55 protein-coding genes and 1 tRNA gene are annotated in these 56,415 nt (G+C 70.3%); 15 read left to right on the top strand and 41 right to left on the bottom strand.

Translation table 11 applies throughout. The annotated features are described in order from the left end of the window. Window positions 1–1,838 (bottom strand): ATP-dependent Clp protease ATP-binding subunit (locus BLT23_RS34070; RefSeq protein WP_090058153.1); only part of this gene is annotated, 1,838 nt, incomplete at its 3' end. A gap of 369 nt (window positions 1,839–2,207) precedes the next feature. On the opposite strand from BLT23_RS34070, the gene BLT23_RS34075 reads away from it, so the two are divergent. Then, entirely contained in the window at window positions 2,208–2,960 is a 753-nt protein-coding gene (locus BLT23_RS34075) for a (2Fe-2S)-binding protein (protein WP_245744491.1), read from the top strand. A 25-nt stretch (window positions 2,961–2,985) separates the two neighbouring features. Here BLT23_RS34075 and BLT23_RS34080 read toward each other — a convergent pair whose 3' ends face one another. The 5 genes from BLT23_RS34080 to lysS form a co-directional block, all read right to left on the bottom strand. Beyond that, window positions 2,986–3,816, bottom strand: a complete 831-nt coding sequence (locus tag BLT23_RS34080; protein WP_090057662.1) for an ABC transporter ATP-binding protein — start codon at window positions 3,814–3,816, stop codon at window positions 2,986–2,988. Then, the gene (locus BLT23_RS34085) at window positions 3,813–4,883 is read right to left on the bottom strand and encodes a FecCD family ABC transporter permease (RefSeq protein ID WP_342713719.1); all 1,071 of its coding nucleotides are present in this window, start codon (window positions 4,881–4,883) and stop codon (window positions 3,813–3,815) included. The genes BLT23_RS34080 and BLT23_RS34085 overlap by 4 nt, the downstream gene beginning before the upstream one ends. Further along, complete coding sequence (locus tag BLT23_RS34090; RefSeq protein WP_245744492.1) at window positions 4,880–5,872, bottom strand: FecCD family ABC transporter permease; 993 nt, start codon at window positions 5,870–5,872, stop codon at window positions 4,880–4,882. The genes BLT23_RS34085 and BLT23_RS34090 overlap by 4 nt, the downstream gene beginning before the upstream one ends. 246 nt (window positions 5,873–6,118) lie before the next feature. Continuing rightward, window positions 6,119–6,466 carry a histone-like nucleoid-structuring protein Lsr2 gene (locus tag BLT23_RS34095; protein ID WP_090057666.1) on the bottom strand — a complete coding sequence of 116 codons (348 nt, stop codon included), beginning with the start codon at window positions 6,464–6,466 and terminating at the stop codon, window positions 6,119–6,121. A gap of 114 nt (window positions 6,467–6,580) precedes the next feature. Beyond that, on the bottom strand, window positions 6,581–8,035 hold the full coding sequence (gene lysS, locus BLT23_RS34100; protein WP_090058162.1) for a lysine--tRNA ligase: 1,455 nt from the start codon (window positions 8,033–8,035) through the stop codon (window positions 6,581–6,583). A gap of 138 nt (window positions 8,036–8,173) precedes the next feature. Between lysS and BLT23_RS34105 the strand changes: the two genes are divergently transcribed. Further along, window positions 8,174–8,929, top strand: coding sequence for a class I SAM-dependent methyltransferase (locus BLT23_RS34105; RefSeq protein ID WP_090057668.1), 756 nt, complete (start codon window positions 8,174–8,176; stop codon window positions 8,927–8,929). Here the strand turns inward: BLT23_RS34105 and BLT23_RS34110 are convergent. The 5 genes from BLT23_RS34110 to BLT23_RS34130 form a co-directional block, all read right to left on the bottom strand. Continuing rightward, window positions 8,919–9,716 (bottom strand): type III pantothenate kinase, encoded by a 798-nt coding sequence (locus BLT23_RS34110; RefSeq protein WP_090057671.1) that lies wholly within the window; start codon window positions 9,714–9,716, stop codon window positions 8,919–8,921. The genes BLT23_RS34105 and BLT23_RS34110 overlap by 11 nt on opposite strands. 14 nt (window positions 9,717–9,730) lie before the next feature. Next, complete coding sequence (panD, locus tag BLT23_RS34115) at window positions 9,731–10,207, bottom strand: aspartate 1-decarboxylase (protein WP_090057674.1); 477 nt, start codon at window positions 10,205–10,207, stop codon at window positions 9,731–9,733. 9 nt (window positions 10,208–10,216) lie between these two features. Beyond that, a complete protein-coding gene (panC, locus tag BLT23_RS34120; RefSeq protein ID WP_090057677.1) occupies window positions 10,217–11,107 on the bottom strand; it encodes a pantoate--beta-alanine ligase in 891 nt (296 codons plus the stop codon). 1 nt (window position 11,108) lies between these two features. Next, on the bottom strand, window positions 11,109–11,999 hold the full coding sequence (locus BLT23_RS34125; protein WP_090057680.1) for a Rossmann-like and DUF2520 domain-containing protein: 891 nt from the start codon (window positions 11,997–11,999) through the stop codon (window positions 11,109–11,111). A gap of 102 nt (window positions 12,000–12,101) precedes the next feature. After that, the gene (locus BLT23_RS34130) at window positions 12,102–13,247 is read right to left on the bottom strand and encodes a PrsW family intramembrane metalloprotease (protein WP_176947057.1); all 1,146 of its coding nucleotides are present in this window, start codon (window positions 13,245–13,247) and stop codon (window positions 12,102–12,104) included. A gap of 30 nt (window positions 13,248–13,277) precedes the next feature. Between BLT23_RS34130 and BLT23_RS34135 the strand changes: the two genes are divergently transcribed. Genes BLT23_RS34135 through BLT23_RS34145 form a run of 3 tightly spaced genes read left to right on the top strand, consistent with a single transcriptional unit; the run spans window position 13,278 to window position 15,730 of the window. Then, entirely contained in the window at window positions 13,278–14,192 is a 915-nt protein-coding gene (locus BLT23_RS34135; protein WP_090057682.1) for an SAM-dependent methyltransferase, read from the top strand. After that, window positions 14,189–14,632 carry a DUF1203 domain-containing protein gene (locus tag BLT23_RS34140; RefSeq protein ID WP_090057685.1) on the top strand — a complete coding sequence of 148 codons (444 nt, stop codon included), beginning with the start codon at window positions 14,189–14,191 and terminating at the stop codon, window positions 14,630–14,632. The genes BLT23_RS34135 and BLT23_RS34140 overlap by 4 nt, the downstream gene beginning before the upstream one ends. 12 nt (window positions 14,633–14,644) lie before the next feature. Beyond that, window positions 14,645–15,730, top strand: coding sequence for an NADH-quinone oxidoreductase subunit D (locus BLT23_RS34145; RefSeq protein ID WP_090057689.1), 1,086 nt, complete (start codon window positions 14,645–14,647; stop codon window positions 15,728–15,730). 4 nt (window positions 15,731–15,734) lie between these two features. Here the strand turns inward: BLT23_RS34145 and BLT23_RS34150 are convergent, their stop codons facing one another. From BLT23_RS34150 to BLT23_RS34160, 3 genes are read right to left on the bottom strand one after another with little or no spacing between them, the layout of a single operon-like run. After that, a complete protein-coding gene (locus BLT23_RS34150) occupies window positions 15,735–15,980 on the bottom strand; it encodes an acyl carrier protein (protein WP_090057692.1) in 246 nt (81 codons plus the stop codon). Next, a complete protein-coding gene (locus tag BLT23_RS34155; protein ID WP_090057694.1) occupies window positions 15,977–17,638 on the bottom strand; it encodes a fatty acyl-AMP ligase in 1,662 nt (553 codons plus the stop codon). Before BLT23_RS34155 ends, BLT23_RS34150 begins: the two co-directional genes overlap by 4 nt. After that, the gene (locus BLT23_RS34160) at window positions 17,635–18,693 is read right to left on the bottom strand and encodes an SDR family oxidoreductase (protein WP_090058168.1); all 1,059 of its coding nucleotides are present in this window, start codon (window positions 18,691–18,693) and stop codon (window positions 17,635–17,637) included. Before BLT23_RS34160 ends, BLT23_RS34155 begins: the two co-directional genes overlap by 4 nt. A gap of 83 nt (window positions 18,694–18,776) precedes the next feature. Between BLT23_RS34160 and BLT23_RS34165 the strand changes: the two genes are divergently transcribed. Next, window positions 18,777–19,340, top strand: a complete 564-nt coding sequence (locus BLT23_RS34165; RefSeq protein WP_176947058.1) for an EF-hand domain-containing protein — start codon at window positions 18,777–18,779, stop codon at window positions 19,338–19,340. Between the two features lie 439 nt (window positions 19,341–19,779). Here BLT23_RS34165 and BLT23_RS34170 read toward each other — a convergent pair whose 3' ends face one another. From BLT23_RS34170 to ftsH, 7 genes are read right to left on the bottom strand one after another with little or no spacing between them, the layout of a single operon-like run. Next, window positions 19,780–21,255 carry a DUF6779 domain-containing protein gene (locus BLT23_RS34170; protein ID WP_143036139.1) on the bottom strand — a complete coding sequence of 492 codons (1,476 nt, stop codon included), beginning with the start codon at window positions 21,253–21,255 and terminating at the stop codon, window positions 19,780–19,782. A gap of 36 nt (window positions 21,256–21,291) precedes the next feature. Continuing rightward, entirely contained in the window at window positions 21,292–21,759 is a 468-nt protein-coding gene (locus BLT23_RS34175; protein WP_090057703.1) for a DUF3180 domain-containing protein, read from the bottom strand. Then, complete coding sequence (folK, locus tag BLT23_RS34180; RefSeq protein WP_090057705.1) at window positions 21,756–22,250, bottom strand: 2-amino-4-hydroxy-6-hydroxymethyldihydropteridine diphosphokinase; 495 nt, start codon at window positions 22,248–22,250, stop codon at window positions 21,756–21,758. The genes BLT23_RS34175 and folK overlap by 4 nt, the downstream gene beginning before the upstream one ends. Then, window positions 22,247–22,636 carry a dihydroneopterin aldolase gene (gene folB, locus BLT23_RS34185; RefSeq protein ID WP_090057708.1) on the bottom strand — a complete coding sequence of 130 codons (390 nt, stop codon included), beginning with the start codon at window positions 22,634–22,636 and terminating at the stop codon, window positions 22,247–22,249. Before folB ends, folK begins: the two co-directional genes overlap by 4 nt. Then, window positions 22,629–23,414 carry a dihydropteroate synthase gene (gene folP / locus BLT23_RS34190; protein ID WP_090058171.1) on the bottom strand — a complete coding sequence of 262 codons (786 nt, stop codon included), beginning with the start codon at window positions 23,412–23,414 and terminating at the stop codon, window positions 22,629–22,631. Before folP ends, folB begins: the two co-directional genes overlap by 8 nt. A 32-nt stretch (window positions 23,415–23,446) precedes the next feature. Next, complete coding sequence (gene folE / locus BLT23_RS34195; protein WP_090057709.1) at window positions 23,447–24,094, bottom strand: GTP cyclohydrolase I FolE; 648 nt, start codon at window positions 24,092–24,094, stop codon at window positions 23,447–23,449. Next, window positions 24,091–26,280, bottom strand: a complete 2,190-nt coding sequence (ftsH, locus tag BLT23_RS34200; protein ID WP_090057712.1) for an ATP-dependent zinc metalloprotease FtsH — start codon at window positions 26,278–26,280, stop codon at window positions 24,091–24,093. Before ftsH ends, folE begins: the two co-directional genes overlap by 4 nt. A 353-nt stretch (window positions 26,281–26,633) precedes the next feature. On the opposite strand from ftsH, the gene BLT23_RS34205 reads away from it, so the two are divergent. Beyond that, window positions 26,634–28,304, top strand: a complete 1,671-nt coding sequence (locus BLT23_RS34205; protein ID WP_245744493.1) for a substrate-binding domain-containing protein — start codon at window positions 26,634–26,636, stop codon at window positions 28,302–28,304. A gap of 122 nt (window positions 28,305–28,426) precedes the next feature. Here BLT23_RS34205 and hpt read toward each other — a convergent pair whose 3' ends face one another. From hpt to dacB, 4 genes are read right to left on the bottom strand one after another with little or no spacing between them, the layout of a single operon-like run. Further along, window positions 28,427–28,975 (bottom strand): hypoxanthine phosphoribosyltransferase, encoded by a 549-nt coding sequence (gene hpt / locus BLT23_RS34210; protein WP_030477529.1) that lies wholly within the window; start codon window positions 28,973–28,975, stop codon window positions 28,427–28,429. Window positions 28,976–28,992: 17 nt separating this feature from the next. Next, window positions 28,993–29,904 carry a tRNA lysidine(34) synthetase TilS gene (gene tilS / locus BLT23_RS34215; protein WP_090057717.1) on the bottom strand — a complete coding sequence of 304 codons (912 nt, stop codon included), beginning with the start codon at window positions 29,902–29,904 and terminating at the stop codon, window positions 28,993–28,995. Beyond that, window positions 29,901–30,944: a zinc-dependent metalloprotease gene (locus BLT23_RS34220; RefSeq protein WP_090057719.1), complete on the bottom strand. Its 1,044-nt coding sequence runs from the start codon at window positions 30,942–30,944 to the stop codon at window positions 29,901–29,903. Before BLT23_RS34220 ends, tilS begins: the two co-directional genes overlap by 4 nt. A gap of 28 nt (window positions 30,945–30,972) precedes the next feature. Beyond that, entirely contained in the window at window positions 30,973–32,733 is a 1,761-nt protein-coding gene (gene dacB, locus BLT23_RS34225) for a D-alanyl-D-alanine carboxypeptidase/D-alanyl-D-alanine endopeptidase (protein WP_143036140.1), read from the bottom strand. 540 nt (window positions 32,734–33,273) lie between these two features. On the opposite strand from dacB, the gene BLT23_RS34230 reads away from it, so the two are divergent. Further along, on the top strand, window positions 33,274–33,780 hold the full coding sequence (locus tag BLT23_RS34230) for an inorganic diphosphatase (RefSeq protein WP_090057725.1): 507 nt from the start codon (window positions 33,274–33,276) through the stop codon (window positions 33,778–33,780). Window positions 33,781–33,846: 66 nt separating this feature from the next. Here BLT23_RS34230 and BLT23_RS34235 read toward each other — a convergent pair whose 3' ends face one another. Both BLT23_RS34235 and BLT23_RS34240 read right to left on the bottom strand, forming a co-directional pair. After that, on the bottom strand, window positions 33,847–35,487 hold the full coding sequence (locus BLT23_RS34235; protein WP_090057727.1) for an MDR family MFS transporter: 1,641 nt from the start codon (window positions 35,485–35,487) through the stop codon (window positions 33,847–33,849). 2 nt (window positions 35,488–35,489) lie between these two features. After that, a complete protein-coding gene (locus tag BLT23_RS34240; protein ID WP_090057730.1) occupies window positions 35,490–36,005 on the bottom strand; it encodes a MarR family winged helix-turn-helix transcriptional regulator in 516 nt (171 codons plus the stop codon). A 177-nt stretch (window positions 36,006–36,182) separates the two neighbouring features. Between BLT23_RS34240 and BLT23_RS34245 the strand changes: the two genes are divergently transcribed. From BLT23_RS34245 to BLT23_RS34255, 3 genes are all read left to right on the top strand, one after another. Then, complete coding sequence (locus BLT23_RS34245) at window positions 36,183–36,635, top strand: DUF4442 domain-containing protein (protein ID WP_090057732.1); 453 nt, start codon at window positions 36,183–36,185, stop codon at window positions 36,633–36,635. Window positions 36,636–36,735: 100 nt separating this feature from the next. Further along, window positions 36,736–37,446 carry an excalibur calcium-binding domain-containing protein gene (locus BLT23_RS34250; RefSeq protein WP_090057734.1) on the top strand — a complete coding sequence of 237 codons (711 nt, stop codon included), beginning with the start codon at window positions 36,736–36,738 and terminating at the stop codon, window positions 37,444–37,446. A 37-nt stretch (window positions 37,447–37,483) separates the two neighbouring features. Next, a complete protein-coding gene (locus tag BLT23_RS34255) occupies window positions 37,484–38,446 on the top strand; it encodes a TIGR03617 family F420-dependent LLM class oxidoreductase (protein ID WP_090057737.1) in 963 nt (320 codons plus the stop codon). Here BLT23_RS34255 and BLT23_RS41120 read toward each other — a convergent pair. Further along, entirely contained in the window at window positions 38,428–38,601 is a 174-nt protein-coding gene (locus BLT23_RS41120; RefSeq protein WP_176947059.1) for a hypothetical protein, read from the bottom strand. The genes BLT23_RS34255 and BLT23_RS41120 overlap by 19 nt on opposite strands. Window positions 38,602–38,750: 149 nt before the next feature. Between BLT23_RS41120 and BLT23_RS34260 the strand changes: the two genes are divergently transcribed. Next, window positions 38,751–39,350, top strand: coding sequence for an ArsR/SmtB family transcription factor (locus BLT23_RS34260; protein WP_176947060.1), 600 nt, complete (start codon window positions 38,751–38,753; stop codon window positions 39,348–39,350). Beyond that, complete coding sequence (locus BLT23_RS34265) at window positions 39,347–40,075, top strand: SRPBCC family protein (RefSeq protein ID WP_090057739.1); 729 nt, start codon at window positions 39,347–39,349, stop codon at window positions 40,073–40,075. Before BLT23_RS34260 ends, BLT23_RS34265 begins: the two co-directional genes overlap by 4 nt. Here BLT23_RS34265 and BLT23_RS34270 read toward each other — a convergent pair. Beyond that, the gene (locus BLT23_RS34270) at window positions 40,051–40,869 is read right to left on the bottom strand and encodes an endo alpha-1,4 polygalactosaminidase (protein ID WP_176947061.1); all 819 of its coding nucleotides are present in this window, start codon (window positions 40,867–40,869) and stop codon (window positions 40,051–40,053) included. The genes BLT23_RS34265 and BLT23_RS34270 overlap by 25 nt on opposite strands. Window positions 40,870–40,978: 109 nt before the next feature. Between BLT23_RS34270 and BLT23_RS34275 the strand changes: the two genes are divergently transcribed. After that, on the top strand, window positions 40,979–41,650 hold the full coding sequence (locus BLT23_RS34275; protein ID WP_090057744.1) for an HNH endonuclease family protein: 672 nt from the start codon (window positions 40,979–40,981) through the stop codon (window positions 41,648–41,650). 21 nt (window positions 41,651–41,671) lie between these two features. On the opposite strand, the gene BLT23_RS34280 is transcribed toward BLT23_RS34275, so the two are convergent. Then, entirely contained in the window at window positions 41,672–42,169 is a 498-nt protein-coding gene (locus tag BLT23_RS34280) for a hypothetical protein (RefSeq protein ID WP_143036141.1), read from the bottom strand. Between the two features lie 523 nt (window positions 42,170–42,692). Beyond that, a tRNA-Thr gene (locus BLT23_RS34285) sits at window positions 42,693–42,766 on the bottom strand. Between the two features lie 109 nt (window positions 42,767–42,875). Here BLT23_RS34285 and BLT23_RS34290 point away from each other — a divergent pair. After that, window positions 42,876–44,231 carry a hypothetical protein gene (locus tag BLT23_RS34290; RefSeq protein ID WP_090057750.1) on the top strand — a complete coding sequence of 452 codons (1,356 nt, stop codon included), beginning with the start codon at window positions 42,876–42,878 and terminating at the stop codon, window positions 44,229–44,231. 39 nt (window positions 44,232–44,270) lie between these two features. Here BLT23_RS34290 and BLT23_RS34295 read toward each other — a convergent pair whose 3' ends face one another. From BLT23_RS34295 to BLT23_RS34340, 10 genes are all read right to left on the bottom strand, one after another. Continuing rightward, complete coding sequence (locus BLT23_RS34295) at window positions 44,271–45,467, bottom strand: DNA polymerase III subunit delta' (RefSeq protein ID WP_090057751.1); 1,197 nt, start codon at window positions 45,465–45,467, stop codon at window positions 44,271–44,273. 28 nt (window positions 45,468–45,495) lie between these two features. After that, the gene (locus tag BLT23_RS34300; RefSeq protein WP_245744494.1) at window positions 45,496–47,514 is read right to left on the bottom strand and encodes a bifunctional MFS transporter/dTMP kinase; all 2,019 of its coding nucleotides are present in this window, start codon (window positions 47,512–47,514) and stop codon (window positions 45,496–45,498) included. A gap of 98 nt (window positions 47,515–47,612) precedes the next feature. Next, window positions 47,613–48,017, bottom strand: coding sequence for a hypothetical protein (locus BLT23_RS34305; RefSeq protein WP_143036142.1), 405 nt, complete (start codon window positions 48,015–48,017; stop codon window positions 47,613–47,615). A 16-nt stretch (window positions 48,018–48,033) separates the two neighbouring features. After that, the gene (gene topA / locus BLT23_RS34310) at window positions 48,034–50,799 is read right to left on the bottom strand and encodes a type I DNA topoisomerase (RefSeq protein ID WP_090057759.1); all 2,766 of its coding nucleotides are present in this window, start codon (window positions 50,797–50,799) and stop codon (window positions 48,034–48,036) included. A 129-nt stretch (window positions 50,800–50,928) separates the two neighbouring features. After that, window positions 50,929–51,501 (bottom strand): hypothetical protein, encoded by a 573-nt coding sequence (locus BLT23_RS34315; RefSeq protein ID WP_245744495.1) that lies wholly within the window; start codon window positions 51,499–51,501, stop codon window positions 50,929–50,931. A gap of 69 nt (window positions 51,502–51,570) precedes the next feature. Further along, the gene (locus tag BLT23_RS34320) at window positions 51,571–52,116 is read right to left on the bottom strand and encodes a hypothetical protein (RefSeq protein WP_090057761.1); all 546 of its coding nucleotides are present in this window, start codon (window positions 52,114–52,116) and stop codon (window positions 51,571–51,573) included. Between the two features lie 4 nt (window positions 52,117–52,120). After that, on the bottom strand, window positions 52,121–52,723 hold the full coding sequence (locus BLT23_RS34325; protein WP_143036143.1) for a hypothetical protein: 603 nt from the start codon (window positions 52,721–52,723) through the stop codon (window positions 52,121–52,123). A 95-nt stretch (window positions 52,724–52,818) separates the two neighbouring features. Further along, the gene (locus BLT23_RS34330) at window positions 52,819–53,385 is read right to left on the bottom strand and encodes a hypothetical protein (RefSeq protein WP_090057768.1); all 567 of its coding nucleotides are present in this window, start codon (window positions 53,383–53,385) and stop codon (window positions 52,819–52,821) included. A gap of 29 nt (window positions 53,386–53,414) precedes the next feature. Beyond that, window positions 53,415–53,987, bottom strand: a complete 573-nt coding sequence (locus BLT23_RS34335; protein ID WP_090057772.1) for a hypothetical protein — start codon at window positions 53,985–53,987, stop codon at window positions 53,415–53,417. Window positions 53,988–54,053: 66 nt separating this feature from the next. After that, window positions 54,054–56,366 carry a sodium-translocating pyrophosphatase gene (locus BLT23_RS34340; RefSeq protein ID WP_090057775.1) on the bottom strand — a complete coding sequence of 771 codons (2,313 nt, stop codon included), beginning with the start codon at window positions 56,364–56,366 and terminating at the stop codon, window positions 54,054–54,056. Window positions 56,367–56,415 lie beyond the last annotated feature (49 nt).

The following is a 56,415-nucleotide window of genomic DNA, read 5'->3' on the forward strand; positions in this document are numbered from 1 at the left end:
CGGCGCACCTTCTCGGTGAGCTGGCCGCCCTCCTCGTAGCCGACGTAGCCGGGAGGGGCACCGAACAGCCGCGAGGCGGTGTAGCGGTCGTGGAACTCGCCCATGTCGATCTGGATGAGCGCGTCGTCCTCGCCGAACAGGAAGTTCGCCAGCGCCTTGGACAGCTCCGTCTTACCGACACCCGAGGGGCCGGCGAAGATGAACGAGCCCGACGGGCGCTTGGGGTCCTTCAGGCCCGCGCGGGTGCGGCGGATCGCCTGCGACACGGCCTTGACCGCGTCGACCTGGCCGATGATCCGCTTGTGCAGCTCGTCCTCCATGCGGAGCAGACGCGTGGTCTCCTCCTCGGTGAGCTTGAACACCGGGATGCCGGTCCAGTTGGCGAGGACCTCGGCGATCTGCTCGTCGTCGACCTCCGCGACGACGTCCAGGTCACCGTCCTTCCACTGCTTCTCCCGCTCGGCCTTCTGGCCCAGGAGCTGCTTCTCCGCGTCACGCAGCTTCGCCGCGCGCTCGAAGTCCTGCGCGTCGATCGCGGACTCCTTGTCGCGACGGACGTCGGCGATCTTCTCGTCGAACTCGCGCAGGTCCGGCGGCGCGGTCATCCGGCGGATGCGCATGCGGGCGCCCGCCTCGTCGATCAGGTCGATCGCCTTGTCCGGCAGGAACCGGTCGTTGATGTACCGGTCGGCCAGCGTGGCGGCCGCGACCAGCGCCGAGTCGGTGATCGACACGCGGTGGTGCGCCTCGTAGCGGTCACGCAGACCCTTGAGGATCTCGATCGTGTGCTCCAGCGACGGCTCGCCCACCTGGATCGGCTGGAAACGACGCTCCAGCGCCGGGTCCTTCTCCACGTGCTTGCGGTACTCGTCGAGCGTGGTCGCGCCGATCGTCTGCAGCTCACCACGCGCCAGCATCGGCTTGAGGATCGACGCGGCGTCGATCGCGCCCTCCGCGGCACCCGCACCGACGAGCGTGTGGATCTCGTCGATGAACAGGATGATGTCGCCGCGCGTGCGGATCTCCTTGAGCACCTTCTTCAGGCGCTCCTCGAAGTCACCGCGGTAACGCGAACCCGCGACCAGCGAGCCGAGGTCGAGCGTGTAGAGCTGCTTGTCCTTGAGCGTCTCGGGCACCTCGCCCTTGACGACCATCTGCGCCAGCCCCTCGACGACGGCGGTCTTGCCCACGCCGGGCTCGCCGATCAGGACCGGGTTGTTCTTGGTGCGGCGGGACAGCACCTGCATGACCCGCTCGATCTCCTTGGTGCGCCCGATGACCGGGTCGAGCTTGCCCTCCCGCGCCGAGGCGGTCAGGTTGCGCCCGAACTGGTCCAGCACCAGCGACGACGACGGCGTGCCCTCGCCACGACCGGTCGACTCCGACGCGCCCTTCTCCGTCGAGTAACCGGACAGCAGCTGCAGCACCTGCTGCCGCACCCTGTTCAGGTCGGCGCCGAGCTTCACGAGGACCTGCGCCGCGACGCCTTCACCCTCACGAATCAGGCCGAGCAGGATGTGCTCGGTGCCGATGTAGTTGTGGCCAAGCTGAAGCGCCTCACGCAGAGACAGCTCCAAGACCTTCTTCGCACGGGGGGTGAAGGGGATGTGTCCACTCGGGGCCTGCTGGCCCTGGCCGATGATCTCCTCGACCTGCTGGCGGACGCCCTCCAGCGCGATCCCCAACGACTCGAGCGCCTTGGCGGCGACACCTTCACCCTCGTGGATCAGACCCAGGAGGATGTGCTCGGTGCCGATGTAGTTGTGGTTGAGCATCCGAGCCTCTTCTTGGGCAAGGACAACCACCCGCCTCGCGCGGTCGGTGAACCTCTCGAACATTCGCACTCCCTGACTGCTGCGTCGGCGGTCCTCGGCTCCACCGATCTACCCTGGTGAGCGCGGCACCGTGGCTCCACTGTAGTGGGCGGTACCCAGACCTGTGGTTCCCGTCAGCGGCCTGCCGCGTCCGGAAAACCCTGACGTCTGCATCAACGCAGGTCGGGACCGACGGATTCCACAGATCGGGCGATGTCCGCTGAGCGCGAACACCCCGCAGTCGAGCGTCTCTCCTGTGACCGGCGCCACGTGAGGGCGCGGATCACGATCTCCCTCGGTAAGGTTAGGCAAGCCTCATACCGATGAGATTGGACCAGTGCGTTGACCGTACCGACGAGGGTCTCACAGCAGAACCCGAGTGCGCTCACGCCCTTGGCCGAATCCATCGCCCGCCTGGACGCCGGCTACGACATCCGCTTCGGCCCGCAGCCGGACGACTGGACCACCTGCTCCGGCCTCCTGGCCGAACCGTCCCGCTTCGACCTGTGGCGCAAAGACCTGGCCGAGTGGATGTACGAGCAGTACGGCGAGTCCGACGACAGGGCCACCGCCGGCTACGTGATGGGCTGGTACCTGCACCAACCGGGCTACCTGGCAGGTCTGCTCTTCCACACGGCCCGCCGGGTCCCCAGTCTCCGCCCGCGGGACATGGCCCTGCACCTCGCCACCGAGGGCCGTCCCCACCCGGACGGCGTGGCCCTCTTCTCGGACGAGTTCGCCTGCCTCCCGGACGACCCGGCCTCCCACCACCCCGCAGCCACCGTCGTGGCCGACGAAGCGGCCCTGGCCGCCCTCCTGCGAGCCCGCTACGCCGCCCACGCGGCCCAGTTCGTCGCAGCCTTCGGCCAAGTGGCCCGCTTCGGCCGCCGCACCCTCTGGGCAGCGGCAACGGACATGCTGGAGTACGGCCCCTGGGCAGCGGGCAGGGCCTGCGGCGACGAGACCGGCGGCGTGACCGACGCGGCCCTGATCCTCCCCGAGAAGCTGGCCCCGTTCGTGGCACCGTCCAGCCTGCACCTCACCGACGAGGGCTGGAAGCGCAAGCGCAACAGCTGCTGCTTCCACTACGTCCTCCCCGACGCGGAGCCCTGCACAGCCTGCCCCCGCACCTGCGGCGGCAGCTGAGCGAAGCCGAAGGCGAGCCCCCGGATCAGATTGCCGAGGTCCCGGGGGCCACGGCCCCGGACACCCCACGATGCCGAGACCCGACGGGAACAACCAGCGGGGTCCCGGCCACAGGGTCCACCACCACCCGCGCATCCAACCCGAACACGTCCAGCAACATCCCTTCGGTCAGCACCTCCGAAGGAGCCCCGGCAGCCACCACCCGCCCCTCGCGCATGGCGACCACGTGATCGGCGTACCGAGCGGCGAGGTTCAGGTCGTGCAGCACCATCACAATGGTCCGCCCACCGGAGACATGCAGCTCTTGCACCAGATCCAGCACATCGATCTGATGAGCGAGGTCCAGATAGGTGGTCGGCTCGTCGAGCAGCAGCAGATCGGTCCCCTGGGCCAGCGCCATGGAGATCCAGGCCCGCTGCCGCTGCCCCCCGGACAGCTCATCCACAGTCCGGTCAGCCAGATCGGAGATCCCGGTCATCTCCAAGGCGGCGTCAACAGCAGCGGCGTCATCGGACGACCACTGCCGATACCAGGCTTGATGCGGATGCCGCCCACGAGCGACAAGATCAGCGACGGTGAGCCCCTCAGGCGCGACGGGCGACTGCGGCAACATCCCCAGCACCCTGGCGACCTCACGGGTGGGCATCCGGTCGATCGACTTCCCGTCGAGCAGCACAGCACCGGACCGAGCGGGCAGCAGCCGCCCGAGGGCCTTCAGCAGAGTCGACTTGCCGCACCCGTTGGGCCCGATCACCGCGGTCACCGACCCGCCGATGATCGACAGGTCCAGGGAGTCGACGACGAGCCGCTCGCCGTATCCGACGCTCAGCGACGACGCCTCGAGACGCACACTCATACTCGCGCCTCCCGGCGGCTTCGGACCAGCAGGTACATGAGGTAGGGGGCGCCGAGCACGGCGGTCACGACGCCGACGGGCAGCTCTGTGCGGTAGATGGTGCGGGCGACCAGGTCGGACAGCATGACCAGCACGCCGCCGACCACCACGGACCCGAAGAGCGGCGGCTGGGCGGTTCCGGCGAGGCGCAGGGCGATCTGGGGCGTGGCCAGCGCGACGAACGCGATCGGGCCCGCGGCGGCGGTGGCGACGGAGGCCAGCACGATCGCGACGACGATCAGGAACGAGCGCGACCGGTTGACCCGCACGCCCAGGCCGCGTGACGTCTGGTCGTCGAACTGCAGTGCGCCGAGCACGTGGCCGCCGACGAGGGCGACGGGGATCAGCACGAGCAGTGCCAGCGCGACGGGCACGACGTGCTCCCAGCCGCGGCCGTTGAGCGAGCCGGTGATCCACACCATCGCCCTGCCCGCGTCGAGCACGTCGCCGACGGTCAGCAGGTAGTGGGTGAAGTTGCCGGCGACGGCGGTGATGCCGATGCCGACGAGCACCATCCGGAAGCCCTCGATGCCGCGCCGCCACGCCAGCGCGTAGACGAGCAGGCCTGCGACCAGGCCGCCCGCGAGCCCAGCCAGCGGGAGGCCGACGGACGCCGCGGTGCCGGTCACGACGCCCAGCGAGCCGCCGAAGGTGATCACCGTGACCGCTCCGGCACCGGCGCCCCAGGTGACGCCGAGGATGTCGGGCGAGGCGAGCGGGTTGCGCACGATCGCCTGGAAGATCGCCCCGGACAGGCCGAGCGCGCCGCCGACGAGCAGGCCCGTCAGCGCGCGCGGCATGCGCAGCTCGAACACGACGAACTCGTCGCGGCGCGAGCCACCGCCCAGCAGCGTGTCGACGACCTGCCCCGCGGTCAGCGGGAAGTCGCCGATCATGATGTCGAGGACGAGGACGGCGGCCAGCGCGACGAGTCCGCCCGCCACGACCGTCATCGGCCGCGGGCGCAGCCGGAACGACGCGGCCCCCACCCGGAGGGCCGGCTTCGAGGAGGCGGTCGGCGTGCTCAAATCTTCACCAGGTTCTTGCGGCGCACGAGGTAGATGAAGAACGGCGCGCCGAGGAGCGCGAGCATGACGCCGACCTCCACTTCGGACGGGCGGGCGACGACACGGCCGACGATGTCCGCGAACAGCAGCAGGATCGCGCCGACGAGCGCCGAGAACGGCAGCAGCCAGCGGTAGTCGGGGCCGGTGATCGCACGCGCCACGTGCGGCACCACCAGGCCGATGAAGCCGATGGGCCCGCACGCCGCGACGGCGCCGCCCACCAGCAGCGTGATGGCCACGACGCCCTGCACCCGCGTCCGGCCGACCCGCACGCCGAGCGACCTGGCCACGTCGTCGCCGAGCGACAGCGCGTTGAGGCCGGGTGCGTTGAACGCCGCCAGGAGCAGCCCGGCGAGCAGGAACGGCTCGACCTGCGCCAGCACGGTGAGGTCGCGGTTGGCGATGCCGCCGACCTGCCAGAACCGGAACGCGTCGAGCGACTGCTGGTCGATCAGGACGATCGCCGAGACCAGGCCGTGCATCAGCGCGGACACCGCGGCCCCGGCGAGCGCCAGCGTCACCGGCGAGGGACCACCACGACCGGCCGATCCGAGCAGGAACACGATGACGCTCGCGACCATCGCGCCGGCGAAGGCGAACCAGATGTAGCCGACGAGCGAGCTCACGCCGAACACGAAGATCGAGAGCACCACCGCGAGCGCCGCGCCGTGCGTGACGCCGAGGATGCCGGGATCGGCGAGCGGGTTGCGGGTGTGGCCCTGCATGAGGGCGCCGCCGACGCCGAGGGCGATGCCGACCGCGATGCCGAGCAACGTCCTGGGAATCCGCAGGTCGCGGACGACCACGTCGTTCTCCGTGCCGGACGGCGTGAAGAGTGCGTGCCAGACGTCGGACAGCGCGAGCTCCTTGGAGCCGATCGCGATGCTCGCGACCGACACGACGACCAGCGCGACCAGGAGGACGAGCAGGCCGAGCGACCTACGACTCACGGCCCACCCTCCCAGCTGCAGCTCAAGCCAGGTAAGCCTAACCGAACCACCAGGGGGCCACCGCTGGCCGGGGAAGCGGTCCTCGTCACAAAGAAGCGGCGGGGCGGATCGGTTCACGACATTCGAACCCGATCGGCACTTCGTTTGGGTCGAACCTGTTCCGCACGAGTGCTTGAGCAGTCACGCAAATAACACGAAGGGGTTCCGGGGACGATTCCCCGGAACCCCTTCGTGATTCAGCGAATTTCAGCCCTGCTGGTGGTACGCGTCGAGCACCTCGGCCGGGATGCGGCCCCGGTCGGACACCTTCATGCCCTGCTTGCGCGCCCACTCGCGAATGGCCTGGTTCTGCTCGCGGTCCGCCGACGCCGGACGTGCCTTCACACCGGCGGGCCGGCCGGGGCCGACGCGCTTGCGGCCACCCGCCCGACGTGCGCTTCCGACGAAGTCGGCCAACGCGTCGCGCAGTTTGCCCGCATTATCCGAGGAAAGGTCGATGGTGTAGGAGACGCCATCGAGCCCGAACTCGACGGTCTCCTCAGCGGTGGAACCGTCCAGATCGTCGACGAGGGTCACCGTGACCTTCTGCGCCATGCGTATCCTCCTGGACCCCGAATGCGCGGTCACCCGCGTCGCCAACTAAAGCCTTCTGCGAGGCAGGTTAGCGCACGGGTGCCGCATTGCACCTATCGACATGCGAAAAGTTACTCATTCAGGGCGAACGAGCGGGAACAAGATGGTCTCCCGGATACCCAGACCGGTGAGGGCCATCAGCAGCCGGTCGATACCCATTCCGACGCCACCACTCGGTGGCATTCCGTACTCCAGTGATCGCAGAAAGTCTTCGTCGATCGGCATGGCCTCGTGGTCACCGGCCGCACCCAGCCGGGCCTGCGCTTCCAGGCGTTCCCGTTCGATGACCGGGTCCACCAGTTCGGAGTAACCCGTTCCCAGTTCGAATCCGCGGACGTAGAGGTCCCACTTTTCGGCGACCCCCGGCTTGGTGCGGTGCTGCCTGGTCAGGGGCGACGTCTCCACCGGGTAGTCGCGCACGAACGTAGGCGCGTAGAGCGTGTCGCACACCAGGTGCTCCCACAGCTCCTCGACCAGCTTGCCGTGCCCGAACTTCGGGTTCACCTCGAGTTCGTGGCGGTCGCAAAGCTTGCGCAGGACCTCGGCGGGCGTCTCGGGGGTGATTTCCTCCCCGACCGCTCCGGACAACGACTCGTAGATGCTGAGCGTCGTCCATTCACCGGAGAGGTCGTACTCGGTGCCGTCCGCGAGCGTCACGATCTGAGAACCCGTCACCGCTTCCGCGGCTTCCTGGATGAGCTCCCTGGTGAGCACCGCGTTGGAGTCGTACGTGGCGTACGCCTCGTAGTACTCCAACATCGAAAACTCGGGCGAATGCGACGAGTCCACCCCTTCGTTGCGGAAGTTGCGGTTGATCTCGAACACCTTCTCGATGCCGCCGACCACGCAGCGCTTCAAGTACAGCTCCGGCGCGATGCGCAGGAACAGATCGATGTCGAGCGCGTTCGAGTGCGTGATGAACGGACGCGCGCTCGCACCTCCTTGCAGCGTCTGCAACATCGGCGTCTCGACTTCGAGGAATCCGCGCCGGTGGAACGACTCCCGAAGAGAACGAACGACGTTCGCACGGGTCCGAACAGTGTCCCGCGCGGTGGGGCGCAGGATCAGGTCGACGTATCGCTGGCGAATGCGAGTTTCCTCGCCGAGTTCCTTGTGCGCGACCGGCAACGGGCGCAACGACTTCGACGTGAGCTGCCACGCGTCGGCCATCACGGAAAGCTCACCGCGGCGCGAGCTGATGACTTCGCCGTGCACGAAAACGTGGTCGCCGAGGTCGACGTCGCTCTTCCACTCGGAAAGCGCTTCTTCACCGACTCCGGCGAGGCTCAGCATCGCCTGGAGCTCGGTGCCGTCGCCTTCTCGCAACGTGGCGAAGCACAGCTTCCCGGTGTTGCGCAGGAACATGACGCGACCGGTCACGCCGACGACCTCGCCGGTCTGCGTGTCGGGCTCGAGGTCGGGGTGCGCCTCACGGATCTCGCGCAGCGTGTGCGTGCGCGCCACCTCGACGGGATACGGCTCCTTGCCGGAAGCGAGCAGCCGTGCACGCTTCTCCCGGCGCACGCGCATCTGCTCTGGCAGGTCTTCTTCGCTGGTCACAGGGCTTTGCTTCGGCTGCTCACTCACGGAAGAGAAGGGTACGGAAGCCCCGGGGGTGCAGGCGAACCGGATACCCCGGCGCGGTCGCGACGCCCTAAGTTGGGGGATATGGATCTACACGCGAGGCGAGCGGACTCGTTCGGCGCGCAGGCGGAAGCCTATGCCGAGCACCGGCCTGACTATCCCGTGGCGGCGATCCGGTGGGCGCTGGAGCCCTTGGGCACGGACGAGCGGCTCGACGTGCTCGACCTGGCCGCCGGCACCGGCAAGCTGACCTCGGTCCTGGTCGCGGAAGGGCACCGCGTCACCGCCGTGGAGCCGAACGAGCAGATGCTGTCCGAGCTGGTGCGCCGCGTCCACGACGTGCGCGCGCTGCCGGGGCACGCCGAGCACATCCCCGTTCCGGACAACACCATCGACGCGGTTTTCGTGGGCACCGCGTTCCACTGGTTCGACCAGGAGAAGGCGCTGCCGGAGATCGCCCGCGTGCTGCGGCCGGGTGGCGTGCTCGCGGCGATGTGGGTCGAGCCGGACCCGGCGTGCGGGTGGCTGACCGAGCTGGACCGGCTGTCGCGCAGCAGCGTCGAGACGCAGCGGCACGAGCCGGTCGAGGTGATGGCGCACCCGTCGTTCACGCCGGAGGAGCGCGCCTCGTTCCCGCACTCGCACCGCCGGGACTCGCCGGAGGCCATCGCCGCCTGGATCAACACCTACTCGCGGCTGCTGGTGGTCGACGAGGAGGAGCGCGCGGCGATCACCGACAAGGTGCTCGCGTACCTGCGCGGCCGCGAGGAGACGTCGAACGGGCCGGTCGACGTCCCCCTGCTGGCCGATGTGTTCCGGATGGTGCGGGTCAGCGCGTGACGGCGGGGAGGTTGCGCTCGAAGACGAGCCGCAGCCCCAGCAGGGTCAGGTCGGGCACGTGGTGCGCGATCGTCGAGGACTCGGCGACCACCAGCGGCGCGAGGCCGCCGGTCGCGATCACGGTGACCGGCCCCGGGTCGGTCTGCTGGAGCTCCTCGGTGATCTTGCGAACCAGCCCGTCCACCTGGCCGACGAACCCCCAGACGATGCCGGACTGCAGGCACTCGACGGTGTTCTTGCCGATCACGTTGCGCGGCCTGACCAGCTCGACCTTGCGCAGCTGGGCGGCACGGGCGGCGAGCGCGTCGACGGAGATCTCGATGCCGGGCGCGAGCGCCCCGCCGAGGAACTCGCCCCTGGACGAGATCACGTCGAGGTTCGTGGACGTGCCGAAGTCGACGACGACGCACGAGGTCGAGTAGAGGTGGTGCGCCGCCAGCGTGTTGATCACGCGGTCGGAGCCCACCTCCTTCGGGTTGTCGACGAGCAGCGGGACGCCGGTCTTCACGCCCGGCTCCACCAGCACCTTCGGCACGGAGTCGTAGTAGCGGCCGAGCATCACCCGCAGCTCGCGCAGCACCGCGGGCACGGTGGACAGCGCGGAGATGCCGGTGATCTTGTCGGCGTACTCGCCGAGCAGGCCGCGCATGGTCAGCGCGAGCTCGTCGGCGGTCATCCTGGCGTCGGTGCGCATCCGCCAGTCGCGCACGAGCGGGGCCGAGTCGCCGACCCCGTCGTACAGACCGAGCACGATGTTGGTGTTGCCGACGTCGATGGCGAGCAGCACGTGGGTTCCCTACTTCAGTTCTGGGCCTGGATCAACGCGTCCAGCGCGGTCGCCTCGACCGTCTCGGACGCCGGCGAGGGGGCGCTCGTGGAGCCGTTCACCAGGCCGGAGCCCTCGGGGGCGTGCGCGGGGTCGGCACCGAGGTCGACGACCTTGTTGTCCGCGTCCACGAACACGACGCGGGGCTGGTAGGTGCGCGACTCGGCGTCGTCCATCTGCCCGTAGGCGATGAGGATGACGATGTCACCGGGGTGCACGAGGTGCGCGGCGGCGCCGTTGATGCCCAGCACGCCGGACCCGCGCTCGCCGGGGATGACGTAGGTCTCCAGGCGGGCGCCGTTGGTGACGTCGACGATGGCGACCTGTTCGCCCGCCAGCAGGTCGGCGGCCTCCATCAGGTCCTCGTCCACCGTCACCGAGCCGACGTAGTGCAGGTCTGCCTGCGTCACGGTGGCGCGGTGGATCTTGGACTTCAGCATCGTGCGGAACATGGCACTCCCCTACTCGTCGCCCTCGCCGAGCAACACCGCGATGTTGTCGATGAGGCGCGTGGCGCCGACGCGGGCCGCGACCAGCAGCCGGGCGTCGCCGTTCTCCGGCGCGGGACCGAGGTCGGGCCCGCGCAGCTCCAGGTAGTCCAGCTCGATCCCGGGCACCTGCGCGAGGACCTCGTGCGCGGCCTTGAGCACCGCGTCGGCGCCCTGGGCCGACACGTGCGCACCGGCGGTCAGCGCGGCCGACAGCGTCACGGCCTGGTGGCGCTGCTCCTCGGTCAGGTAGGCGTTGCGCGACGACAGCGCGAGACCGTCGTGCTCGCGGACGGTCGGCACGCCGACGACGTCCAGCGGGAAGTTGAGGTCGCGCGCCATCTTGTGGATCAGCTGGAGCTGCTGGTAGTCCTTCTGCCCGAACACCGCGAACGTCGGCTGCACGATGTTGAACAGCTTCGACACGACGGTCAGCACGCCCGCGAAGTGGCCGGGCCGCGAGGCGCCCTCCAACTCGTCGCCCAGCGGTCCCGGGTGGACGGTGACCTGCGCTCCCTCGGGGTACATGTCCTCCGCCGAGGGCGCGAACACGAGACCGACGCGTTCCTCGCGGCAGATCTCGACGTCCTGCTCGAACCGGCGCGGGTACTTGTCGAGGTCCTCGTTCGGCCCGAACTGCAGCGGATTCACGAAGATCGAGACGACGACCACCGTGTTCTGCATGACCTGCGCCTCGCGGATCAGCTGGCGGTGGCCCGCGTGCAGCGCGCCCATCGTCGGCACGAGCGCGACGTTGCGGCCGGCGGCGCGCAGGGCGCGCACGACCCGGTTGATCCGCTGGGGGTCGCGGTGCACCGTGACGTCGTCAGGGCGGTAGTCGTCCTTGGTCAAAGGCTTGGTCACGTCAGTCCTCGAGAGTGGTGCGAACGTCGTCGGCCGCGTCGGGCTGGAGCAGCCCGGAGCGTTCGGCCCGGTCGGCGGTGCGGCGGGCCAGCACGCGGTAGCTGGGCAGGGTCTCCGGTGCCTGCTCGGCGAGCACGCCGAGGTGCCCCCGCAAGGTACCGGTGTCGCCGCGGGCGACCGGACCGGTGAGGGCCCTGTCGCCGTGCCGCAGCGCGTTGTCGAGCGCGGCGGACAGCAGCGGGCCGAGCAGGCGCTCCGCGTTGGCGACGCCCGCGTTGGTGAGCAGGTCCGCCGCGTCGCGGACCAGCGTGATCAGGTGGTTCGCCCCGTGGGCGAGGGCGGAGTGGTAGAGCGGCCGGACCGCCTCGGGGATGCGGATCGGCTCCGACCCCATCTCGACGACCAGCGCCTCGCCGACGCTCCAGGCGACCTCGTCACCGTCCGCGGCCGTCACGCCGACGCACGCGGCGCTCATCCGTTGCAGGTCCTCTGACCGGCCGGTGAACGTCATGACGGGGTGCAGGGCCAGCGTGAGGGCACCGAGCTCGGCGGCGGGCCGCAGCACCGCGACGCCCTGGGCCCCGCTGGTGTGCACGACGATCTGGCCCGCGCGCAGCGACCCGGTGGCGACCAGGCCCTTGACCAGGCCGGCCAGCTCGTCGTCCGGCACGGCCAGCAGCACCAGGTCGGCGCGCTTCGCGACCTCGGTCGGGTCGGCGACGGGGACTCCCGGCAGCAGCTCCTCCGCGCGGTCGCGGGATGCCTTGGAGACGGCGGAGGCGCCGGTGACCACGTGGCCCGCTCTGGCCAGCGCGGCGCCCAGCACGGAGCCGACCCGGCCTGCCGAGACGACACCGACGGCGAGCCTGGCCGGACGTGGGGTCGCGTCCATGCGACTAACTCCTTCTGGCGTTCCAGTCCCTGACGCGGGTACCGGACGACGCCGCCGAGGGTAATCCGCCGTTCGCGGTGTTCGCGCGCTCGGTGACAGGACTCACCGGCGGGCGTTCGCCCTGGCGGCGTGCAGTGTGTCGAGCAACGCACCGTGGCGCTGCTCGGCGCTCTGACCGGCCGTCCCGTTCTCGATGCGGTGGCGCAGGAACGCCAGCTCGGTGACGGCGATCTGGTACTTCCGCACGGCCTTGGCCGCGCCGTCACCGGACTTGCGCTTGACCGCCCGCAGCCAGTTGCGGCGGCCGCGCAGGCTCGCCAGCAGGGCCACCTCGCTGTTGGCGATCCACCGGTTCTGCGCCATCGCGGCGAGCTGTCCCGCCACGATCCGCTGCTCGCGCCGCCGTTGCCAGACCACGATCCCGACGGCTCCGGCGAACACCGGCACCATGATCAGGAAGTACAGGTTGATGAAGTCCGACCCGGTGCCGACGGTGGTCGAGAAGTTCCACAGCGAGTGCAGGCCGACCGCGGTGAGGTAGCCGCCGATGGGCGCGAGGACGCGGGTCGTGGCGTGGCTCGTGCTCGCCGCGATGCCGACGCCGATGCCGGTCATGGCCGTGAAGAGCGGGTGCGCGAACGGCGACAGCACGCCGCGCAGGACGAACAGCGCGATCACGCCGCCGCCCATGCCGCCGAGACCGTCCTGGAGGAAGACCCGGCCGAAGTACCAGATGTTCTCGGTGAACGCGAAGCCCGCGGCCGTGATGCCCGCGTAGACCATGCCGTCGACGACGCCGTCGAACTCGTGCCTGCGCCGCACGAAGACGGCGATCAGGAACATCGCCTTGGTGGCCTCCTCGACGATCGGCGCCCCGACCACGGCCGTGAACGTCGTGCCGTCGTTGGTCAGCAGGTCGCCGAGCACGCGGCTGGTCTGGTTGAACGCCAGCGAGCTGATCGTCGCCCCGCACGCGCCCCAGATGAACGCGAACAGCAGCATCCGCGCCGGTTCCGGTTCCCACCGGTCGATCCACAGGAACGCGCTCACGACGAACGCGACGGGGATCAGCGCGGCGGCGGCACCGACGAGCAACGGCTCGATGCCGATGCTCGACGTGCCGAGCGCGAACAGCACGAGCCCGGCCGCGGCCAGCGCGATCAGCGCCACGACGGGGAACAGGACGGTCCAGCGGCGCTGCTCGATCCGCTTCTTCGTCGGCGTCGGCGTGAGGTCGGCGTCGGTCACGGGAAATGACCTTAGATGCACACTTGTCCGATGTTCGACTGGGAAGCCGCTTGGCACACCGCGCTGTACGGCCCCGGCGGCTTCTTCGCGCGCGGCGAGAAGCCGTTCTCGCACTTCCGCACCTCCGTGCTGGTCGGGACGGAGCTCGCGGAGGCCCTGCTGGAACTGCTGTCCCGTGTGGACGCCGCACTGGGATTTCCCCCGGTCGTGGACTTCGTCGACGTGGGCGCCGGTGGCGGCGAGCTGGCGGGCGCGGTGCGGGCGCTGGCGTCCGGCCCGCTGGCGGAACGGCTGCGGGTGACGGCCGTCGAGCTCGGCCCTCCCGTCGACCTGCCCGGCGTCCGGTGGACGACCGAGATCCCCGGCTGCACCGGGTTGCTGGTCGGGCACGAGTGGCTCGACTCCATCCCGTGCCCCGTGGTGACGGGGCCGTCCGACGACCCGTGGATCACCCGGTGGTGGCCCTCGCTGCGGGCCGGCGAGCAGGCCGAGGTGGGCGCGCCGCGAGACGCCGCGTGGGCCGCCGCGGTGTCGTCGGTGCGCGGGGCGGCGCTGGCGATCGACTACGGGCACCTGGTGTCGTCACGGCGGTTCACGCTGACGGGGTACCGCGACGGACGGCAGGTGCCGCCGGTGTTCGACGGGTCGTGCGACATCACCGCGCACGTCGCCTTGGACGCCTGCGCCGCCGCTGCCGGTGGCGACTCTGTGCTGGTGTCGCAACGGGACGCGTTGCGCGCGTTGGGGTTGAGCGGTGACGTGGCCGGGTCCGGCTGGGACTGGCTGGAGTCGGCGGCGCGGGCGGGGCGGATCGCCGAGCTGCGCGACCCCGCCGGGCTGGGCTCGTTCGGGTGGTTGCTGCACGGGTGCGGCGTGGCCGTGGCGGACCTCCTGCCGCCGCTGCCGCCCTGGAGTCCGATTCCCGCCAGCGTTCTTCTTCCGTGACGACGATCGTGACGTTCATGCGAATCCACGCCGTGCCGCCGTCCGCCGCCCTGTCCGACCCCGGCCGCGAGCGCCGCGAGTCCGAGCCGGGCGTGCCGCTGCGCTGCTGCCTGCGCAAGTCGCTGCCCGGTGAGCCGGTGTGGCTGTTCCGCTACTCGCCGCCGTTCGGCAAGGGGCCGTACGCCGAGGTCGGGCCGGTCTTCACGCACGTGGACTGCCCGGCCGCCCCGTCGTTGGATCGTCTCCCCGTTGAATTGTTGAACAATCCCCGGATCCTGCGTTCCTACAACGCCGCCGGGCAGATCGTCGACGGCGCGGTGGTCGAGCCCGGATCGTTCGATCGTACGATCGAAGAATTGTTCAACGATCCCTCGATCGAGTCGTTGCAGGTGCGCAGCCTGTCGCACGGGTGCTTCCACTTCGGGATCACGAGGGCGTGACACCATGCTGGCGTGAGTGAGCAGATCACCGTCGGCGTGGGGGCGGGTGCCCGGTACCTGGGCGTGGACCGCGTGGTCGACCTGGGCCCGCTGCACCCGTCGGCCCACGGCGCCTACCGCCTGCGCCTGACCGTGACGCCGGACCTGGTGATCACCGCGGCCGAACCGCTGGTCGGCCACCTGCACCGCGGCGCGGAGAAGCTCTTCGAGGTCCGCGACTACCGCCAGGTCCTCACGCTCGCCAACCGGCACGACTGGCTCTCCGCGTTCTGCAACGAGCTCGCCGTCGCGCTGGCCGTGGAACGCATGACGGGCATGGACGTCCCCGCCCGCGCCCAGTGGCTGCGCGTCCTGCTGTGCGAGCTGAACCGGCTGCTGGCGCACATGGTCTTCCTGACCCCGCTGGCCCCCGGCGCCGCCGCGTACCGGGAGGGCGTCCAGGCGGTGATGGAGGAGGCGTCCGGCGGCCGCATCCACTTCATGTTCAACCGGATCGGCGGCCTGCGCGAGGACGTCCCGGCGGGCTGGACTTCCCGCGTCGCCGCCTTCCTGTCCACTGTGGACGTCGAGCGGCTGGAGATCGACTTCGCGCGGCTGGAGGGTCTCGGCGTGCTCGGCACCGAGGACGCCCTGCAATACGGCGTCACCGGCCCGATCGGCAGGGCCAGCGGCGTCGACTTCGACCTGCGCCGTGACGACCCGCTGCCCGCCTACCGGTCGCTGGAGTTCACGCCGGTCGTGCGGTCCGAGGGTGACGCCGCGGCACGGGTGCGGTGCCTGCTCGACGAGGTCCGGCTGTCCGTCTCGCTGGCCTCGGCGTGCCTGGAACAGCTGCCGTCCGGTCCCGTGAACGTGCGGCTGCCCAAGGCCATCAAGGCACCCGAAGGGTCCGTCTACACGCGCGTGGAGGCGCCGCTGGGCACTTCCGGCGTGCACCTGTCCTCACGCGGCGAGAAGACGCCGTGGCGGCTCAAGCTGCGGACGCCGTCGTTCAACAACGTGCAGGCGCTGTCCGCTCTGCTGCCGGGAACGAAGGTGGACGACCTGCCCGGCGTGCTGAGCTCGTTCGCCGTGATCGTCGGCGACATCGACAAGTAGCCCGTCACGTCGCCGCGAGCTGTCCCTCCAGGTACTTCCGGATGGCGTTGATGGTCGGGTGGTCCCACACCAGCGCCGGGTCGACCAGCACGCCCCACCGCTCCTCGATGTCCACGCACAACGCCATCGCGTGCGCGGAGTCGAGCCCCAGCGCCTGCAACCGCACCGCCGGGTCGATCCCGGCCTCCGGAACGTCCAAATAGGACGACACGGTCCGGAGGAGCCAGCTGGTCAGCGTCTCGTCGGTCATCGGGTGGCCTCCTGGAGGTGCGCGGCGACTGCCGGGGTCAGGACGGTGTGCAGCACGGGCAGGGCCGCTCCGAGGAACAGCTCCCGCATGTGCCGCCGCCGGACCTTGCCGCTGGTGGTGCGCTGCACGGCGTTGGACCGGACGACGACGATGCTCACGGGCACACCGAACTCCCTGGTCACGGCGTCCAGGACGGTGTCGGCGAACTCGGCCGGGTCACCCTGGGTCGCGCGGCGCATCTCCTGCACCAGCACGACGTGCTCCCCCGAGGCGTCCTGCAGCCCGAACGCCGCGCCGCTGCCGGCCTCGGCATGCGCCTCCCGCGCGGTGGCCTCGACGTCGTGCGGGTACAGGTTCCGGCCGCGGACGATGATCAGGTCCTTCAGCCGCCCGGTGACGTACAGCTGGCCTTCGTGGAGCATTCCCAGGTCGCCCGTGCGCAGCCAGCGCCCGTCCGCCCCGGTGATGAACGTCGTCGCCGTCGCGTCCGGGTCGCCGTGGTAGCCCGCCGCGAGGCTGGGGCCGGACACCAGGATCTCGCCGATCGTGCCGTCCGGGACGTCCCGGCCCGTCAGCGCGTCGACCACCCGCACCGCCATCTCCGCCGGTTCCCCGCACCCGACCAGCGGCACGCCGTCCGGGTGCGGCACGACCTCGCCCGCCGCCAGCGACTCCGGCGTGAACGTGCGGACGGTCGGCCCGCGTCCCCTAGTCGTGCAGGTGACCACCAGCGTGGACTCCGCGAGGCCGTACCCCGGGTTCAGCGCTGTGCGGCGGAACCCGACCGGCCCGAAGCGCTCCACGAACGCGTCCAGCGTGGCGATGCGGATCGGCTCGGCGCCGCTGACCGCCACCGCGAGGCAGGACAGGTCGAGGCCCTCCAGCTCCGCGTCGCCGACCCGCCGGGTCGTCCACGAGTAGCCGAAGTCCGGCGCGACCGTCCAGTCGGCCCGGTGGTCGCTGATCGCGCGCAGCCACCGGATCGGCCTGGCCACGAACGCCTCCGGCGAGAGCAGCACCAGGTCCGCCTCCGCGTCCAGCGCCTGCAGCAGCAGCCCGACCAGGCCCATGTCGTGGTGGTGCGGCAGCCAGCCGGCGATCCGGCGGGGCGGCGTGTCCCCGCTGATGGCGGCGAGCACCTTCAGGTTGTGCGTCAGCGCGGCGTGCGTGACCTCGACGCCACGCGGCTGCCCCGTCGACCCCGACGTGTACTGCAGGTAGGCGACAGCCGAGGGGTCCACCTCCACCGGCCGGTACGCCTCCGGGTCCGCGCTGTCGTCGAAGGCCACCGCGCCGAACCCGGCCAACGCCTCGACGTGGGCCCGCGGCGTGAGCACGAGACGGGCGCCGGAGTCCTTGACCAGCCGGTCGACCCGGTCCGACCGCGACGCCGCCCCGAGCGGCAGCGGCGCGGGCACCGCGACGGCACCCGCGTACAGGCAGCCCAGGAACGCCGTGAGGAAGTCGAGGCCCGCCGGGTAGAGCAGCAGCACGGGCCGGTCCGCGAGCCCGGTGCCGGCCAGCCACACCGCCACGGACCTGGCGCGGCGGTCGAGCTCGGCGTGCGTCATCTCGACCGGCGGCCGCCCGTCCGGGAGGTAGGTGAGCGTGCGGTCGGACCGCGGCCGGGCGCGGAAACCGGTGACGAAGTCCGTCATGCGGGGAGCCCTTCTCGGACGTACCAGGAGACGAGGAGGTCGAGGATGCGAGGCGTGACGGGAGGCGGCGCCGCGTCGTCGTGGCACTCGAGGTCGTACTCGTGGCGCAGGTAGGGCGAGGTGTACTTGCAGCGCATGTTCACGATCGCCTCGAACCTGCTGAACGGCTCGGCCTCCACCTCGGCGGCACTGGCGGCGACCAGTTCGATCGGCAGGTGCGCGTTGATGGCGGCGAACAGGTCGGGCACCGGCACGGTCGCCCGGTTCACGACGTGCCGGACCGGCCGGTCGAACGACCCGCCCGCGAGCGCCAGCAACCGGTCCACCGTGCCGTCGATCGGGGTCAGGTGCAGCGCCGCCCGCGGGTGGCAGACGAACCGCACCCGCTCACCGGGGTTGCGCCGCGCGAACAGGGCGATCACCCGGAGGAAGTCGTAGATCCCCAGATCGGACAACGCACGCCCCGTGCCCGAATGCCCCACCATGACACCCAGTCGAGCGACTAGAAGTTCACCTTTTTGCACCAGTTCCGACCGGGAAAGGGATACCTCAGCCATCCTTTTGGAGTGTTCGTAGTCATTCCTGAACTCAGACGGGTGACCCCATTCAGGCCAATTCTCCGGAGTTCTCCCCGGCGCCGTCCCGTTCTGGTAAGCGGTGCTGATGTGGACGAGCCGCGACCCCGGAACCGAATGACGCGCGAAAGTCCGCTCGACGTTCACGGAACCGAGCGCGTTGACCGCGTGCAGCTCCTCCTCGCGCCGGGGGAAGAACGTGATGAACGCCGCGCAGTGCCAATACGTGCACGGTGCGGTGAACACCTCCGCAACCGGTAACCCCAGGTCCGGCTCGGCCAGCGCGAACGTCTTGAACTGCACCTTCTCCACCAGAGCGGGGTCCAGGTGCAGCGTCGTGAGCGCGTCGGCCACCTTGCGCCGACAGACCTCCTCACTGGCCCGCGCCAATGCGATCACCGAATCACTGCGCGCGACCAGTGCCCCGATCAGGTGAGATCCGACAAATCCATTGGCTCCGTCTACCACATGGGCGGCCATCAGAACAACCTTCCACCGTTCGCATTGCGGCCAGTAATGTCCGCCGCGCCAGAGTACTGCCCCTCGAAGAAAGAACCCACGACATGTTGAGCGAACTGCAGCGAAGGAAATTCGAGCACCTGTTCACCCTGCTGGACGTCGACGACGACGGAACCATTGACAGGATGGACTACACCGCGTCCGCGGATCGCCTGGTCAGTGCATTCGGATACGCGACGGACTCACTCGAATGCAGGCAACTCCGCGACCGCTACAACACGTTGTGGGAGACCGTCACCCTCCCGATGGACACCGATGGCGACGAACGGGTGGACGTCGAGGAGTACTCGACGGGCATGGAACGGTTCGTCACCTCCGCCGAGGGCGGCTACCAGGACCACATCGCACCCGTCGCCGACGCCTTCTACGACCTCATGGACGTGGACCAGGACGGCCTCATCACCAGGATGGAGTACGTCCGGATGATGAGCAGCGCCTTCCGCCTGTCCGAGGAGGCGAGCCTCACCGCGTTCGACCACCTCGACCTCGACGGCAACGGCGTGCTCAGCCGCGACGAGCTGCACCTGGCCAACGAGCAGTTCTTCCGCGGCGACGACGCGGAGGCCAAGGGCAACTGGATCTTCGGCCCGCTGCCGCTCCTCGTCTGAGGCTTTGGAGACCCCGCGTGACACGCACGCGGGGTCCCTGCATGGCTGCACGCGGGGACCCCGCGTGCAGTGAGATGGGCGGCTCACGGCGGAACGGTTCGCACAGTCGCCAACGAACCTCCGACACGTGCCGAACAACTCGGCACGAGCAAGCCGGTGCCAACAGACAAGCGCAGGCCGACCGGCCCCGACAGCCAGCGGATGCGGGTTGAGTGCCGACCATGCTTCACGGAATGCCGTCCGTAACCCCTCTGCCCCGTTCGCAACTCTCTTTCGTGTTTCCCCTACCGCACGCGGGGCCCTTTCGTCCTGTCAGGGCGTACGCGGGGTCCCCGCGTACTAAAGCCACGTCACGCGGAGGAGGCGGGGACCACTGGGTGGGTGACACGCGGGCGGGCGCGTGGAGGGCAGAGGCGGAACAGAAGCTCTGGCGTGGGGGCTAGTCGTCGCGGCGACGGCGGCGGCGCGGGGCGTCCGCGCCTCCCAGGGAGGCCAGCAGCTCGCTCACCGACTTGCCGTCCGCGTGCGCGCCAGACGGGTCGTCCGGGGCCGCGCGGCGGCCGGTCGACACCACGGGCAGCTTCGTGGACGAGTCCTCCGCCACGCGGCGGCCCGCCACCGGGGCGTCGTTGGCCGCGCGGCGGCCCGTCGGGACCACCGGGAGACTCGCCGACGACTGCTCGGAGGCGCGGCGGCCCGCCGGTGGCAGGGAGACCAGGGAGTCCTCGGACTTCGTCCTGCGGGCGGGTGCTTCCTCGGTGCGCCTGCGGCCGCTGGCGGCTGCCGGCTGGCTGTCCGGGTTGAGCGTCTCCCAGGAACCGCTGTCCTGCACCGCAGGGGGCTGGCGGTCGTCGGCTCGGCGGCGGCCACCGCCGGTCTGCTGCAACGACTTCGGGTCGATCATCTCGGTGCGTTCGGCGACGCGGGAGCGCGGCTGCTCGGTCTTGCGGGCCTCGACCGGCTTGCGGGGCTCGACGGGCTTGCGCGGCTCCACGCGGGGTTCGGCCGGCTTGGGCAGCGCTTCCGTGCGGGGCTGCTGGGCGGCCGGCTGGACCGGCGGGCGCTGCACGCGTTCGGTGCGCGGGGGCTGGGCGGCGGGCGACGGGGCGGCGGTGGGCGGCTTGGCGCCGCCGAGTCTCGCCGAGACGGCCGCGGCGGCGGACGGGCGGGGCTGCGGGCGGGCCGGTTCCTGCTTGGCCGCCTTCACGGGCTCGCGGCGCACGGCGGGCTGCGGGCGCGGAGGGGTCCTGGCCGGTTCCGGGCGGGCGGGCTCGGGGCGGGCGGCCTCCCTGCGCGGCGGCTGCACCTTGGCGTCGTGCGCGACGCGTTCGATCAGCTCGGTGCGCTCGGACGGTTTCTCGGCGGGCGGGGCCGACGCGGAGATGGCGTTGATGATCCGCTTCTCGGCGCCGGGGGTCAGGCGGGCGGAGTCCGAGGCGAGGGAACGCAGGCGGGTCGACTCGGCGCGCAGCGCGACGCGTTCGACGAGGACGTCACCGCCCAGCAACGCCTGCAGGTTGTCGCGCAACGCGTGCAGATCGGCGCGCAGCGCCTCGATGTCCGCGCGGGACTCCTGCTCGATGCGCTTGCGCGTCTCGGCCTCGATCTCCAGCTCGTACTCGCGCCGGGCCGCGACCTCGCGTTCCAGCTCCAGCTCGTAGACGGACTGGAGGTCGGCCACCTCGTCGTCGCGGTCGGAGACCTGCCTGCGGTACTTGGCCGCCAGGAAAGCGCCCACCAGCGCCGCCCACAACGCGGCCACCACGGCCAGGCGCAGCATGCGGGCGCTGTCGCTCAGCACGAGCACCGCCGCGGCCACGAGTGCGAGCGCTAGTGCCGCCACCAACAGCAAGCGCCCTGAGCCACGACCGCGATCTTCTTGCTCGTCGTCGATCGACGCGCCTCGCCCGGTCATGCGCACTACGGTACCGCGTAGTTATGGGACTGAGACCTACGGCCGGGTATCTATCTCGTTTCCGCCGCTCTGATCTGGTGTCTTGCAGCAATGTTCGAGCCACAGCGCCGCCGCGGTGAGCGCCAGCGCCGAGATCATCCCGACGACGGCGGTGCCGAGGTCGTGGGAGGCGGCGGGGAACGAGTCGCGGACGGGCACGACGAAGACGAGCAGACCGGTCCAGGCGCCGAACATCAACGCGCCCAGCACGGACGACGCCTTCGCCAGCGCGACGGCACGAGCGGCGGTCAGCGGCTGCACCGGACGCGCTCCCTTGCGGCGCTCGATCCTGGCGCGCAACGAGAACGCGAGCACGACCTCCACCACCGCGATGACGAACAGCGTCGAACCGGCCAGCAACGGCAACGGCGGCAACGTGTCGTAGGACAGCCGCAGCACCAGGTGGGCCAGGATTCCGGCGATGATCGCGACGGACGCCAGGTCGCGCGGACGGGTGAACTTCACGAGTTCACCCCACCCGAAAGCACCAGATCTTCACGCCGTCGCACACCTTCGGAGGAAAACTTCAGTGCCGCAACGGGTCCGTGCCCCGGCAGCACCGCGTCGGGTTCGACGTCGAGCCACGGGATCAGCACCGTCGCGCGCTCGTGTGCTCCCGGATGCGGCAGGAGCAGCTCCGGGTGCTCGGACGTCACGCCGTCGACCGTGACCACGTCGACGTCCAAAGTTCTTGGGCCCCAACGCTTTTCGCGCACGCGTCCGGCCGCGTTCTCCAACGCCTGGCCGCGGCGCAGCCAGCCCCACTCGTCGACGTCGTCCGCCGCCACGACCACGACGGCGTTCAGGAAGTCCGGCTGGTCTTCGACTCCCCACGCCGCCGTTTCGTACACGGGCGACACCGCCACGAGAAACGGCCGCAGCCCGTCCACGACCGACTGCAGGTACGCGAACCGGTCGCCGAGGTTCGAGCCGATCGACAGGACGGCGCGGGTCACTTCTCTTCCTTCAGCGGCGCGGCCAGCCGGCGGGACCGGCGGATCGTCACCGACACGTCGTCGAACTGCAGCGGGATCGGCGCGGACGGCTTGTGCACCGTCACCTCGGCCGCGTGCAGCCGAGGGTCGGTCATGGCCTCGTCGGCGATGCGTCCCGCGACCGTCTCGATCAGGTCGTACGGCTCGCCGCCGACGATCGCCGCGGCCATCTCGGCCAGTTCGCCGTAGTGGTAGGTCTGGGTCAGGTCGTCCGTGCGGGACGCCGCGGACAGGTCGAGCCACAGCGTGATGTCGACGACGAACTCCTGCCCGTCGCGCTTCTCGTGCTCGAAGACGCCGTGGTTGCCGCGGACCCGCAGGCCCGTCAACGCGATCCGGTCAGCCATGTCCCCGCCTCCACGCCCCGGCGACGGCGACCGCGTCCAGCGACCGGTCGACGTCGTGCACCCGCACTCCCCACGCACCGTTGAACGCGGCCAGCGCGGACACCGCCGCGGTCGCGTCCTCCCTGCCGTCCGGTGGACGGTCGCCGAGCAACGTGCCGAGGAAGCGTTTCCGCGACGCCCCCACCAGCACCGGAAAGCCCAGCTCGACGAGCTCGTCCAGGCGCTGCAACAGCTGCCAGTTGTGGTCGCCGAGCTTCGCGAAGCCCAGACCGGGGTCGAGCACGATCGACGACTCCTCGACGCCCGCGGCCAGCGCCGCCTCAACCCGTTGCAGCAGTTCCGAACGCACGTCTACGACCACGTCGTCGTAGCACGCGAGCGCGTCCATCTCCGTGCTGTGCCCACGCCAGTGCATGAGCACGTACGGCACGCCCGCGGCGGCGACGACCTTGGCCATCTCATGGTCCGCGAGGCCACCGGACACGTCGTTCACGATCGTCGCGCCGGCGTCCAGCGCCGCCGCCGCGACGGCCGCGCGCATCGTGTCCACGCTGACCGGCACGCCTTCGGCGACCAGCGCGCGGATCACCGGGACGACGCGGGCGATCTCCTCGTCGGCGTCGACGCGCCGGGCGCCGGGCCGGGTCGACTCGCCGCCCACGTCGATCATGTCGGCGCCACGCCGGTGCAGCTCGACGCCGTGCGCGACCGCGTCCCTGCGGTCGAGGTAGCGGCCGCCGTCGGAGAACGAGTCGGGCGTCACGTTGAGCACGCCCATCACGACGCACCGGCCGGGACGCGGCAGACCGCTCACCGCGTCCGGCCCCTGATCAGCTCGATCGCCTCCGCCCGCGACGAGGCGGAGGTGCGCAGGATGCCGCGCACCGCGGAGGTCGTCGTGCGCGAACCGGGCTTGCGCACGCCGCGCATGCCCATGCACAGGTGCTCCGCCTCGACCACGACGATCACGCCGCGCGGTTCGAGCTTGCGCACCAACGCGTCCGCGACCTGCGACGTCAGCCGCTCCTGCACCTGCGGCCTCTTCGAGTACAGGTCGACGAGCCTGGCGAGCTTCGACAGCCCCGTCACGCGGCCCTGCTCGTTCGGGATGTACCCGACGTGCGCGACGCCGTGGAACGGCAGCAGGTGGTGCTCGCAGAAGCTGAACATCGGGATGTCCGTGACGAGGACGAGCTCCTCGTGGCTCTCGTCGAACGTCTTCGCGAGGACCGCGTCCGCGTCCGTGTACAGACCCGCGAACAACTCCCGGTAAGCGCGCGCCACCCGCGCGGGTGTCTCGCGCAGGCCCTCGCGCTCCGGGTCCTCACCGCACGCGATCAGCAGCTCGCGCACCGCAGCCTCCGCGCGGGCCTGGTCGAAGACCCGCCGCGCGGAGACGCCGGCCTCCCCGTCGAGGGTGAGACCGGCGTCCGCGTCGAGCTGGTCGTGCTCTGTCACTGCCGCTCGTCCTGGTCCGGCTGCGGCTTCTTCGGCTCCCAGACGTTGTGCGGCTTGCCGCCGGGCACCGTCGCCGGGGTCCATCCGGGCGGGGCGCCGTAGTTCGGCGGGCCCGCCTGGTTGCCCTGCTGGCCGGGCTGGTGCACGCCGTTCGTCCCGTTCGGCGACGGCAGCACCTCCGTCGGCTCCGCGGCGGAAGGCTCGTCCTGCTGCTGCAGGTCCTCCTCGATCGCGTCCTCGACGACGGGCGGCCACGGCTCGCCGCGTTCCTTGGCGAGCTCGCCGGGGGTCTTGACCGGCGGGATGTCGGACGGCTTGCGGTCACCGAAGTCGTTGAACTGGGTGATGCGCGGCCGCTTCTCGACGCGGGCGAAGATCCGCTCCAGGTCCTTCTGGTGCAGGGTCTCCTTCTCGAACAGCTCGAGCGTGAGGTCGTCGAGGACGTCGCGGTAGGTGTTGAGCACCTCGTACGCCTCGGTGTGCGCGGCCTCGATGAGCTTGCGCACCTCCTCGTCGATCTCGTGCGCGACCTCCAGCGAGTAGTCCGCCTGGCGACCGGCCGAGCGGCCGAGGAACGGCTCGCCCTGCTCCTGCCCGTACTTCACGGCGCCGAGCCGCGCGCTCATGCCGTACTCGGTGACCATCGCGCGGGCGATCTTGGTCGCCTGCTCGATGTCGTTGGACGCACCCGTCGTGGGCTCGTGGAAGACGAGCTCCTCGGCGGAACGGCCACCCAGTGCGAACACCAGCCGCGCGATCATCTCGGACCTGGTCATCAGGTCCTTGTCCTCTTCCGGCACCGAGAGGGTGTGGCCGCCGGTGCGGCCGCGGGCGAGGATCGTGACCTTGTAGACCGGGTCGATGTCCGGCATCGCCCACGCGGCCAGGGCGTGCCCCGCCTCGTGGTACGCGGTGATCTTCTTCTCCTTCTCGGAGATGATCCGGCTCTTGCGGGCCGGACCGCCGATCACGCGGTCGACCGACTCCTCCAGCGCGGCACCGGTGATGGTGGTGCCGTTCTGGCGGGCGGTGAGCAGCGCGGCCTCGTTGATCACGTTCGCGAGGTCGGCGCCGGAGAAACCGACGGTGCGCTTCGCGAGGCCGTCCATGTCCGCGTCGGCGGCCAGGGGCTTGCCCTTCGAGTGCACCTTCAGGATCTGCTTGCGGCCCTTCAGGTCCGGCGCGGACACCGGGATCTGGCGGTCGAAGCGACCGGGGCGCAGCAGGGCGGGGTCGAGGATGTCGGGCCGGTTCGTCGCCGCGATCAGGATGATCCCGCCGCGCGAGTCGAAGCCGTCCATCTCGACGAGCAGCTGGTTGAGGGTCTGCTCGCGCTCGTCGTGGCCACCGCCGAGACCGGCGCCGCGGTGGCGGCCCACCGCGTCGATCTCGTCGACGAAGATGATGCACGGCGCGTTCTGCTTGGCCTGCTCGAACAGGTCGCGGACGCGGGAGGCACCGACACCGACGAACATCTCGACGAAGTCCGAGCCGGAGATCGAGTAGAACGGCACACCGGCCTCACCGGCGACCGCCCTCGCGAGCAGCGTCTTGCCGGTTCCCGGCGGGCCGTACAGCAGCACGCCCTTGGGGATCTTCGCGCCGAGCGCCTGGTAGCGGCCGGGGTTCTGGAGGAAGTCCTTGATCTCCTCGAGCTCCTCGACGGCCTCCTCGGCACCGGCGACGTCGGCGAACGTCGTCTTGGGCATGTCCTTGGACAGCTGCTTGGCCTTGGACTTGCCGAAGTTCAGGACGCGGTTGCCGCCGCCCTGGGCGTTGTTCATCATCCACATCAGCAGCAGCAACAGCAGGCCGAGCGGCACGAGGTAGATCAAGATCTGCATCAGGATCGACTCCTGGCTGACCTTGGTCTCCACCGTCGGCTTGTTGCCGGCCTCGTCGAGGACGGTGAAGATCTCGTCCGTCGCACTGGCGGGGTACTGCGTGATCAGGCGGTTGCTGCCCTCGAACGAGGCCCCGTCCTTGAGGGTGAGCCGGAGACGCTGCTCCTTGTCCTCGATCGTGGCTTCCTTGACGTTGCCCTCGCGCACTTGTGCGAGTGCTTGGGACGTCTTGACCTGGTGGTAGCCCCGTGAGTCGTCGAAGAGCACGGTGAAGACGAAGTAGAGCAGCAACACCGCAGCGATCCACAGCAGCGGGTTGCGAAGCAGGCGCTTGCGGTCCATGCACTTACGGCCGGCGGGCGGCCTCGACCCTCCCTGACTTGCGCGTCGGGCAGTGGAAGACCCACATACCGCGTCCGACCAGCCTACCGCCCGCTGGTCGGGTACTGAGCAACCAACGGGCGAGGACGGTTCCGGGTTCCCGCTCGTGACCCCTGCCACGCATGTTCACGCACTTTGGTTCATCCGGAACAAGTACCGCCGTCCAGGCGAGTGACGCAGGTCATGCCATCTCATTACGTTCGTGGGTCCATGTCATCCTCGTTTGTCAACCGAGTGTTTCCCCGCCACTCGAAAGAGTGAACACGCGACCGAAGGTAAGTAACCGTATGTCAGCACGTCACACTTCTCCCGGCTTGTTCCGGAGGGTGGCGCTGCCCGTGGCCGCCCTGGTCGGAGTCGTCGCGGCGGCCGGCGTGACGGTGGTGGCCCTGCGGGTCACCAGCGGCGCCGACTGCTCCGGCGCACTGCCGCTGAAGGTAGCCGTCACCCCTGCCGCCCTGGACGTGGTGAACGCGGCCGCCCAGGACTACCAGCGCTCCCAGCCCGTCGTGAACGGCCGGTGCGTCCAGGTCCAGGTCGAGTCCCGCAACGCCGCCGACGTGGCGAACGAGCTCCCGACCGCGCAGATCAACCCCCACTCGCTGTGGATCCCCGACTCCTCGATGTGGGCGGCGGAGGCGCAGCGGCAGGCAGCGGAGACCGGTCCCGAGGCCCCGAAGCTCGACATCAAGCCGTCCCTGGCCTCCAGCCCCCTGGTGATGGCGGGCTCGGAACAGGCGATGTCGAAGATCGGCTTCCCGGTCCAGCCCGTCTCGTGGGCGACCGTCATCAACCCCAACGTCCAGATCTCGATGAGCGACCCGACGATGACCTCCGAGGGCCTCGCCTCCCTGTTCGTGATCCGCACCCTGCTCGGCAACCCCGACGGCACGCCCAAGCCCGAGCTCGTCGGCACCCTGCTGCGGGTGGGCCGCAGCGCCGTCCCGTCGGTGCGCGACTCGTTCGGCAAGGTCACCACCGACTCGGCGAAGGCACCGCTGTTCGCGGCCACCGAGCAGTCCGTCGTGGCCAACAACCGCGCGGCGAAGGACAACGTCGTGCTGGGCGCCCCGCCGAAGGAGGGCACGCTCTCGTTCGACTACCCGCTGGTCAGGGTCTCCCGCCAGAGCGAGCAGATCGGCATGGGCGAGGCAGCGGCGCAGTTCGAGAAGGTCCTCCGCTCCTCCGACACGGCGAAGCGCTTCGGCGAAGCGGGCTTCCGCACCGTGCAGGGCGCGGCGCCGGCCGACTGGACGACCGACGTCGAGGGCGTGCAGGCGGGCGACGTGAAGCTGATCGAGACCCCGGACGCCGACCAGGTCTCCGAGCTGCTGCGCACCTGGGGCGCCATCAGCCTGGACATGCGGATGCTGACCGTCATCGACGTCTCCGGCTCGATGGTCGAGAAGAGCGGCGACGGCAAGACCCGCGTGGAAGCCGCCACCGAGGCGTCCATGACAGCCCTGTCGATGCTCCCGGACACCACCCAGATCGGCCTCTGGGCGTTCTCCACGGACAAGAAGCCGCCGAACGACTGGATCGAGCTCGTCCCGCTCGGCCCGCTGGGCGAACCCCTCGCGGGCGTCGCACGACGCAAGCGCCTGGAAGCGGGCGCCTCGCAGCTCACCGCCCTCGTCGGCGGCGGCACGGCGCTCAACGACACGACCCTCGCCGCCTACCGGCACGTGCTGTCCGGCTACGACCCGTCGAAGGTCAACTCGGTCGTGCTGATGACCGACGGCCGCAACGACGACATCTCGTCGATCGACACGGCCTCGCTGATCGAGACCCTGAAGCGGGAGACCGACCCCGCGAAACCGGTGCCGATCATCATGGTCGGACTCGGCGACGAGGTGGACATGGACGCGCTGCGCTCGATCTCCGCCGCCACCGGCGGCAAGGCGTACCACGCGAAGAACCCCGAGGACATCCGCGGCGTGCTGCTCGACGCGGTGTCACAGCGGCGGTGCCGCCCGAACTGCTGACCGGAGCCGTCTGACGAAAATGGCCAAGGCGCAGCCCCCACCCTCACCGGGGGGGACGGCCCCTTGGCCATTCTATCGCCCCACGACCTGCGGAAACGTCCGTTCGCAGATCTGTGGACAACTCAGCTCGAGTAGACCTTCGGGTCCAGCGTGCCGATGTAGGGCAGGTCGCGGTAGCGCTCCGCGTAGTCGAGGCCGTAGCCGACGACGAACTCGTTGGGGATGTCGAAGCCGACGTACTTCACCGGCACCTCGACCTTGACCGCGTCGGGCTTGCGCAGGAGCGTGCACACCTGCAGCGAGCGGGGCTTGCGCGACTGCAGGTTCTTCAGCAGCCACGAGAGCGTGAGCCCGGAGTCGATGATGTCCTCGACGATCACCACGTTGCGGTCGGCGATGTCGCGGTCCAGGTCCTTCAGGATCCGCACCACGCCGGAGGACGACGTGGAGGAGCCGTAGGACGAAACGGCCATGAACTCGAGCTGCACCGGAACGGGCAGCGCGCGGGCGAGGTCGGCCATGAACATCACGGCGCCCTTGAGCACCGTGATCAGCACGAGGTCGGAGTCACCTTCTGGGTGATCAGCCGCGACCTGCTTGGCGAGTTCGGTGACCTTGTCGCTGATCTCCTGCTCGGTGATGAGCACGGATGCGATGTCGCCGTCGTACACGGACAGGTCCCCTCTGCTTAAGATTGTGGTTCCACAACGAGCCTGCCATGCGCGCGCCTCGCGACAAAGCCGCCGGGTAGCCAGACACCGCCCTGACCGCGCCATTCACTCACCAGGGCATCCACGCGGCGCAGGTGCGAATCGGACAGTTCCGGCACGCCTTCCTCGATGAGCCACGACCTGAGCACTCTCCGTCGCAGTGCGACGGGCAGCTCGGCGATGTCGTCGACCGCGCAGCAGTCTCCGCTGAACGCCTCCGCGAGGGAGTCGAGTGCGTCACAGTCCTCACGGAGCTGGGCGGCCGTGCGGGCCAACGACGCCGCGACGCCGCCTTGGAGCACTTCCTCCAGCAACGGCATCACCTCGGTGCGCAGACGCACGCGGGTGAACGACGGGTCCGTGTTGTGCGGGTCTTCCCACACCTCGATGCCCTGCTCGGCGCACGCGGCGCGGGTGACGGACCGCCGGACGCCGAGCAGTGGACGGCCCCATGGCGGGTCGTAGGCGCGCATGCCCGCGATCGAGCGCGGACCGGAGCCGCGGCCGAGGCCGAGCAGCACGGTTTCCGCCTGGTCGTCGAGGGTGTGGCCGAGCAGCACGATGCCGCGTGCCGGTCTCAACGCGTCGTAGCGGGCTTTGCGGGCTGCCGCTTCCGGGCCGCCCGTGCCGGACACGGTGACCGTCTCCACCCGCGCCACGAGGCCGAACCCCGCGCACTGCGAGGCCGCGCGCAGCGCCACGTCGGCAGAGCCCGGCTGCAACTGGTGGTCGACGACGACCGCGGACGCGCCGGGCAGCAGCCTGCCCACGCACGCGGCCAGTGCCAGCGAGTCCGCGCCGCCGGAGACGGCGACGGTGACGGCGTCCGGGCGCACCTCGTCGAGGAACCTGCGGACGGCCGTCCTGATCTCGGCGACCGGTCCGTTCACGGTGCCACGCGGCGCAGCCAGCTCATCGGGTCGGCGATCTCCGCACGGGTCGGCAGGGTGTCCGCGGACGTCCAGATCGCGTTGAAGCCGTCCATGCCGACGCGTTCCACGACGTACTCGGTGAACTCGGCGCCCTCCGCGTACTGGCGGACCTTCGCCTCGACGCCGAGGACAGTGCGCAGCACCCGGTCGAGCAGGCCGCCGCCCTTGCGGCGCGCGGTGAAGCGGCTGCGGATCGTCGAGACCGACGGCACCACACCGGGACCGACCGCGTCCATCACGTGGTCCGCGTGGCCTTCGAGCAAAGTGGACAGTGCGATCAGCCGGTCCAGCACGGCTTTCTGCTGCGGCGACTGGATGAGGTCGATCAGGCTCATCGGGCCGTCGCCCTCGCGCAGCTTCTGCCGGAAGTCGCGGATCACGTCCGGCAGCGGCGCCCGCTCCTCGTCCATCGCGGACAGCAGGGCGGTGACCTGGTCGGAGAAGTACCCGCGCAGCCACGGCACACCGGTGAACTGCAGCCGGTGCGTGCACTCGTGCAGGCACACCCACATGCGGAAGTCGTCCGCCGGGACGTCCAGCGCCTGTTGTGCGCCGACGATGTTCGGGGCGACCAGCAGCAACCGCCCGGCGAGCTGGTCCTGCGGGCTGAACGGGTCGTACTGCCCGAGCACCCGCGAGGACAGGAACGCCATCACCACGCCCGCCTGCACTCCGGCCGTGCCCGCGAGGATGCTCGCCATCGGACCGGTCGGGCGGGTCATGCCGGGACCGGTCAGCGCGGCGAGGCCCTGGGCGGCGGCCCTGACCCACGCGGGACGGTCGACGACCTCACCCGGCAGCAGCGGCAGCCCCTGCCCGAGCCCGGTCAGCTCCCTGACGTGCACCTCGGCCTGCGGAGCGAGCTCGCGAAGCCTGCCGACGACGTGGTCGGCCTCGTCCTTGCCGATCACCGGGCCTGGTCGTACGAGCTTCACGGCGGTCGAAACCGCCAGCTCCCAGTCCACCGGGCCGAGCTCTGCCTCCGTCGCGCCGTTCACGGTTCCGACGCTACCTGCGCACGCCCCGCTACGAACAGCCACAGCCTCGCAACGCCGCCGCCAGCGCGTCGAGCGCGGGCCGCACCTCTGTCTCCGGGTTGCGGTCGCTGCCGGACATGAACGCGAACACCAGCACCCGCCCGTCGACGTCGACCACGACGCCCGCGAGCGCGTTCACGGCGGTGAGCGTGCCGGTCTTGGCGCGCACCCAGCCCTTGCCCTGCGCCGCGGCACCGGTGTAGCGACCGGCCAGCGTGCCGCTGCCGCCCGCGACCGGGAGCGACGTCAGCAACGGGCGGAGCATCGCGGTCCGCTGGTCGTCCAGGGTGGGCTCCGCCGCCACGGCGAGGACGTCGGTGAGGAGCTTGGCCGGGATCTTGTTGCTGGCGGAGAGTCCACTGCCGTCCACGAAGCTCGCGCCGGTGAGGTCGAAGCCGTGCTTGCCCAGCACGTCCCGCACGGCCTTCACGCCGCCCGCGAACGACGGCTCGTTGCCGGTCTTGATGGCGATCTCGCGGGCGATGGCCTCGGTGAGGACGTTGTCGGAGATCTGCATCATGTTGTCGACGAGCTGCTCGACCGGCGCCGACTTGATCTCGCCGAGCACCTGCGCGCCCGCCGGGGCGGTCCCGGCGGTGGCCGCGGGGGCGCCGAGGCGCTGCGCGAACGCGTCGGCCGCCGCCTGGCCGGGGCTGCCGGTGCGGGCGCCGTTGATGTTCGCCTGGTCGACCCGGCCGCCGTCGAGCATGAACGGCACGATCGGCGCGACCGAGCCGCCCGCGATGTCGGCCTGCTCCCACTGCGGCCCGAGCGCCTCGCCGGTGTAGCGGCTGAGGTCGAACTCGACCTTGGTGACCGGTCCCTTCTGCTTGACCTGGTTCACCAGGTCGTCGAGGGTCGCGGCACCGGGGTAGACGGACCGTCCCGGCACGCCGGAGATCGTGGGGTCGCCCCCGCCGACGATCACGACGGTGCCGGGTTCGGCACCCTGCACGACCTTGGTGCTCAGCTGGGCGGTCTTGTCCAGGCTGAGCAGGGCCGCGGCGGCCGTGAGGATCTTGAGGCTCGACGCCGGGGTCGCGGGCGTGGTGTCGCCCGCCTGCCACAGCGGGGTGCCGTTCGCGGGGTCGACGACGCTGCCCGTGAGCGTGCCGAGCGCGGCGTTGCCCAACGGACCCGCGAGCGCCTGCCGCACACCGGCCGCGGTCGGTGCCGGTGCTCCCGCGGTGGCCTCCTTGACCAGCGGCTGCACGGCGGCCGGTGCGGCGGGAGGCCGCGTCTCGATCGCCGCCGAGCCGTCGAGACGGGCGACCGCGTAGAGGGTGGCGCCCGCGAGCGCCGCCACGACCAGCACGGCGAGCCCGACCAGGAGCGGCTTGCGGTTCTTCTTCGGCTCCTCGGCGGAGAGGCGGTCCTCCGGCTCCTGGTCGTAGCCGGTGACGGGCAGGTCCTCGTGCTGCTGGGGCTCTGGACGCTGCTGCGGCGGCCGCTGCTGGTCGGACCGGGGCTGGTCCTGGCGCTGGAGCTGGTCGACGCGCATGGTCGCGGCGGCCCCCTGCTCCCGGCGCTGCTGCTGGTCCGGGCGTGGGGGCTGCTGACGCGGTTCGGGACGCTGGTCCGGGCGCGGGAGGTCTTGCTTGGGCTGCTCGAACCACGACTGCTCGCCGCCCATGGGCAACTGGTCGACGCGCGCCGTCTTCGCGTTGGCCACGTCCGTCTGGCGCACCACGCGGGTCCGGTCGCCTTCCGGCTCGACCACCGCCGCCGGCTGCCGGCGGCCGCCCTGCACGCGCACGGGCGTCGCGCGCGGCGGTTCGGGGGTGTTCAGCTCGACTGTCCTGTTCCCGGACTCGGCCGCGTTCCCGGACTCGGCGCGAGGTTGGCCTGCTTCCGGAGCAACCGGGCCGTGAGACTTCCCACCCGTTTTTTCACCCGAGAGGCCACCGGAACGCTTTTCTGAACCGTTTCGGAAGCCGGGTTCGCCATTTCGAGCGCCGGATTCCGCCGCACCGCCCTCGGACTTCCCGCGCACCGGCGAAGACCGCGGCGGCTCCTGTGTGGACGGTGCCGAGAGCACGGCCGCGACCGGCAGCCGCATCGTCGGCTGGTCCACGGACGTCCGGCTGACCTGCACCGTCGCCGCGGAAGACGCTCCGGAGGACTCGGTGTCGTCGTCCTCGGTCGGCCACTGGGGCTCGTCCGGCAAGAGGTCCTCCGTCTGCTCGGTACGGGCAATCTCACACCCTCGGGCCACGGCTCCGATGAGGGTTGACAGGGCGTCGTGGTCCACACTAGTGGGGTCACGAATGGGCTACATGAGCGAGGACCAGTGGAGTTCGACGTCCTGATCGAGATCCCCAAGGGCGTGCGCAACAAGTACGAGGTGGACCACAAGTCTGGTCGCATCCGCCTCGACCGCACGTTGTTCACGTCTACGCAGTACCCGGCGGACTACGGGTTCATCGAGAACACCCTGGGTGAGGACGGCGACCCCCTGGACGCCCTCGTCCTCGTCCAGGAACCGACGTTCCCCGGCTGCCTGATCGCCGCCCGCGCCATCGGCATGTTCCGCATGACCGACGAGAAGGGCGGCGACGACAAGGTGCTGTGCGTGCCGGCGTTCGACCCGCGCCACGAGCACCTGCGCGACATCCACCACCTGGCGGAGTTCGACCGCCTGGAGATCCAGCACTTCTTCGAGGTCTACAAGGACCTGGAGCCCGGCAAGAGCGTCGAGGGCGCCACGTGGGTGGGCCGCACCGAGGCCGAGGCCGAGATCAAGCGCTCCTACCAGCGCCTGAAGGACGCCGAGGCCAACGGCGAAGTGCACCACTGAACGGCACGCGAGAAGGCCGCCCTCCACTTGGAGAGCGGCCTTCTTCGTGTTCGGGGTGAGTACGGGTCAGACCGCGATCGTCTCCGCGTCCGCGACCCGCTCCAGGCCGGACCTGGTCGACAGCGGCTTCTCGCGCAGGAACCACACGAGCACGAACGCCACGACCATCACGATCCCGCCGGTGAAGAACACCAGGTCGATCGCGCTGGAGAAGCCGTCGAGGAACGGCTTGGCGAGCACCGGGTCGAGGGTCTTGAGGAACTCGGTGTTGTTGATGTCCACACCGGACCCGCCGTTCTGCAGCGACTGCGCGAACTCGGGGTTGCGCGCCAGCGCGGCCTGGTACGCCTCGGTCTGCAGCGCGGACCGCAGGCCGTCGGCGATCTTGTCGCCGACCGAGGTGAACAGGATCGACAGGAACACCGCGGTGCCGACCGTGCCGCCGATCTGGCGGAAGAACGTCGCGGACGACGTCGCCACGCCCATGTCGCGCGGTTCGGAGTCGTTCTGGATCGCGATCAGCAGCGTCTGCATGCTCTGGCCCAGCCCGGCGCCCATGACGAACATGTAGATCATGGTCTGCCAGGTCGGCGTGTCCGTGCCGATCGTGCTGAACAGGAACAACCCGATCGCCATCAGCCCGGCGCCGATGATGGGGAAGACCTTGTAGCGGCCGGTCTGCGAGGTGATCTTGCCGGAGATGCCGGTGGCCAGCATGATGCCGAACGTCATCGGCAGCAGCATCAGGCCCGCGGTCGTCGGCGAGACGCCCTTGACGATCTGCAGGTACAGCGGGATGGAGACCATGCCGCCGAACATGCCGATGCCGAGCACGAAGTTGATGACGTTGCCCAGCGCGAACGTGTGGTTGCGGAACAGCCTCATCGGCAGCAGCGCCTCGTCGCCCATGCGGCTCTCGACCCAGACGAACGCGGCCAGGCCGACGACGCCGATCGCGTACATGGCGAGCGAGGTCGCCGACGCCCAGCCCCACTCGCGGCCCTGCTCGGCCACGATCAGCAGCGGCACCAGGCCGACGGTCAGCGCGATCGCGCCGCCGAAGTCGATGCGGTGGTCGACCCGCTGGTGCGGGATGTTGAGCACGCGGCCCACGACGAACAGCGCCACCAGCGCGATCGGCACGTTCACGAGGAACACCCAGCGCCAGCCGGTGATGCCGAGGAACGAGTCCATGCCCGCGAACACGCCGCCGATGACGGGGCCGAGCACGCTGGCCGAGCCGAACACGGCCATGAAGTAGGCGGCGTACTTGCTGCGCTCACGCGGCGAGATGATGTCCGCCATGATCGCGAACGCGAGCGACATCAGTCCACCGGCACCGAGGCCCTGCACCGCGCGGTAGGCGGCGAGCTCGTAGATCGACGACGCGATGCCCGCGAGCAGCGAGCCCGCCAGGAACAGCGTGATCGCCGCGAGGTACATCGGCTTGCGCCCGTAGATGTCGGACAGCTTGCCGTACAACGGGGTCGTGATGGTGGCGGTGATCAGGTAGGCGGTGGTCGCCCACGCCTGCACCGTCTGGCCGTGCAGCTGGTCGGCGATGGTCTTCATGGCGCTGGCGACGATCATCTGGTCCAGCGCCGCGAGGAACATGCCCAGCATCAGGCCGGACAGCACCGTCAGGATCTGGCGGTGCGTCAGGGAGGTCCCTGGCGCGGGTGCCGCCGCGTCGGTCGTCTGTGACATCTCTAGCTTTCCCCTCCGGTGCGGTTCACCGTCGCGCGCTCGTTCCAGTACACGGGCATCGCCCGCTCGTAGTCCTGGACGAAGCGCTCGAACAGCTCCGCGAAGTTCTTGTAGTCCTCTTCGGGCCAGTCGGCGAACAACCACTCGATGGCCTCGTTGCGCTGCCGGCGCCGGCTCTTGATCAGCTCGAACCCCTCGGGAGTGACCGCGAGGACGCTGGCTCGGCCGTCCGCCGGATCAGCTCGCCTCTCCACGAGCCCGTCCTTCACCAGGCCGGCCACCTGCCGGCTCACCGTGGACGGGTCGGAGAGCACCGCCTCCGCGAGCACACTCGAGCGGCACTCCCCGAGACCGGAGAGCGTCGCGAGCAGCACGAAGGCGGACTTGTCCATGCCGTGCTTGGCCATCTGGTGCGACATCTGGGCCTGCATCTTGTTCAGCCGCACCATCGCCACACCCACGCGATCCGCGAGCTCGTGCTCGGGATCGACACCCGTGCAGCTGCTCGGATCGACCATGAGAAACACCTCGTTGCTTGTAGCACCCAACTAGTTGCTAGATACAAGCATCCATCCGGACCGGCCGATGCGCAAGTGAGTTTCAGCTCTCACTCCGGCGCGAAGTGGTACGAGCACTCCGGGTGAGTTGTTACCGGCGGGTAGCCCCAGGTGTTACCCGCCGGTAGCATCCGTCCCATGAGCCAGGACGTTTCGTTCGTCGCCGAGGCGATGAAGCAGGCGGTGCCGTACGTGAAGACGACGGGCATCGAGTTCGAGGAGGTCTCGGCCGGACGGGTCATCGCCTCGCTCCCCGACGACCCGGAACTGCGCAACCACATCGGCGGCCCGCACGCCGCGATGATGTTCGGACTCGCCGAGACCGCGTCCGGCGCCGTCGTGATGGCCTCGTTCGCCGAGCACCTCGGCAAGGCCACCCCGCTCGCCGTCCGCGCGGAGATCGCCTACAAGAAGGTCGCCATGGGCGTCGTGCGCGCCGAGGCAGTGCTCGGCCGCGCCGCCGAGGAGGTCCTGGCCGAACTGGAGTCCGGCGTGCGGCCCGAGTTCCCGGTGACGGTGACCATCACGAACGCCGAGGGCGTGACGACCGGCGAGATGACCGTGCTCTGGACGCTGAAGCCGGTGCGCTGAACGGCGCGTCCCCGTATTTCGGTTCGGTCTACCGGTGAACCGGCCCTGGTCGAATACGTAACCTTGGCCACACCGCCGATCTGCGGCACCATTCGGGGCCATGTCGGGGTGGAGAACGGTGGGCGGTGTCCTGCTGGTCGCGTTGACCGCGGGGTGCGCCGCTCAAGTGCAGCAGTCGAGGCCCGTCGCCGTGGAGAAACCGGCGGGGGACGTACCGGCCTCGACAACCGCGTCCGCCCCGCCCTCCCCTGCGCCGCTCATCGTCGCGTCGATCGTCGACGGCCGCGCCGTGGTGCTCTCCGACGGCACGAAGGCCGAGGTCGGCGGCCTGGCCGCGCCGGGTCCGTGCTGGGCGGAGGCGGCCACCCGCTTCGCCTCCAGCATGCTGCTGAACCAGCAGGTCCGCTTCGACCGGACCACCGGCGCGCTCACCCTCACCGACGGCACCGACTACGCGTTGCTCGCGCTGGGCAACGGCGCGGGCCGCACCGCCGGCTCCCCGACGCAGGCGCAGGCGGAGGCCGAGGCCGTGGCCCAGAACGTCCCGCTGGGGCTGTGGGGCCCGCCGTGCGGCGGCAAGGACGTCACCGAGGCACCTCCGCCTCCCCCGCCGCCACCGCCCGCTCCCGCGCCGGCCCTCACGACCACGAAGCGGCCGACCACCGCGCCCAAGCCGCCGCCGGTCTTCTACGCGACCTGCGACGACGCCCGCCGGGCCGGTGCGGCGCCGCTCTTCTGGGGACAGCCGGGCTACCGGGTCGAGCTGGACCAGAACCGCAACGGCATCGCGTGCGAGTCGAGGTACCGCTGAGCCCCACGTGGTTCCCGGCCCTCCTAACCTCTGGCGCATGAAGCTGGACACGAGCGCCGTCGACTACACCCCCGCCGACGCCGCGACCCTCGCGAAGAGCGCAGAGGACCGCGGCTACGACGGGTTCTGGCTCGCCGAGACGAAGCACGACCCGTTCCTGGCGCTGGCCGGTGCCGCCGCCGCGACCGGCCGGATCGAGCTGGGCACGGCGATCGCGGTGGCGTTCGCGCGCAACCCCATGACCGTCGCGGTCACGGCCAACGACCTCCGGCTGCTCACCGGCGGCCGGTTCAACCTCGGGCTCGGCTCGCAGGTCGAGGCGCACATCACCAAGCGCTTCGCCATGCCGTGGAGCAGGCCCGCCGCGCGGATGCGCGAGTTCGTGCTGGCGGTCAGGGCGATCTGGCACGCGTGGGAGACCGGCGAGCGGCTGGCGTTCCGCGGCGAGTTCTACACGCACACGGTGATGACGCCGTTCTTCGACCCCGGCCCGAACCCGCACGGCACCGCCCCGATCTACCTCGCGGGCGTCGGCGAGCGGATGACCGAGGTGGCGGGCGAGGTCGCGGACGGCTTCCTGTGCCACAACTTCACGACCGAGCGGTACCTGCGCGAGGTGACGCTGCCGGCGCTGGAACGCGGACGCGCCAAGGCGGGGAAGACGCTGGAGGGCTTCGAGATCAGCGGTCCGGTGTTCACCGCGACGAACGACGAGGAGATCGCCGACGTCAGGCGCCAGATCGCGTTCTACGGCTCGACGCCCGCGTACCGGCCGGTGCTGGACCTGCACGGCTGGGGCGAGCTGCACGAGGACCTGCACCGCCTCTCGCGGCGGCAGCGGTGGGCGGAGATGACCGAGCTGGTCTCGGACGAGGTGCTGCACGAGTTCTGCGTCGTCGGCACGCCCGAGACCGTCACCGGCGGGCTGATGGACCGCTACGGCGACGTCGTCACCCGGATCTCCCCCGTCGGCGGCGTGGTTCAGCGTCCGGGGAAGTGATGGAGGCCCTGCCGGGCGAGCTCCGCGTGGAAACCGGTGAGGCCCGCCCGCACTCTGGCCACGCCCCGCTTGCGCACCCACCTGCGTCTTCCGACGCGGGCCGCGACCAGGGCGAACGGCATGGCCGACACGGTCAGGACCAGCATCTCGATCATGTGCTTCTCCTCGCGAGGGGTGCGGATGGAGTAACGACCAGTTGAGACGTCGCTTACGTTCCGGCTCGCAACACCACCTGTCTGGAGCAAGCGTCACCGACAGCAACTCAGTTCTTGACTAATTTTGTTTTCGGTGCGACGGTGGGTCCATGTTCGAAGTGGCGGTGATCGAGGACCCGTCCGCGGCCGAGGTGTCGCTGGACCCGGTGCGGGCGAGACTGCTCGCGGAGCTGGCAGAACCCGGATCGGCGACGATGCTCGCCGCGAAGGTGGGCCTGCCCAGGCAGAAGGTGAACTACCACCTGCGCACGCTGGAGCAGCACGGCCTGGTGGAGCTCGTCGAGGAACGGCGCAAGGGCAACGTCACCGAACGCCTGCTGCAGGCGACGGCGGCGTCCTACGTCATCTCCCCGACCGCGCTCGCGGCCGTGCAGCCCGACCCGGCGCGGTCACCCGACCGGTTGTCCGCGCGGTGGCTGCTCGCGGTCGCGGCCAGACTGGTGAGCGACGTCGGCACGCTGATCACGGGGGCGGCCAAGGCGAAGAAGCGGCTCGCGACCTTCGCGCTGGACGGCGAGATCCGGTTCGCGAGCGCGGCCGACCGCGCCGCGTTCGCCGAGGAGCTCGCCACCTGCGTGACCCACCTCGTCTCCAAGTACCACGACGAACAGGCAGAAGGAGGGCGCCCGCACCGAGTCGTCGTCGCCCTGCACCCGAGCGCAGCACCGGCCAAGGAGGACGAGTCGTGACCCGCGAGTTCGAGATCAGCAAGGAAGTCGAGGTCGAAGGCACTCCCGAGCAGGTCTGGGACGCCATCGCGACGGGGCCGGGCATCGACTCGTGGTTCATGGGCCCGCACACCGTCGACGGACGCCTCGGCGGGCGCATGACGCTCGACCTGGGCTTCTTCCAGGAGTCCTCGACGATCACCGCCTGGGAGCCGGGCAAGCGCCTCGCCTACGAGAGCGACAAGGGCGAGGACGGCACGTTCCACGCGATGGAGTACCTGGTCGAGGGCCGCGACCAGGGCTCGACCGTGCTGCGGTTCGTGCACAGCGGCGTGCTCGCCGACGGCTGGGGCGACGAGTTCGTCGCCCAGCAGTCGAAGGGCTGGGACATGTACCTGTTCACGCTCGCCCAGTACGTCCGGTACTTCCCCGGCAGGCCCGGCACCTACGTGTTCGCGCAGGCACCGGAGGGCGCGGGCGACTGGTCCGCCCTGATGCGCGCCCTCGGCGTGCCGGAGGACGCGAAGCCCGGCGACGAGGTCACCCTCGAACCGATCGGCGTCTCCGGCGTCGTCGACTACCTCGTGGACGACGACCAGCACCGCTTCCTCGGCGTGCGTGGAACCGACGGCCTGTACCGGTTCCACGGCACCCACGCCGTCGGCCACCACCTGTTCGGCGACGCCACCGGCCAGGCCGAGAAGTGGCAGGCGTTCCTGGCTCAGGTCGTCGCGCAGGACTCGTAGACGTAGTCGGGGTGCCCGTACGGCACCACGTTCCGGTCGCGGCGGATCACGGAACCCCTGCCGCCGCGGTCGGAGCACGACTTCCGGAACGCCTCGTCGGTGTACTCGATCTCGTAGACCCGGTCGCCGAACGCCTCCGCGTACCGCCCGCACTCGTCGTTGGCCTGGCAGTCCTCGGTGATCGCGAAGTCGAACCCGATGTACTTGCGGCCGGAGTCACCCAGCTCGCCGCCGTTCTTCTGCGCCACGGCGAGCCCGTGCTCGTGCGCGTGCCGCACGAAGTCCTTCATGTACTCCTTGGTGGCGTTGATGTCGAACGCCCCGTGAGCGCGCGTGTGCGAGTCGAGGTTGTCCGCCTCGATCGCCTGGAAGCGCGAGGTCTTGCACTCCTGGATCCACTTCTTCTGGATCTCCATGATCCTGCCGCGCTTCTCGGCGGTGGAGATGTCGAGAATCCCCTCGTCCCACTCCGGGTCGATGGCCGGCTCGCCGCCGGGGGTCTTCACCAGCAGGTCGTCGTGGTGTTCCCGCCACCAGCTGAGGCTGCCGTCCAACGGGTCCGGCTGCGTCTGCAGGGCGTTGAGGTAGCAGACGTTGTAGCGGTCGCCGACCGGCAGCTTGCTCCGGTCCCGCACGACGATCTTGACCCGCGCCTCCGGCTGGTAGGCCCCGCCGATCTGGTAGTCGAACTTCCCTCCGGAGGGCGGCAGCTCGACCGGCGGCAGCTCGGGTTCGCTCGTACTGCAGGACGCGACGAGCAGGAGCAGGGCGGCAACCGCCGCGACTGGCTTCATGCGCGGCAGTCTGCCACTCGCGTCGTGACGAACCCGTCTGGCGAACGAAGGCACGCGGTTACGCCGTTGGGCGGCCATCGGCGCCGGTCACGACGGGTATCCCCGGCCCATGCGGTGGTTGCTGCTGATCCTCCTGCTGACCGGCTGTTCCGCGTTCCCCCTGCCCGCCACCACCACTGCCCAGGTGGACCGGGTGCCACAGGGAACCCTCGACGCCGCGACGGCCCGCGCGTCCCTGGCCGCGCTGCCGGTGAGCGCACCCGGCCGGATGGACGGCTACGTGCGCGACTGCGACGACGGCAAGGCGTGCGTCTTCGGCCAGCCGTGGTTCGACACCGACGGCGACGGCTGCGACCAACGCAGCCAGGTCCTCGCCCGCGACCTGACGAACGTCGAACGCAAACCCGGCCGCTGCGGCGTCCAGTCCGGCACGCTCGACGACCCGTACACCGGCACGCAGATCTCCGGCACGTCGAAGATCCAGATCGACCACGTGGTGCCGCTGGCGGCGATGTGGCGCAGCGGCGCGGCGGCGTGGACACCCGAACAGCGCGTGGCGGCGGCCAACGACCTGCGCAACCTCGTCGCCGTGTCGGGAAAGGTGAACCAGTCGAAGGGCGACAAGACACCGGACGAATGGATGCCGCCCAACGCGGGTTATGCGTGCTCTTACGGGCGGATCTACGTGACGGTGAAGGCGGCTTACGGGATGACGGTGACTCCGGCGGAACGGTCCGCTTTGGAGACCGCGCTCGCGAGCTGCGCGTCTCCCGCTACCTGACCAGTCTGTCCTGCGTGAGCTTCATGGGTACGGCCGAAGGAAAACGCAGCCTTGCAACAGCGCTGAGATGCGGCAGTTCTTGGTCACCCAGGCCCGCAGCGCGGGATCGATGGCGTCCAGAACGGTGTGGATCTCGTGCTGTCTCGCGGTCAGCGGCTTGTTCCAAACCGGTTCATGGTGCGCGAGCCTGTTGCGGAAGTCGTGCAGCGACTTGATCGGCTTCTCGATGGTGGCGCGTGAACGGTTGGGGGCGTGGGGGAACGCCCCTGCGAGGTCTGGCCAGAGTGTCGTCGCGTACTTCTTGGCGAGCAGGAACCGCCAGAACCCGAAGCTGAGTTCGGCTATGGTCTGGCCATCGCTGGCTGGCTTGCCTTTGATGTGCACGCGGCTGCGAGCAGTCGCGATGTCGTCGCGTGCACGCTGGTCGAGTTCCCTCCGGATGTCGTCGAGCCACGAGTGTCCGGGATGGTTTTTGAGCTGGTGACGTGCCTGCAACTGAGTGGCAAGCGCGTTGCGCAAGACCACCTCGAGGTGCCCGAGCGTTTCCCAGAACGCGGCACGGGGTTAGGATATCCACCGAAGACTGCTGATCGGTCCCTGGTGATCCTTCGGGATGGGCCACACCGCTGTGGTTACGTTATGTACTTAGAAGGCGCTGGCCTCCTGCTGCTTGCAGGAGGCCAGCGTTGTCTTTGATTGCCACGTCTGCACCTGGTACGTCGGATACGACCGATCAGGGTCTTACAGCCAGGCTTGAGGCAGCCTCAAGAGCTGCCGGTGATCCCGCCGCTTCCGCTCGGCAACCACGATCGACCTTCGGCGGTCTCCGAAGCGCCTGCCGAACGCTGCCGACGAGCCCGTGCCGCCTCTCGCGATCAGAGAAGGTCGGGGTGTTCACCGAGCAGGACGCCGACGTACTGACCACGTCTGGCGATCACGGGCGCTCGTCATGAGTTGGACTGCAGAACCGCGCCAGAGCGCATCCCCTGCATCAAGAAAAGGCCCAGGTCAGGAAGCCTGACCTGGGCCTTTCATCTCACCGAGCCGCCTATCGGAATCGAACCGATGACCTGCTCATTACGAGTGAGCCGCTCTGGCCGACTGAGCTAAGGCGGCGAGACGCGTTAACTATAGCGGACCCGAAGACCCGTCACTCACGGGGGGCACCTTCGTTAGACCGACCGTGACGGACGTCACCGCCTCCTGACCGCCGAGGAGAGGGTCCATGCGTCGATCTTGGTCCGTGCCGCTGGCCGGTGTGGTGCTCGCGCTCGTCGCGGCGCCCGCGCTCGCGCAGCCGCCCACCACTCCGGTGCCGGGGCCGCGTGATCCGGGCCAGCCGCCCGCGTCGGCGCCGAACGGGCCGCAGCCGCTCGCGCACGCCCTCGGGGACGCCGGGACCGGGCTCGCCGTGGTGCGGCTCGGGCCGAACGCCGTGCCCACGAGCTCGATCCTGCCGGGGTTCGGGGAGCAGCTGCCGAAGCAGTCGGTCACCGAGCTCGGGCTCGGCCTCGCCAGCGCCCAGGTCAACACCGAGGCGTTCCTGACGACGGAACGGGTGGTGACGCAGGCCAGCCCGTTCGGGTTCGCGGTGGCGGGGAGTGCGCCGCAGACGCCGGGAACGTTGGTGCAGACGGCGATTCCGGACAACCCGCAGCCCACCACCGGCGGACTGCCGATCCCGGAGACTCCGCTCGGCCGGCTCAAGGTGCTCGACGGCAGCGTGCACGCGCGGTGGGACGACGAGGTCGGGCCGTGCGTCAGTCCGCTGGCCACGGCCAGGACCTCGTTGGCGGGGCTGGAGGTGCTGAGCGCGCTGCCGGCCGAGGTGCCGTTGCCCGTGAAGACGAGTCTGGTCGGGATACCGGACGCGTTCGAGGCCAGCTCGCAGGTGCGGCTCGTCGACCTGCCGGGCAGTGCGAACAGGGCGGTCGAGTCGACGTCGACGATGCGGGCCGTCAGCGTCGAGCTGGCCGGTGGGATCAGGATCGACGTGGTGACGCCGCCGACCCTCACGGCCACGGCCACCGGGGACGAGGCGACGTCGAAGGTCACCTACACGGCGCCGGTGCTGCGGGTCAGCCGCGACGGCGAGGAGCTCGGCGTGCTGGACGCGGCACGGCCGTCGCTGGACGTGCCGCTGCTGCTGGACCTCGTCGTGGTCAGGTTGCAGGTCGCCGGGCTGACCGAGAAGAAGTCGTCCTTCGACGGCACCGGGTTCAGCGGGTTCCAGCTCGGCGCGACCGCGCGGATGCTCGACGTGCAGCTGCTGCCGACGGACAAGCTGAAGCTGCCGGACCTGCCGCCCGCGCTGGCGCAGATCTCGCTCGGCGAGCAGATCGTGCGGGCCGCGGCGCCGCAGGGCGGGGTGGTCTGCGGGACGTCCCAGCCTCCCGCCCAGCCCCCCGCTCCGGGGGCACCGGAGCAGCCCGGCGGTCAGGCCGCGCCGCCCAAGAAGGCGCTCGCCTACACGAACGCGGCCTACCAGACGGTCCCGTTGTTCTGGACCGGCACGGGCCTGCTGCTCGCCGGAGTGGTGATCGTGGCCGCGCTGCCCACCCGGCGGGGGTCGCGGCCCTGACCCGCTCGTTCCGCGTCAGCGCATGCGGGTCGCGGTGGGTCAGCCGCGGTGCAGCGTCGTCACCATCGCCTCGATGGCGATCCGCGGCTTCACGTTGACCTCGATGGCCTCCCGGCAGGCCAGCACGGCCTCCAGCCGCCGCAGGATCGACTCGGCTGACCAGGACGCGGCGGCGGTGCGCGAGTCGCCCGCCCGGTCCGGGTGCATCAGCGCCGCCTCCGACCCCGTCTTGGTCACCAGGGCGTCGCGGTAGAAGCCCGCGAGGTCCACCAGCGCCATGTCCAGCGAGTCGCGCTGGGTCCTGGTGGCGCGGGACTTCTGCCGCTTCTCCAGGTCCTTCAGGGCTCCCTTGGCGCCGCGGGTGGCGGCCGCGGTGCCCTTGCCGGTGCCGCCCGCCCCCATCGCGGTCTCCAGCGCCTCGCGCTCGGCCTCGTTGCGCGCCTCGTTGGCCGTCGAGGCGTCGTCCTCCGCCGCCTTGATCAGCTCGTCGGCGCACGTGAAGACGTCGGCGGGCCTGCGCAGCGCGAGCGGGATGCGCAGCACGGCCTCGCGCCGGGCGCGGGACTGCTCGTCGACGGCCAGCCTGCGGGCGCGGCCGACGTGCCCGCCGCACACCGCCGCTGCCCACTGGGCCATCTCCGGTGCGACGCCCTCGACCGCTTCCAGCGCCGAGGCGATGGCGGCGGGGCGCGGCGATCCCAGCGACACGAGCCTGCACCGCGACCGGATGGTCACCGACACGTCGTCGGGGTGGTCAGACGGCGCGCACAGCAGGAAGACGGTCCGCTCCGGCGGTTCCTCGACGGCCTTCAGCAACGCGTTGGCGGCGCCCTCGGTGAGCCGGTCGGCGTCCTCGATGATCACCACCTGCCAGCGGCCGGAGGTCGGGCGGCGCGCGGAGATCTGGACGAGCGACCGCATCTCGGCGACCGAGATCGACAGGCCCTCCGGCGCCACCACCCGCACGTCGGCGTGGGTGCCGTGCACCGTCGTGCGGCAGCCGGAGCACTCGCCGCAGCCGGGGCGGTCGTCGGTCACCACGCACTGCAGCGCGCCCGCGAAGGCGCGGGCGGTGGACGACCGGCCGGAGCCGGGCGGCCCGGTGAAGAGCCAGGCGTGCGTCATCACGCCGGGAGCGGGAGTGCCTCCCGCGACGATCGTGGCCGCGGCTTCGGCGGCCGCGGACAGGGTCGCCACCGCGTCCGGCTGGCCGACCACCTCGTCCCACACGCTCATGGGTCCAGTCTCCCAGCGGGCGGGCGGGTCACAGCGACGGGGCGGCGGCTTCGGGGACCGGGCGCTTGCGCGTGGCGAGCAGCGGGACGACGGTGGCACGCACCCGTTCGGCGATGGCGTCCGCGTCGCCCTCCGCCTCCACCACGACGTAGCGGTCGGGGTCGGCGGCGGCCATCTCGCTCAGCAGCTTCTGGACGCGCCAGTGGTCGTGGCCGATGCCGACGGCCTTGCGGTCGGCGCTGGGACGGTCCAGCAGGACCGTCAGGTCGGGCCGCAGCCGTCCGGTGGCCCAGTCGACGAGACCTTCGAGCTCCTGGTGGTCCAGGCTGGAGGTCGCGCTGAAGTGCGCCAGCGGCGAGTCGACGTAGCGCTCCATCACCACGACGGCGCCCTCGTCCAGCGCGGGCCGCACCTGCCGTTCGACGACGTCGGCACGCACGGCGGCGGCCACGAGGGCCTGTGCCCGCACGCCCGCCAGCTCGGCGGACGACAGCACGGCGCGCAGGCGGCGTTCGTCGTGTTCCGGGTCGGCCGCCAGCAGCACGTCGATGCCCTCCGCGCGCAACGCCGCCGCCAGGCGCCTGGCCTGCACCGAGGTGTCCTCCCAGGTGTCGCCCTCGACGGCGATCAGCAGGCCCTTGGTGGTCCTGCGGCCGCGGATCGCCGCGAACAGCGACGACAGCACCCGTTCCTCGCGGCGGTCGTCCATCTGCCGGTAGGCGACGAGGCCCAGCATGATCGCGATCACCGCGCCGCCGAGCATCACCGGCCGGGTCGCGTCGACCTCCATCGGGTGGTTGAAGACGCTGATCGTGCGCTTCTGCAGCAGCGCCACCAGCAGCGGCGCGCCCGCGGACGCGCCGAACAGCACGACCTTGAGCAACGACTGGATCAGCGCGACCGTGCGGCCGCGCATCTCGTCCTCGACCTGCGAGCCGACGATGGTCAGGCCGGTCAGGAACGCCACGCCGGCGCACGCGCCGACCAGCATCACCGTGAGCAGCGCGATCCACAGGTGCGGTGCCAGCGCGACCATCGCGAGCGTGATGCCCGCGAGCACGATCGTGACGCCGAACAACCGGTTGTAGGCGAGTCTTCTGGCGAGCTTCGGCGCCGTGGCCATGCCTATCGCCAGACCGAGGAACACGGCGACGAAGAGCAGGCCGAACGTCGAGGCGCCGCCGAGCAGCGACTGCGCGTAGAGCTTCGCCGTCGCGATGACGACACCGGCAGCGGCGAACGCGCCGATCATGCCGATGACCAGGCCGCGGACGAGCGGCGTCTTGGCGGCGAACCGCAGGCCGTCGCGCAGCATCGCGACGAAGCCCGGCTTGTCGGCGTCGACTTCCTTCTTCTTGGCCGTCGCCCGGCCGGACAGCTCCGGCAGCCTCGTCGCGATCAGGATCGCGGAGGTGAAGTACAGCAGGCCGTTGATGATCACCGCGATCGTCGCGATGGTGAACTCGAGGTCCCCGCCCTGCATGTTCAGGTAGCCGGGGATGCCCGCGATCAGGGAGTACAGGCCGAACCCGCTGATCGTGGAGATGCCGTAGGTCATCACCAGGCCGAGCTGGTTCGCCGACTCGACCTGGTCCGGGCGGCGCAGCAGGTTCGGGACCGCCGACTCCTTGGCCGGGATCCACAGCATCGCGCAGCAGCCGACCAGGAAGTTCGCCACGAACAGCCAGATCGGCGAGCCGATCAGCGCGATGGAGATGAACAGCGACCCGCGCAGCACGTCGCAGACCACCATGACCTTGCGGCGGTCGAACTTGTCGGCGAGCACGCCGCCGATGGGCGCGAAGAGGATGCCGGGCAGCAGCTGGGTCAGCACGACCAGCGACAGCGCGAACGACTGCCACCGGTAGCTGTTCATCATCTCGGAGACGAGGCCGGTCAGCGCAAGCAGTGACAGCCAGTCACCAACGCTGCACAGATAGGTGACGAACCACAGTCTCCGGAACGGCCGGATCGCCAGAACCGAGCGCAGCCGGTGCACCGTGGACACGCTCGACTGGGCCTGCCCCGCCTGGCCAGCCTCGGTCAACGATGTGTCCGCGTCCTGAATTTCAGTCACCCCTATCAACCCAACCCCGTGCGGTCAGCGTAACCGGATGTGGTGGGTGAAGTAGGCGGACTCTCAGCTCAGCCGCTGAAGATCGTCGTGAGGAGGGTGAAGAGCACCAGGGCGATGAACCCGAGGACGACGACGCACCCGAGGAACCCCGCCAGCGCGCTGGCCCGTTCGGCGGGCTGATGTTGGTGCACGACAGGCGTTTGCGGGCCCGCGGGCCACTGCGGCCGCTGGGCGTGGCGCGGCCCGCCGTACGACCTCCGGTGCTCGCTCTCCAGCTGGGACCAGACGGCCTGCCGGATCTCCTCGGCCGGAGCAGGCGGTGTCGGCACCGACACACGTGAGGTGAACGACGCGACCGTCCACTGGGGAGCGACCCACGTGTCCGCGGTCACCAGTCCCGCCGTCGGGTCGGAGAACAGGCGGGGAGGCGGCGGGACCTGAGTCCCGTCCGGACCGAACTCCGAACTCGGCACCGCCACCTCCTACCGGTCAGCTCTTGGACTTCGCGGGAGCCTTCTTCGCCGCGGGCTTCTTCGCGGTCGTCGCCGCCTTCTTGGCCGGCGCCTTCTTCTTGACGGGTCCCTTGGCGCGCTTCTCGGCCAGCAGCTCCGCCGCGCGCTCGTCGGTGATCGTCTCCACGCTGTCGGTCTTGCGCAAGGACGCGTTCGCCTCGCCGTCGGTGACGTACGGGCCGAACCGGCCGTCCTTGATCACCATCGGCTTGCCGGAGACCGGGTCGTTGCCCAGCTCGCGCAACGGCGGCGCGGCGGCGGCCGACCGGCCCCGCTTCTTCGGCTCCGCGTAGATCTTCAGCGCCTCGTCGAGGGTGACCGTGAAGATCTGCGACTCGTCCGCGAGCGACCGCGAGTCCGTGCCCTTCTTCAGGTACGGGCCGTAGCGGCCGTTCTGCGCGGTGATCTCGGCGCCCGTCTCCGGGTCCTTGCCGACCACGCGCGGCAGCGACAGCAGCTTCAGCGCGTCGTCCAGCGTCACCGTGTCCAGCGACATCGACTTGAACAGCGAGCCGGTGCGCGGCTTGGGCAGCTTCGACTTCGGCGTGCCCTCCTCCGGCTCGGGCAGCACCTCGGTGACGTACGGGCCGAAGCGGCCCTCCTTCGCCACGATCTCGTTGCCGGAGACCGGGTCGACCCCGAGCGAACGGCCCTCCTGCGGCGTCGAGAACAGCTTCTCGGCGATCTCCGCGGTCAGCTCGTCCGGCGCCAGGTCCTCCGGCAGGTTCGCGCGCTGCGCGGCACCGTCGACCTCGCGCTCCAGGTACGGGCCGAAGCGGCCCACCCGCACCACGACCGTGCGGCCCTCGTCGTCGCTGAACAGCGGGATCGAGTTGACCTCGCGCGGGTCGATGTCCTCGACGCCCGTGCCGACCAGCTTCTTCAGGCCGCCGGACCGGCCGATCGAGCCGTCCGGTCCGACGCTGCCGCCGAAGTAGAACCCGGACAGCCACGTCGTGCGGCCCTGACGGCCGGCGGCGATGCCGTCCAGCTCGTCCTCCAGCGCCGCCGTGAAGTCGTAGTCGACGAGACGCCCGAAGTGGTTCTCCAGCAGCCCGACCACGGCGAACGCCACCCAGGACGGGACCAGCGCCGCGCCCTTCTTCCAGACGTAGCCGCGGTCCTGGATGGTGCTGATGATCGACGAGTAGGTGGAGGGACGGCCGATGCCGAGCTCCTCCATCGTCTTGATCAGCGACGGCTCGGTGAAGCGCGAGGGCGGCGACGTGGTGTGGCCGTCGGCGGACAGCTCCGCGATCGTCAGGTCCTGGTCCTTCACCAGCTGCGGCAGCCGCGACTCGGCGTCGTCCGACTCGCCGCCCGCCTCGGCGTCGACCGTCTCGACGTACGCCTTCAGGAAGCCGGCGAACGTGATCGTGCGGCCGGACGCGGCGAACGTGACCTCCTGGCCCGTCGCGGCCCGGCCCTGGATGCGCACGCTGGTCGTGTTGCCCCGCGCGTCCGCCATCTGCGACGCGATCGTGCGCTGCCAGACCATCTCGTAGAGCTTGAACTCGTCCGGGTCCAGCTCGGAAGCCACCTGGCCGGGCGTGCGGAAGACCTCGCCCGCCGGCCTGATCGCCTCGTGGGCCTCCTGCGCGTTCTTCACCTTGCGCGTGTACTGGCGCGGCTTGTCCGAGACGTACTGCGCGCCGTAGAGGTCCGTGGCCTGCGTGCGTGCCGCGTTGATCGCGGTCTCCGACAGCGTGGTGCTGTCGGTGCGCATGTAGGTGATGTAGCCGTTCTCGTACAGCTTCTGCGCCGTGCGCATCGTGCGGTCGGCGGAGAACCGCAGCTTGCGGCCCGCCTCCTGCTGCAACGTCGACGTCATGAACGGCGCGTACGGCTTGCGCGAGTAGGGCTTCTCCTCGACCGAGGAGACCTTGACCGGCGCGTTCTCCAGCCCGTTCGCGATGGCCCTGGCCTGCGCCTCGTCCAGCACGACCACCTCGGCCCTGCCGGTGAGCTTGCCGTCGGAGCCGAAGTCGCGGCCGGTGGCGAGACGGGTGCCGTCGACGGCGACGAGCCGTGCGCCGAACTGGCGCGGCGTCGCGTCCTCACCCGCGTCCATCTGCGCGGAGATGTCCCAGTAGCTCGCGCTGACGAACTTCATGCGCTCGCGTTCGCGCTCCACGACCAGGCGCGTCGCCACGGACTGCACACGGCCCGCCGAGAGCTTCGGCATGACCTTCTTCCACAGCACCGGGCTGACCTCGTAGCCGTAGAGGCGGTCGAGGATGCGGCGGGTCTCCTGGGCGTCGACCAGGTCCTGGTCGAGGTCGCGGGGGTTGGCGGCGGCGGCCTGGATCGCCGACTCGGTGATCTCGTGGAACACCATCCTGCGGACGGGGACCTTGGGCTTGAGGGTCTCCAGCAGGTGCCACGCGATGGCCTCGCCCTCGCGGTCGCCGTCTGTCGCGAGGTAGAGCTCGTCGACGTCCTTCAACGCTTCCCTGAGCTCGGTGACCAGCGACTTCTTGTCGGCGGAGACCACGTAGAGGGGCTCGAAGCCGTGGTCGACGTCCACGCCGAGCCTGGCCCACGCCTGGCCCTTGAACTTGGCCGGCACGTCGGCGGCGCCGCGCGGCAGGTCCCGGATGTGTCCCCGGGAGGACTCCACCACGAAGTTCGAGCCGAGGTAGGAGGCGATCTTGCGCGCCTTCGTGGGCGACTCGACGATCACCAGTCGTCGGGTGCTACCCGCTCCTCCGCCGCTCTTCCTCGTGCGTGTCGATCCAGCCACTCGCCGTCCCGCTCTCTTCCAAACCCGGTTCCCAGGCCCGCCAGTGTTGCCCAGCGTCGGCCGAAAAGCACACCATCCGCGACGCCCGTACGACGAGACAGGGTGACACAACCATGCCGGACCGCCCGCTCAGGCCGCCGGCCACGTGCTGCACGCCACCCCGTGCGGAGGGCTTCCGACCAGCTCAGCGAGCCGCGCCAGCCTCCGCCGGCCCGTCACCCGCAACGCCGGAGCCCCTACCAGGGTGCACGGAAGTCCGGATGCGAGCAGGGCATTTTGCAACGGTAGGTGTGTCTGCGGCGCGTTGGGGTCCAAACCGAGCAGGTACGCCGACTCCATCCAGCTGCCCGCGGCCAGTGCCCACACGCGCAGCACGGCCCCGTTCAGCTCGAAGTCGTCGGGCACCTTCTTCACCGATCCGTCCAGCCAGCGGGCGGCCAGTCCGGTGAGATCGGTGCGGAAGGGCGTGCGGACGAACCGCGTGCCCTCCTCGTCGACGCACAGCTCCGTGGTGACGTCCCGCTCGGCGCACGCCTGCCGCAGCGGCCGCAACCGCCACTCGTCGCGCAGCTCGACGTAGACGCGGGCGGCGGTGCCGCGCGCGAAGCTGACGGCCTGGCCCGGCCCGCAGAGGAAGCCGGCGAGGTCCGCCTTGGCCGGGGTGCGCGCCTCGGCCGAGAAGAAGGACAACTGCCCCACCACGGCCCACAGGGTAGAACAGGCGTTCGACTGTGACCAGTGTTGTTGCTGTGACTACGCCAGTCGAGGGACCTACTGTCCGCCGCCCGAATGCAGCTCCTGACACGGCTTGGACCCGCTCATCGCGGCGGAGTACTTGGGCGACCTCTCCAAGGCGTCGAACGTCGCACGGAGGTCCTCCGGCGCGCTGACCTGCGACGTGTCGGCCAGCACCCGCTCGGCGCCGTCCCAGAACCCCTCGTTCGCCTCCAGCGCCCTGACCGGTGCCTCCGCCGCCGCGTAGGACCGGGCCGACTCGCCGACGTACTTCGTCAGCCGATCGTGGACGCCCTCCAACTCGCCGGACGGCGGGCCGAGCTCCTTCAGCTTCCTCTCGGCACCGGCGAGCGCGGCGGCGTTGGCCGTCACGAGCTTCAGGTAGGCGGCTTTCACCGCCGCCGGGTCTGCCGGGTCCTGCACCGTCAGCTCCTGACCGGCCTGCTTGCCGGGGAGGAGACCCGCGCAGAACGCGTCGACCCACTGGGCCTGCGCGTCGCTGAGCGGCTCGTCCTCGTCGGAACCGCAGGCGGCGGTCAGCAACGCCGTGGCCAGGACTGCTGCGATCAGGCGGGAGGTCACGGCCTCATTGTCCGGCAGCCTGCTTCGCGAGCCCCTGCCAGCTCTCGCACGTCTTGTTCGAGCGGAACGCCTCCGCGTACTTCGGCGTCTCGGCGATCTGCCGGAACATCAGCTCCGCGTTCTCCCTGGCACCGCCCCCGCTGGTGGCCATGACCTGCTCGTAGCGCTCGGGGAACACGTCGTCGGCCGCCAGCGCCCGCAACCGTCCGGCGGCGTCGTCGAAGCCGTCAGCCGACTGCCGCTTCGCCTTGACCAGGCGTTCGTGCGCGTTGCTCACGTCGGAGCCGAGCGGACCGAGCTTCTCCAGGCTGTCCGCCGTCATCCGGTCGGACGAGGCGGCCAGCGCCACCCAGCTCACCACGGCCTCCTTCACGGCGGCCATGCCCTGGCTCGCCTTGCCGTCGATCTCCCGCAACGCGAGCGCCGCGACGCCCAGGGGGCCGCAGTAGGCGTCGAACCAGGCCACCGGGTCGGCGCCGGGCGCCTCGGGCGTGGTGGTGACGGTGCTGCTCGTCGTGGACGTGGCGGGTGCCGGTGCGGCTGCCTGACCCGAGCACGCGCTCACCGACAGGACGCAGGCCAGCACGAGACCAGCGGTCGTTCTCATCTTCGGTTCCCCCAGGAAAAACGAGCCGGATCGCGCGGACGGTACCCGTCCGGTGGCGATCCGGCTCGATCTTTTCCGGGAATGCCGCGGGAGCGTTACGAGGGCGGCGCGGACGACGCCGAGGTCCGCAGGCTCTGGCAGTTGCCCGCCTGCCGCGCGGCGTCCGCGAGACCCGTCTCGTCGAACTTCCGCTGCACCCGGACGCCCGCGTTCTCCATCTCGGCGGACTTCGTGACCATTTCGGTGAACGCGCTGACCACGCCGGTGGCGTCGGACGACGAGTCGAGCTTCGAGCTCGTGTCGTCCAGCAGGGCCTTGACCTGGCCGAGCCCGTCCTCCGCCGCCGTGACCAGCTCCCTGGCCTTCGGGTGCGGGCCGTCCTCCAGCGCCTTGAGGTCCTCGATCGACCTCCCCGCCGCGGCGGACCTCGTGCCGAGCCAGTCGGCCAGTCCGGCCTTCAGCCGCGCCTCGTCGGTCATGTCGATCGCCGGCTCGTCCGACAGCGCCTTCACCGTGCCGTCGACGGCACCGCAGACCTTGTCCGTCCACGCCACCACGTCGGCCTCCGTGGGGGCCTGTGACGGCGTGGGGGGACCGCTCGTGCTGCACGCGGTGACCGCGAGCAGGCAACTGGTCATGAGTGCGATGGCTGTGCGACGCATGGGCCGGAAGCTACCCCGGACGGTTCCGGTCAGCTCGTCGGCGTGATGTTGAGGCGCTGCATCTCCTGGCACTTCTGCGCGCTCTGCGTGGCCTTCTGCAGCTCGGGGACGGCTTCGAGGTCGCGCAGCGGGTCGGCGAGCTCGGAGAGCTTCGCGATGGCCTCTCCCGCGGCCTGGAGGCCACCGTTGGCGTTGTTGGCGTCGGCCTGCTCGACCTGGGCCTTGGCGTCGGCGAACACCGTGCCGAGCGAGGTGAACGTCTCGGACATCTTGTCGACCGCCTGCTCCCCGCCCGCGACGGGGGACGGGCCGACGTTCTTCAGGCCCTCCGCCGACTTGGTGAAGGCGTCCGCGAGCTGGCCCATGTAGGCGGCCATCTCGGCCTTGAGCTTCTGCGGGTCGCTCGCGTCGAGCTGCGGCGCGGTCTTCTCGATCTTGGCGAACTCGGAGGCCGCGCCGCACACCTTGTCCATGTAGGCGACGGCGTCGGCGGAGGCCGCGTCGCCGGTGGGCGTCGACGAGGTGCCGGAGCTGCCGCCGCTGGTGCACCCTGCCAGCACGAGTGCGGCTGCGGCGGCGGTGGCGACGAGGCTGCGCCTCATGTCGTGACTCCTAGGTCGGGGTACGTCAGGGGGACACCCGAACGTACCCCGACCAGAGGAGATGTACTACGCGGCGCCGTTGCTCACCGTCTCGGCGGGCGCGTCCGCGATCGCGGTCCCGCGGCGCTTGGACACGACGATCGCACCGACGATGATCAGCGTCGCGACGACGGCGATCGCGATGCGGATCGGGTCGGACGCGCTGTCACCGATGGAGAAGGTGACGATGGCGGGCGCGATCAGCACCGAGACCAGGTTCATGACCTTGATCAGCGGGTTGATGGCGGGACCGGCCGTGTCCTTGAACGGGTCGCCGACGGTGTCGCCGATGACCGTCGCGGCGTGGGCGTCGGAGCCCTTGCCGCCGTGGTTGCCGTCCTCGACCAGCTTCTTGGCGTTGTCCCAGGCACCACCGGAGTTGGCCAGGAAGACCGCCATGAGCGTGCCGGTCGCGATCGCGCCGGCGAGGTAGCCCGCCAGCGGGCCGACGCCGAGGCCGAAGCCGACGGCGATCGGGGCGAGCACGGCCATCAGACCGGGGGTCGCGAGCTCGCGCAGCGAGTCCCTGGTGCAGATGTCGACGACCTTGCCGTACTCCGGCTTCACCGAGTAGTCCATGATGCCGGGGTTGTCGCGGAACTGGCGGCGCACCTCGAACACGATGGCACCGGCGGCGCGCGTCACGGCATTGATCGCGAGACCCGAGAACATGAACACGACGGCGGCGCCGATCACGACACCGACGAGGACGTTCGGGCTGAACACCAGGTTGGTGAACGACACCGGCAGGTCGCCGGTGACGTCGCCGACCTTGGCGATGGCCTGCTCGATCGCGTCGCGGTAGGAGCCGAACAGCGCCGTCGCGGCGAGCACGGCCGTCGCGATCGCGATGCCCTTCGTGATGGCCTTGGTGGTGTTGCCGACCGCGTCGAGCTCGGTGAGGATCTGCGCGCCCTCGCCGTGCACGTCACCGGACATCTCGGCGATGCCCTGCGCGTTGTCGGAGACCGGGCCGAAGGTGTCCATCGCGACGATGACGCCGACGGTCGTGAGCAGGCCGCAGCCGGCCAGCGCGATCGCGAACAGCGCGACGACGACCGAACCGGACAGCAGGAAGGCGCCGTACACGGCCGCGCCGATGACGAGCGCGGTGTAGACCGCCGACTCGAAACCGACCGAGATGCCGGAGAGGATCACCGTGGCCGCACCGGTCAGCGAGGTCTGGCCGACCTCCTTGACGGGCTTGTGCTCGGTGCCGGTGTAGTAGCCGGTCAGCCAGAGGATCACACCGGCGAGGACGATGCCGATGATCACCGCGACGGACGCGATCAGCGCCGGGTTGCCGGTGGTGGCCCTGATCGAGTCGCTGACGCCGTCGAGGCCCGCGAAGGAGCTCGGCAGGAACGTGAACGCCGCGATCGTGCACAGCACCGCGGAGATGACCGCGGAGATGTAGAAGGAGCGGTTGATGGCGGTCAGACCGCTCTCACCGGCCTTCGCGCTCGTCGTGTAGACGCCGATGACGGCGGTCAGCACACCGATCGCGGGCACGATCAGCGGGAACAGCAGGCCCTGCGCGCCGAACGCGGCGGTGCCGAGGATCAGCGACGCGACGAGCGTCACGGCGTAGGACTCGAAGAGGTCCGCCGCCATGCCGGCGCAGTCACCGACGTTGTCGCCCACGTTGTCCGCGATGGTCGCGGCGTTGCGGGGGTCGTCCTCGGGGATGTTCTGCTCGACCTTGCCGACCAGGTCGGCGCCGACGTCGGCGGCCTTCGTGAAGATGCCACCGCCGACGCGCATGAACATCGCGAGCAGCGCGGCGCCGAAACCGAAGCCCTCCAGCACCTTCGGGGCCTGGCCCGCGTACACGAGGACGACCAGCGCGGCACCGAACAGACCGAGGCCGACCGTCGTCATGCCGACCACACCACCGGTGCGGAAAGCGACGCGCATCGCCTTTTCGCGACCGCCTTCGCCTTCGTTCGCGGCGGCGGCGACACGCACGTTGGCGCGTGTGGACAACCACATGCCCAGGTAGCCGATGATCGCCGAGAACACGGCACCGACGATGAAGAACAAAGACCTGCCGATTCGCTCGGAAAGATCTTCCGCCGGTAGCGCGAACAGCAGCACGAACACGATCACGACGAAAACGCCGAGCGTGCGGAACTGCCGGTTGAGGTAGGCCGCTGCGCCCTCCTGGACCGCCTTGGCGATGTCCTGCATCTTCGGGGTGCCCTGGCCGGCGGCCAGAACCTCCCTGAGCAGCACGTACCCGACGGCGAGAGCAGCCAGGGCGACCACGGCGACCACGGCTACGACGCCGCGATCACCCCCGGAGAGCTCGAGGCCCTCCGCGAGGAAATGCCGGGACATCCGTCCTCCTGGTGAGTTGCCATGTGCAGCGCCAAGGCAGACCAGCCGC

Source organism: Lentzea fradiae, assembly GCF_900100955.1.
GTDB lineage: Bacteria > Actinomycetota > Actinomycetes > Mycobacteriales > Pseudonocardiaceae > Lentzea > Lentzea fradiae.

Bases quoted from the DNA above. Each gene is read 5' to 3' on its own strand.
- panD (WP_090057674.1), bottom strand. From the start codon at position 10,207: ATGTTCCGCACGATGCTGAAGTCCAAGATCCACCGCGCCACCGTGACG.
- ftsH (WP_090057712.1), bottom strand. From the start codon at position 26,280: ATGGACCGCAAGCGCCTGCTTCGCAACCCGCTGCTGTGGATCGCTGCG.
- BLT23_RS34270 (WP_176947061.1), bottom strand. From the start codon at position 40,869: ATGAAGCCAGTCGCGGCGGTTGCCGCCCTGCTCCTGCTCGTCGCGTCC.
- folP (WP_090058171.1), bottom strand. From the start codon at position 23,414: ATGGGCGTGCTCAACGTGACGCCCGACTCGTTCTCCGACGGCGGCCGC.
- BLT23_RS34330 (WP_090057768.1), bottom strand. From the start codon at position 53,385: ATGCGTCGCACAGCCATCGCACTCATGACCAGTTGCCTGCTCGCGGTC.
- BLT23_RS41120 (WP_176947059.1), bottom strand. From the start codon at position 38,601: ATGATCGAGATGCTGGTCCTGACCGTGTCGGCCATGCCGTTCGCCCTG.
- BLT23_RS34275 (WP_090057744.1), top strand. From the start codon at position 40,979: ATGCGGTGGTTGCTGCTGATCCTCCTGCTGACCGGCTGTTCCGCGTTC.
- BLT23_RS34255 (WP_090057737.1), top strand. From the start codon at position 37,484: ATGAAGCTGGACACGAGCGCCGTCGACTACACCCCCGCCGACGCCGCG.
- folB (WP_090057708.1), bottom strand. From the start codon at position 22,636: ATGGCTGACCGGATCGCGTTGACGGGCCTGCGGGTCCGCGGCAACCAC.
- BLT23_RS34235 (WP_090057727.1), bottom strand. From the start codon at position 35,487: ATGTCACAGACGACCGACGCGGCGGCACCCGCGCCAGGGACCTCCCTG.
- BLT23_RS34260 (WP_176947060.1), top strand. From the start codon at position 38,751: ATGTTCGAAGTGGCGGTGATCGAGGACCCGTCCGCGGCCGAGGTGTCG.
- BLT23_RS34080 (WP_090057662.1), bottom strand. From the start codon at position 3,816: ATGAGTGTGCGTCTCGAGGCGTCGTCGCTGAGCGTCGGATACGGCGAG.
- BLT23_RS34125 (WP_090057680.1), bottom strand. From the start codon at position 11,999: ATGGACGCGACCCCACGTCCGGCCAGGCTCGCCGTCGGTGTCGTCTCG.
- BLT23_RS34150 (WP_090057692.1), bottom strand. From the start codon at position 15,980: ATGACCGACGAGACGCTGACCAGCTGGCTCCTCCGGACCGTGTCGTCC.
- BLT23_RS34105 (WP_090057668.1), top strand. From the start codon at position 8,174: ATGGATCTACACGCGAGGCGAGCGGACTCGTTCGGCGCGCAGGCGGAA.
- BLT23_RS34240 (WP_090057730.1), bottom strand. From the start codon at position 36,005: ATGGTCGATCCGAGCAGCTGCACGGGTGTCGATCCCGAGCACGAGCTC.
- BLT23_RS34165 (WP_176947058.1), top strand. From the start codon at position 18,777: ATGTTGAGCGAACTGCAGCGAAGGAAATTCGAGCACCTGTTCACCCTG.
- BLT23_RS34250 (WP_090057734.1), top strand. From the start codon at position 36,736: ATGTCGGGGTGGAGAACGGTGGGCGGTGTCCTGCTGGTCGCGTTGACC.
- BLT23_RS34290 (WP_090057750.1), top strand. From the start codon at position 42,876: ATGCGTCGATCTTGGTCCGTGCCGCTGGCCGGTGTGGTGCTCGCGCTC.
- BLT23_RS34135 (WP_090057682.1), top strand. From the start codon at position 13,278: ATGTTCGACTGGGAAGCCGCTTGGCACACCGCGCTGTACGGCCCCGGC.
- BLT23_RS34095 (WP_090057666.1), bottom strand. From the start codon at position 6,466: ATGGCGCAGAAGGTCACGGTGACCCTCGTCGACGATCTGGACGGTTCC.
- BLT23_RS34325 (WP_143036143.1), bottom strand. From the start codon at position 52,723: ATGAGAACGACCGCTGGTCTCGTGCTGGCCTGCGTCCTGTCGGTGAGC.
- BLT23_RS34245 (WP_090057732.1), top strand. From the start codon at position 36,183: ATGAGCCAGGACGTTTCGTTCGTCGCCGAGGCGATGAAGCAGGCGGTG.
- BLT23_RS34335 (WP_090057772.1), bottom strand. From the start codon at position 53,987: ATGAGGCGCAGCCTCGTCGCCACCGCCGCCGCAGCCGCACTCGTGCTG.
- lysS (WP_090058162.1), bottom strand. From the start codon at position 8,035: ATGCGCGTGCGCCGGGAGAAGCGTGCACGGCTGCTCGCTTCCGGCAAG.
- BLT23_RS34155 (WP_090057694.1), bottom strand. From the start codon at position 17,638: ATGACGGACTTCGTCACCGGTTTCCGCGCCCGGCCGCGGTCCGACCGC.
- BLT23_RS34170 (WP_143036139.1), bottom strand. From the start codon at position 21,255: ATGACCGGGCGAGGCGCGTCGATCGACGACGAGCAAGAAGATCGCGGT.
- BLT23_RS34160 (WP_090058168.1), bottom strand. From the start codon at position 18,693: ATGGCCGCCCATGTGGTAGACGGAGCCAATGGATTTGTCGGATCTCAC.
- BLT23_RS34295 (WP_090057751.1), bottom strand. From the start codon at position 45,467: ATGAGCGTGTGGGACGAGGTGGTCGGCCAGCCGGACGCGGTGGCGACC.
- BLT23_RS34340 (WP_090057775.1), bottom strand. From the start codon at position 56,366: ATGTCCCGGCATTTCCTCGCGGAGGGCCTCGAGCTCTCCGGGGGTGAT.